Origin of the sequence: Comamonas sp. F1-6 (genome assembly GCF_039581415.1) — a bacterium.
Classification (GTDB): domain Bacteria; phylum Pseudomonadota; class Gammaproteobacteria; order Burkholderiales; family Burkholderiaceae_C; genus Comamonas; species Comamonas thiooxydans.
Genome location: NZ_JBCPWN010000026.1, coordinates 1 through 56167 on the forward strand (window position 1 = coordinate 1; position 56167 = coordinate 56167).

General features: G+C 60.9%; 55 protein-coding genes, 1 tRNA gene and 1 pseudogene (1 of these 57 cut by a window edge). 33 read left to right on the plus strand and 24 right to left on the minus strand.

All coding sequences use genetic code 11. The annotated features are described in order from the left end of the window. Positions 1 to 192 precede the first annotated feature (192 nt). Genes AAIL66_RS20750 through AAIL66_RS20765 form a run of 4 tightly spaced genes read right to left on the minus strand, consistent with a single transcriptional unit; the run spans position 193 to position 4396 of the window. Positions 193 to 1122 carry a dihydrodipicolinate synthase family protein gene (locus tag AAIL66_RS20750; protein WP_343497640.1) on the minus strand — a complete coding sequence of 310 codons (930 nt, stop codon included), beginning with the start codon at positions 1120 to 1122 and terminating at the stop codon, positions 193 to 195. 11 nt (positions 1123 to 1133) lie between these two features. Then, on the minus strand, positions 1134 to 2306 hold the full coding sequence (locus AAIL66_RS20755) for an L-rhamnonate dehydratase (RefSeq protein WP_343497641.1): 1173 nt from the start codon (positions 2304 to 2306) through the stop codon (positions 1134 to 1136). Positions 2307 to 2366: 60 nt separating this feature from the next. Further along, entirely contained in the window at positions 2367 to 3416 is a 1050-nt protein-coding gene (locus AAIL66_RS20760) for a 4-hydroxythreonine-4-phosphate dehydrogenase PdxA (RefSeq protein ID WP_343497642.1), read from the minus strand. Positions 3417 to 3418: 2 nt separating this feature from the next. Continuing rightward, positions 3419 to 4396, minus strand: a complete 978-nt coding sequence (locus AAIL66_RS20765; RefSeq protein WP_343497643.1) for a tripartite tricarboxylate transporter substrate binding protein — start codon at positions 4394 to 4396, stop codon at positions 3419 to 3421. A 115-nt stretch (positions 4397 to 4511) separates the two neighbouring features. Here AAIL66_RS20765 and AAIL66_RS20770 point away from each other — a divergent pair, with 115 nt between their 5' ends. Beyond that, the gene (locus AAIL66_RS20770) at positions 4512 to 5456 is read left to right on the plus strand and encodes a LysR family transcriptional regulator (protein ID WP_343497644.1); all 945 of its coding nucleotides are present in this window, start codon (positions 4512 to 4514) and stop codon (positions 5454 to 5456) included. A gap of 159 nt (positions 5457 to 5615) precedes the next feature. On the opposite strand, the gene AAIL66_RS20775 is transcribed toward AAIL66_RS20770, so the two are convergent. Continuing rightward, the gene (locus tag AAIL66_RS20775; protein WP_080746069.1) at positions 5616 to 6560 is read right to left on the minus strand and encodes a LysR family transcriptional regulator; all 945 of its coding nucleotides are present in this window, start codon (positions 6558 to 6560) and stop codon (positions 5616 to 5618) included. 127 nt (positions 6561 to 6687) lie between these two features. Here AAIL66_RS20775 and AAIL66_RS20780 point away from each other — a divergent pair, with 127 nt between their 5' ends. Continuing rightward, positions 6688 to 8262: an MFS transporter gene (locus tag AAIL66_RS20780; RefSeq protein ID WP_343497645.1), complete on the plus strand. Its 1575-nt coding sequence runs from the start codon at positions 6688 to 6690 to the stop codon at positions 8260 to 8262. Between the two features lie 108 nt (positions 8263 to 8370). Here AAIL66_RS20780 and AAIL66_RS20785 read toward each other — a convergent pair. After that, positions 8371 to 8481 (minus strand): annotated as a pseudogene (locus tag AAIL66_RS20785) (IS5/IS1182 family transposase); the annotation flags it as partial. 401 nt (positions 8482 to 8882) lie between these two features. On the opposite strand from AAIL66_RS20785, the gene AAIL66_RS20790 reads away from it, so the two are divergent. Beyond that, positions 8883 to 9788: a 3-hydroxyacyl-CoA dehydrogenase NAD-binding domain-containing protein gene (locus tag AAIL66_RS20790; RefSeq protein ID WP_241781201.1), complete on the plus strand. Its 906-nt coding sequence runs from the start codon at positions 8883 to 8885 to the stop codon at positions 9786 to 9788. Between the two features lie 12 nt (positions 9789 to 9800). After that, positions 9801 to 10616 (plus strand): 3-keto-5-aminohexanoate cleavage protein, encoded by an 816-nt coding sequence (locus AAIL66_RS20795; RefSeq protein ID WP_080745866.1) that lies wholly within the window; start codon positions 9801 to 9803, stop codon positions 10614 to 10616. Positions 10617 to 10624: 8 nt separating this feature from the next. Here AAIL66_RS20795 and AAIL66_RS20800 read toward each other — a convergent pair whose 3' ends face one another. Further along, the gene (locus AAIL66_RS20800) at positions 10625 to 11257 is read right to left on the minus strand and encodes a GntR family transcriptional regulator (RefSeq protein ID WP_343497646.1); all 633 of its coding nucleotides are present in this window, start codon (positions 11255 to 11257) and stop codon (positions 10625 to 10627) included. Between the two features lie 60 nt (positions 11258 to 11317). Continuing rightward, on the minus strand, positions 11318 to 13075 hold the full coding sequence (locus AAIL66_RS20805; protein ID WP_034378095.1) for an IlvD/Edd family dehydratase: 1758 nt from the start codon (positions 13073 to 13075) through the stop codon (positions 11318 to 11320). A gap of 111 nt (positions 13076 to 13186) precedes the next feature. Here AAIL66_RS20805 and AAIL66_RS20810 point away from each other — a divergent pair, with 111 nt between their 5' ends. The 11 genes from AAIL66_RS20810 (at position 13187) to AAIL66_RS20860 (ending at position 24708) form a co-directional block, all read left to right on the plus strand. After that, complete coding sequence (locus AAIL66_RS20810; protein WP_034353791.1) at positions 13187 to 14200, plus strand: tripartite tricarboxylate transporter substrate binding protein; 1014 nt, start codon at positions 13187 to 13189, stop codon at positions 14198 to 14200. Positions 14201 to 14253: 53 nt separating this feature from the next. Continuing rightward, complete coding sequence (locus AAIL66_RS20815; RefSeq protein ID WP_233425104.1) at positions 14254 to 15171, plus strand: LysR family transcriptional regulator; 918 nt, start codon at positions 14254 to 14256, stop codon at positions 15169 to 15171. A gap of 176 nt (positions 15172 to 15347) precedes the next feature. Next, on the plus strand, positions 15348 to 16292 hold the full coding sequence (gene rpoH, locus AAIL66_RS20820) for an RNA polymerase sigma factor RpoH (protein ID WP_003071304.1): 945 nt from the start codon (positions 15348 to 15350) through the stop codon (positions 16290 to 16292). Positions 16293 to 16433: 141 nt separating this feature from the next. Next, the gene (locus tag AAIL66_RS20825) at positions 16434 to 17432 is read left to right on the plus strand and encodes a tripartite tricarboxylate transporter substrate binding protein (RefSeq protein ID WP_034353799.1); all 999 of its coding nucleotides are present in this window, start codon (positions 16434 to 16436) and stop codon (positions 17430 to 17432) included. Between the two features lie 251 nt (positions 17433 to 17683). Then, the gene (locus AAIL66_RS20830; RefSeq protein WP_034353802.1) at positions 17684 to 18427 is read left to right on the plus strand and encodes a sterol desaturase family protein; all 744 of its coding nucleotides are present in this window, start codon (positions 17684 to 17686) and stop codon (positions 18425 to 18427) included. Then, positions 18428 to 19360 carry a fatty acid desaturase gene (locus tag AAIL66_RS20835; protein WP_343497647.1) on the plus strand — a complete coding sequence of 311 codons (933 nt, stop codon included), beginning with the start codon at positions 18428 to 18430 and terminating at the stop codon, positions 19358 to 19360. A 17-nt stretch (positions 19361 to 19377) separates the two neighbouring features. Continuing rightward, positions 19378 to 21312, plus strand: coding sequence for an iron-containing redox enzyme family protein (locus AAIL66_RS20840; RefSeq protein ID WP_343497648.1), 1935 nt, complete (start codon positions 19378 to 19380; stop codon positions 21310 to 21312). 31 nt (positions 21313 to 21343) lie between these two features. After that, positions 21344 to 22282, plus strand: a complete 939-nt coding sequence (locus AAIL66_RS20845) for a hypothetical protein (protein WP_034353812.1) — start codon at positions 21344 to 21346, stop codon at positions 22280 to 22282. Positions 22283 to 22285: 3 nt separating this feature from the next. Next, entirely contained in the window at positions 22286 to 22927 is a 642-nt protein-coding gene (locus AAIL66_RS20850) for a DUF4375 domain-containing protein (protein WP_343497649.1), read from the plus strand. Beyond that, complete coding sequence (locus AAIL66_RS20855) at positions 22924 to 23514, plus strand: immunity 22 family protein (protein WP_063665274.1); 591 nt, start codon at positions 22924 to 22926, stop codon at positions 23512 to 23514. Before AAIL66_RS20850 ends, AAIL66_RS20855 begins: the two co-directional genes overlap by 4 nt. A 30-nt stretch (positions 23515 to 23544) precedes the next feature. After that, entirely contained in the window at positions 23545 to 24708 is a 1164-nt protein-coding gene (locus AAIL66_RS20860; protein WP_343497650.1) for a hypothetical protein, read from the plus strand. 5 nt (positions 24709 to 24713) lie between these two features. Here the strand turns inward: AAIL66_RS20860 and AAIL66_RS20865 are convergent, their stop codons facing one another. From AAIL66_RS20865 to AAIL66_RS20885, 5 genes are all read right to left on the minus strand, one after another. After that, entirely contained in the window at positions 24714 to 26489 is a 1776-nt protein-coding gene (locus AAIL66_RS20865) for an EAL domain-containing protein (protein ID WP_034378111.1), read from the minus strand. 226 nt (positions 26490 to 26715) lie between these two features. Next, positions 26716 to 27330 (minus strand): SCO family protein, encoded by a 615-nt coding sequence (locus AAIL66_RS20870; protein WP_034353824.1) that lies wholly within the window; start codon positions 27328 to 27330, stop codon positions 26716 to 26718. Between the two features lie 6 nt (positions 27331 to 27336). Then, a complete protein-coding gene (gene cyoE / locus AAIL66_RS20875; protein ID WP_034396402.1) occupies positions 27337 to 28260 on the minus strand; it encodes a heme o synthase in 924 nt (307 codons plus the stop codon). A gap of 74 nt (positions 28261 to 28334) precedes the next feature. Further along, positions 28335 to 29081, minus strand: a complete 747-nt coding sequence (locus AAIL66_RS20880) for a hypothetical protein (RefSeq protein ID WP_343497651.1) — start codon at positions 29079 to 29081, stop codon at positions 28335 to 28337. Next, complete coding sequence (locus tag AAIL66_RS20885) at positions 29017 to 29829, minus strand: SURF1 family protein (RefSeq protein WP_253232903.1); 813 nt, start codon at positions 29827 to 29829, stop codon at positions 29017 to 29019. The genes AAIL66_RS20880 and AAIL66_RS20885 overlap by 65 nt, the downstream gene beginning before the upstream one ends. Before the next feature lie 14 nt (positions 29830 to 29843). Between AAIL66_RS20885 and AAIL66_RS20890 the strand changes: the two genes are divergently transcribed. Beyond that, a complete protein-coding gene (locus AAIL66_RS20890; RefSeq protein ID WP_343497652.1) occupies positions 29844 to 30086 on the plus strand; it encodes a twin transmembrane helix small protein in 243 nt (80 codons plus the stop codon). Positions 30087 to 30216: 130 nt separating this feature from the next. Here AAIL66_RS20890 and AAIL66_RS20895 read toward each other — a convergent pair whose 3' ends face one another. From AAIL66_RS20895 to AAIL66_RS20925, 7 genes are all read right to left on the minus strand, one after another. Further along, positions 30217 to 31098: a cytochrome c oxidase subunit 3 gene (locus AAIL66_RS20895; RefSeq protein ID WP_034353834.1), complete on the minus strand. Its 882-nt coding sequence runs from the start codon at positions 31096 to 31098 to the stop codon at positions 30217 to 30219. An 88-nt stretch (positions 31099 to 31186) separates the two neighbouring features. Beyond that, the gene (locus tag AAIL66_RS20900; RefSeq protein ID WP_003071276.1) at positions 31187 to 31384 is read right to left on the minus strand and encodes a DUF2970 domain-containing protein; all 198 of its coding nucleotides are present in this window, start codon (positions 31382 to 31384) and stop codon (positions 31187 to 31189) included. Next, positions 31381 to 31995 carry a cytochrome c oxidase assembly protein gene (locus tag AAIL66_RS20905; RefSeq protein WP_034353987.1) on the minus strand — a complete coding sequence of 205 codons (615 nt, stop codon included), beginning with the start codon at positions 31993 to 31995 and terminating at the stop codon, positions 31381 to 31383. Before AAIL66_RS20905 ends, AAIL66_RS20900 begins: the two co-directional genes overlap by 4 nt. A gap of 34 nt (positions 31996 to 32029) precedes the next feature. Beyond that, the gene (locus tag AAIL66_RS20910) at positions 32030 to 32140 is read right to left on the minus strand and encodes a cytochrome oxidase small assembly protein (RefSeq protein WP_211267687.1); all 111 of its coding nucleotides are present in this window, start codon (positions 32138 to 32140) and stop codon (positions 32030 to 32032) included. A gap of 10 nt (positions 32141 to 32150) precedes the next feature. Then, positions 32151 to 33794: a cytochrome c oxidase subunit I gene (gene ctaD, locus AAIL66_RS20915; protein WP_034404825.1), complete on the minus strand. Its 1644-nt coding sequence runs from the start codon at positions 33792 to 33794 to the stop codon at positions 32151 to 32153. A 34-nt stretch (positions 33795 to 33828) separates the two neighbouring features. Then, on the minus strand, positions 33829 to 35403 hold the full coding sequence (gene coxB / locus AAIL66_RS20920) for a cytochrome c oxidase subunit II (RefSeq protein WP_034396411.1): 1575 nt from the start codon (positions 35401 to 35403) through the stop codon (positions 33829 to 33831). Between the two features lie 580 nt (positions 35404 to 35983). Beyond that, complete coding sequence (locus AAIL66_RS20925; protein WP_343497653.1) at positions 35984 to 36838, minus strand: methyltransferase domain-containing protein; 855 nt, start codon at positions 36836 to 36838, stop codon at positions 35984 to 35986. A 116-nt stretch (positions 36839 to 36954) separates the two neighbouring features. Here AAIL66_RS20925 and AAIL66_RS20930 point away from each other — a divergent pair, with 116 nt between their 5' ends. The 3 genes from AAIL66_RS20930 to AAIL66_RS20940 all read left to right on the plus strand — a co-directional run bounded on the left by AAIL66_RS20930 (position 36955) and on the right by AAIL66_RS20940 (position 38745). After that, complete coding sequence (locus AAIL66_RS20930; protein ID WP_052053003.1) at positions 36955 to 37719, plus strand: ComF family protein; 765 nt, start codon at positions 36955 to 36957, stop codon at positions 37717 to 37719. 70 nt (positions 37720 to 37789) lie between these two features. Next, complete coding sequence (gene trmL / locus AAIL66_RS20935; protein ID WP_343497654.1) at positions 37790 to 38284, plus strand: tRNA (uridine(34)/cytosine(34)/5-carboxymethylaminomethyluridine(34)-2'-O)-methyltransferase TrmL; 495 nt, start codon at positions 37790 to 37792, stop codon at positions 38282 to 38284. Positions 38285 to 38436: 152 nt separating this feature from the next. Then, entirely contained in the window at positions 38437 to 38745 is a 309-nt protein-coding gene (locus tag AAIL66_RS20940) for a DUF4148 domain-containing protein (RefSeq protein ID WP_034353851.1), read from the plus strand. A gap of 103 nt (positions 38746 to 38848) precedes the next feature. Here AAIL66_RS20940 and AAIL66_RS20945 read toward each other — a convergent pair whose 3' ends face one another. After that, complete coding sequence (locus tag AAIL66_RS20945; RefSeq protein WP_034353854.1) at positions 38849 to 39313, minus strand: MaoC family dehydratase; 465 nt, start codon at positions 39311 to 39313, stop codon at positions 38849 to 38851. Positions 39314 to 39445: 132 nt separating this feature from the next. Beyond that, a complete protein-coding gene (locus AAIL66_RS20950; RefSeq protein ID WP_343497655.1) occupies positions 39446 to 40078 on the minus strand; it encodes a LysE family transporter in 633 nt (210 codons plus the stop codon). A gap of 204 nt (positions 40079 to 40282) precedes the next feature. Between AAIL66_RS20950 and kefC the strand changes: the two genes are divergently transcribed. Next, a complete protein-coding gene (gene kefC / locus AAIL66_RS20955) occupies positions 40283 to 42175 on the plus strand; it encodes a glutathione-regulated potassium-efflux system protein KefC (RefSeq protein ID WP_343497656.1) in 1893 nt (630 codons plus the stop codon). A gap of 16 nt (positions 42176 to 42191) precedes the next feature. Continuing rightward, entirely contained in the window at positions 42192 to 42644 is a 453-nt protein-coding gene (locus tag AAIL66_RS20960) for a DUF1841 family protein (RefSeq protein ID WP_034353992.1), read from the plus strand. 158 nt (positions 42645 to 42802) lie between these two features. Here AAIL66_RS20960 and AAIL66_RS20965 read toward each other — a convergent pair whose 3' ends face one another. Next, positions 42803 to 43465: a c-type cytochrome gene (locus tag AAIL66_RS20965; protein ID WP_034363567.1), complete on the minus strand. Its 663-nt coding sequence runs from the start codon at positions 43463 to 43465 to the stop codon at positions 42803 to 42805. Between the two features lie 116 nt (positions 43466 to 43581). On the opposite strand from AAIL66_RS20965, the gene AAIL66_RS20970 reads away from it, so the two are divergent. The 7 genes from AAIL66_RS20970 to AAIL66_RS21000 all read left to right on the plus strand — a co-directional run bounded on the left by AAIL66_RS20970 (position 43582) and on the right by AAIL66_RS21000 (position 52982). Next, positions 43582 to 44424: a MoxR family ATPase gene (locus tag AAIL66_RS20970; protein WP_003071243.1), complete on the plus strand. Its 843-nt coding sequence runs from the start codon at positions 43582 to 43584 to the stop codon at positions 44422 to 44424. 30 nt (positions 44425 to 44454) lie between these two features. Then, a complete protein-coding gene (locus tag AAIL66_RS20975) occupies positions 44455 to 44676 on the plus strand; it encodes a hypothetical protein (protein WP_003071240.1) in 222 nt (73 codons plus the stop codon). Between the two features lie 11 nt (positions 44677 to 44687). After that, a complete protein-coding gene (locus AAIL66_RS20980) occupies positions 44688 to 45290 on the plus strand; it encodes a GNAT family protein (RefSeq protein WP_034353868.1) in 603 nt (200 codons plus the stop codon). An 18-nt stretch (positions 45291 to 45308) separates the two neighbouring features. Continuing rightward, positions 45309 to 46496: a VWA domain-containing protein gene (locus AAIL66_RS20985; protein WP_003071236.1), complete on the plus strand. Its 1188-nt coding sequence runs from the start codon at positions 45309 to 45311 to the stop codon at positions 46494 to 46496. Positions 46497 to 46617: 121 nt separating this feature from the next. Next, positions 46618 to 48408 carry a BamA/TamA family outer membrane protein gene (locus tag AAIL66_RS20990; RefSeq protein WP_080746072.1) on the plus strand — a complete coding sequence of 597 codons (1791 nt, stop codon included), beginning with the start codon at positions 46618 to 46620 and terminating at the stop codon, positions 48406 to 48408. Positions 48409 to 48410: 2 nt separating this feature from the next. Further along, complete coding sequence (locus tag AAIL66_RS20995) at positions 48411 to 52649, plus strand: translocation/assembly module TamB domain-containing protein (protein WP_343497657.1); 4239 nt, start codon at positions 48411 to 48413, stop codon at positions 52647 to 52649. 126 nt (positions 52650 to 52775) lie between these two features. Beyond that, positions 52776 to 52982: a hypothetical protein gene (locus tag AAIL66_RS21000; RefSeq protein ID WP_343497658.1), complete on the plus strand. Its 207-nt coding sequence runs from the start codon at positions 52776 to 52778 to the stop codon at positions 52980 to 52982. Between the two features lie 45 nt (positions 52983 to 53027). Here AAIL66_RS21000 and AAIL66_RS21005 read toward each other — a convergent pair whose 3' ends face one another. Further along, a complete protein-coding gene (locus AAIL66_RS21005) occupies positions 53028 to 53303 on the minus strand; it encodes a metal/formaldehyde-sensitive transcriptional repressor (RefSeq protein ID WP_003071225.1) in 276 nt (91 codons plus the stop codon). A gap of 71 nt (positions 53304 to 53374) precedes the next feature. Between AAIL66_RS21005 and dmeF the strand changes: the two genes are divergently transcribed. The 5 genes from dmeF to AAIL66_RS21030 all read left to right on the plus strand — a co-directional run. Next, positions 53375 to 54328: a CDF family Co(II)/Ni(II) efflux transporter DmeF gene (gene dmeF, locus AAIL66_RS21010; protein WP_343497659.1), complete on the plus strand. Its 954-nt coding sequence runs from the start codon at positions 53375 to 53377 to the stop codon at positions 54326 to 54328. Between the two features lie 51 nt (positions 54329 to 54379). Further along, positions 54380 to 54454 (plus strand) — tRNA-Arg (locus AAIL66_RS21015). A 267-nt stretch (positions 54455 to 54721) separates the two neighbouring features. After that, a complete protein-coding gene (locus tag AAIL66_RS21020) occupies positions 54722 to 54934 on the plus strand; it encodes a hypothetical protein (protein ID WP_343497660.1) in 213 nt (70 codons plus the stop codon). A gap of 242 nt (positions 54935 to 55176) precedes the next feature. Then, positions 55177 to 55881, plus strand: coding sequence for a hypothetical protein (locus AAIL66_RS21025; RefSeq protein WP_343497661.1), 705 nt, complete (start codon positions 55177 to 55179; stop codon positions 55879 to 55881). A 114-nt stretch (positions 55882 to 55995) separates the two neighbouring features. Beyond that, positions 55996 to 56167, plus strand: partial view of an HNH endonuclease signature motif containing protein gene (locus AAIL66_RS21030; RefSeq protein ID WP_343497662.1) — the 5' portion only. The gene runs 572 nt beyond the window's last position; 172 of the gene's 744 nt are visible here — the first part of the coding sequence; its start codon is at positions 55996 to 55998; the stop codon falls past the right edge of the window.

Below are 56167 nucleotides of genomic sequence, written 5' to 3' on the forward strand. Positions count from 1 at the left end.
GTCGCTGGGGTTGGTGTTGGAAGAGTAGCTGTCAGCAGCCGTCCACTGGCCGTTGATCAGGTTGAGATGTGGGGTCATGGATATGCTCTTGATAGAGGAGCTTGTTGCGCCTGTTATTCATAGATCTCAGCATGAAAAGTATCTGAATTCTTGAATAAACAGGCGTAACCAGCTCCTGTATTCATAGTCGTCTCAACGGGCCCAGCGCAGCACCAGCGGATCCAGCCGGCGTGCGATGTCGATGAGCTGGCGGCGCACCTCGGGGTGCATGGGCGGCCAGGGCGAGCGCGGCGCGTCGCAGGCGATCACGCAGCCTTCCTTCATCAGCGCCTTGGCGGCCAGAAAACCGGCCTGGCGGTTCTCGTGGTTGATCAGCGGCAGCCAGCGCTGGTACTCGGCAAAGGCCTTGTCCTTGTCGCCAGCGCGGTGCGCCTCGATGATGGGGCGGATGCCATCGGCGAAGCCGCCGCCGGTCATGGCGCCTGTCGCTCCGGCCTCCAGATCAGCCAGCAGCGTGATGGCTTCCTCGCCGTCCCACGGGCCTTCGATGGCTTCGCCGCCCAGGGCGATCAGCTCGCGCAGCTTGCCCGCCGCACCGGCGGTTTCCATCTTGAAGTAGCTGACCTGCTCAATCTCCCTGGCCATACGGGCCAGAAAGGCCGGCGACAGTGGCGTGCCTGCGGCCGGCGCATCCTGGACCATGATGGGGATGTCGATGGCGTCGGACACGCCCTGGTAGAAGACCTGCACCTGGGATTCGCCGAAGCGGAAGGTGGCGCCGTGGTAAGGCGGCATGACCATGACCATGGCCGCGCCCATGTCCTGGGCGCGGCGGCTGCGCTCGGCGCAGATTCTGGTACTGGTGTGCGTGGTGGTCACGATCACGGGCACACGGCCGCCCACATGCTCCAGGGCCGTTCGCGTGAGGATTTCGCGCTCCTCGTCCGAGACCAGGAACTGCTCGGAGAAGTTGGCCAGGATGCACAGGCCGTCGACGCCCGAGTCGATCATGAAGTCCAGGCAGCGCTTCTGGCTGGTCAGGTCCAGCGTGCCGTCCTCGTGGAAGGTGGTGGGCACGACAGGGAAGATGCCCCGGTAACGGGGATTGGAGAGTCCGGGCATGCTGCGTCTCCTCAATCGATGATGTGGAACTGGTCGAGGTACTCGGTCTTGAGCGTGAGGCCCAGACCCGGCACGTCGTCGCGCAGCTGCAGGAAGCCGTTGTCGGCAACCGGTTCGCCGTCGAAGATGTACCAGAACAGCTCGTTGCCGACTTCCACATCGAAGATGGGGAAGTACTCGGCCATGGGCGAGGCCAGCGTACTCATGGTGAGGTGATAGTTGTGCATCTGGCCCGCATGCGGGATCACAGGCACGGAATAGGCCTCGCACAAGGCATTGATCTTGTGCGCCGCCGTGATGCCGCCCACACGGTTGGTGTCGTACTGCACGACGGAGACGGCCTTCCTGTCCAGCAGTTGCTTGAAGCCGTAGAGCGAAAACTCGTGCTCGCCGCCCGAGATGGGGATGATGTTCATGGCGTTGAGCTCGGCGTAGCCGTCGATGTCGTCGGCGATCACGGGCTCTTCCAGCCAGCGCGGCTCGAACCTGGCGAGCTTGGGCAGCATGCGCTTGGCGTACTCCAGGTTCCAGCCCATATAGCACTCCAGCATCAGGTCGGTGTCGTAGCCGATCACTTCGCGGATGGCCTCGACGGACTTGAGGTTCTCTTTCACGCCCTCCTGCAAATGGGCCGGGCCGTAGCCAAAGCGCATCTTGAAGGCCTTGAAACCCTGGTCCAGGAATTTCTGGGCTTCGTCCTGCATCTCTTTGAGGTCGGTGCGATAGAGCTTGCTGTAGTAGCAGGGAATCTTTTCCTTGGTGCGCCCGCCCAGCAGCTTGAACACGGGCTTGTTCACGCTCTTGCCCAGGATGTCCCAGATGGCCAGATCCACGGCAGAGATGGCGGCCATGGTCACGCCCTTGCGGCCCCAGGCATGGGTGGCACGGTACATGCGCTGCCACAGGTATTCGTAGTCCCAGGGGTCCTGACCGATGACCAGCGGCGCCAGGTACTCGTCGATGATGGCCTTGGCGATTTTGGGCGCCAGGGCCACATTGCCCAGACCGATGATGCCGTCGTCGGTTTCGATCTCGACCACGGTCCACGAATGAAAGCGGAAGGTGCTCATGGACTCGGTGTTGGAGTACACCAGATCCATGGCGTTGGAGCAGAAGTTGCCCTGGGGCGGAACGGTCTTGCCCTTCCATTCATAGACACGGGCGCGGACGGACTTGATCTTCATACAGACCTCGGAAGAAAAGAGTGAGTAGGACAGGCGGCCCAGGCCGCCCGGGAAACGGGCTCAGACGGCTGGGGCAGCCTGGCGATCGCGGTGGGCGGCCCCCATGCGTGCGGCGATCTGCAGCGCCTGCCAGGTGGCCTCCACATTGGCCTTGCCCTGGCCCGCGATGTCGTAGGCAGTGCCGTGGGCCGGCGTGGTGATGGGAATCGGCAGACCGCCCTGCACCGTCACCCCACGCGAGAAGCCCAGCAGCTTGATCGCTATCTGGCCCTGGTCGTGGTACATGGTCACGATGGCCTGGTACTCGCCGGCCTGTGCCTTGAGGAAGATGGTGTCGGCCGGAAACGGGCCGTGGAACGGTGCATCGCTGGGCCAGTCGCGCGCCTGCAGGGCCTGGACTGCGGGCGCGATGATGTCGATTTCCTCGCGGCCGCAGGTGCCGCCGTCGCCGTTGTGCGGGTTGAAGCCGGCAATCGCCACCTTGGGAGCAGCCAGGCCGCTGGCGCGCAAGGCCTTGTAGATCAGCTCGGCCGCCTGGCTGATGCGCTCCACGCTCAGGTAGCCGGCCACATCCTTGAGGGGTACATGCGAGGAAATACGTGAGGTCCAGAGATCACCCAGCGTGTTGAACTCGCAGAAGTAACCGGTCACGCCCAGGTACTCGGCAAAGTGGTGCAGCTCGTCCTCATGGCGCAGGCCGCCCAGCTTCATGGCCTGCTTGTTCAAGGGCGCAAAGCAGATGGCGTCGATATCGCCGCCCAGGGCCGCATCCATGCACCGGTCGAGCACCTGCAGCACCGAGCGGCCGCCTGCCGCCCCCACCTGTCCCGGCACCACATCGGCCTGAGCGACGGTGTCCACGGCCACAAAGGCCGGCAGCCGCGTATCGGCACGCTCGCGCGCATCGGACAGGCCGGCCAGCGGAACGGTTGCAACCTGCAGGCCAGCGATGCGCTGGCCCTGCTCCCAGAGCCAGGGATCGCCTATCAGCACCAGGTTCGCCTGCTCGGTGGCTTGCGGCCTGGCCAGCAAACGCGCAACAAGCTCGGCGCCGATGCCGGAGGGATCGCCCAGGGTCAGGGCGACAACGGGAAGAGAAGCCTTGCTCATGCTCAGTCCAGCTTGATGTTGTTCTTGCGAATGATGTCGCCGAAGCGCTTGTACTCGGCGAGGTGAAAACTGCCGAAGTCGGCCTGGGGCATGGGCCGCAGCTCGGCACCTACGGCTTCGAGGCGGCTCTTGGTCTCGGGCATGGCGATGACCTTGTTGACTTCGTCATGCACTTTTTGCTGAACGGCCTTGGGCGTGGAGGCCGGCATGTAGATGCCGTACCAGGCGCTGATTTCCACCTCGCGCAGACCCGCTTCGGCCATGGTCGGCACCTGGGGCAGCTGAGGGTTGCGCTGGGGCGAAGTGACCGCCAGGGCACGCAGCTTGCCGGCCTTGATCTGGCCTATGACCGAGGGCATGGTGTCGAAGCTCATCTGCACCTGGCCGCTGACCAGATCGACCAGGGCCGCGGCGCTGCCCTTGTAGGGTACATGGGTGATCTGAATGTCTGCTGCATCCTTGAACACCTCGGCAGCGATATGCTGGGTGCTGCTCGTGCCGCTGCTGGCGAAATTGATCTGATTGGGATTCTTCCTGGCCATGGCCACCAGCTCCGCCACCGTGTTGGCGGCAACGGAGTTGCCCACCACCAGCACATTGGGCACGGAGCCGACAAAGGCCACAGGAACCAGATCCCGGTTGTTGTCGTACCCCAGCTTGAGCAGATGCGGTGCGATGGCATGGGCCGTGACCACACCCATGACCATGGTGTGGCCGTCCGTGGCCTTGGCCGTCATGTCCACGGCCAGTGTGTTGGAGACGCCGGGCCGGTTCTCCACGATCACCGGCTGCTTGAGCAGCGGCCCCAGCCTGTCGGCCACGGCGCGGGCCATGGCATCGGTGCCGCCTCCGGGCGCGGACCCCACCAGCATGCGCACGGGCTTGACGGGCCAGTTCGCAGAGTCCTGGGCCTGGACCTGCCAGGGCAGCGCGGCGGCGCCGCACACAGCGGCTATGGAAAGTAGATGACGTCTTTGCACATTTGTCTCCTTGGCTTTTTTATTTCATCGCAGCCCGATGCTAGGGAAGGCGCTGATATGCGTAAATTGAAAGTTATTGATTAATCGATAACCTGAAGCAATAAGAAGCCATGCCATGGGATCGATAGACAAGCGCGACAACACGCCACAGTTGCTTAACCGGCTGCGCATGCGCCAGGTGGCCTTGATACTGGCCATCGACGAGCGCCAGACCTTGCGCGCGGCAGCGGCCGAGCTCGGCCTGACCCAGCCTGCCGCCACCAAAATGCTGCAGGAACTCGAAGATGCCCTGGGTCAGCCCCTGTTCGAGCGCGTGGGCCGGCGGCTGCAGCGCAATGCGGCCGGAGAGCGGGTGCTGGAATATTTCCGTTCGCTGCGCGGCAATATCGAGGCCCTGAATCGCGAACTGGGCGAGCTGCGCCAGGGAAGCTCCGGGCGGCTGGCCGTGGGCAGCATCATGGCCGCGTCACCCGGGCGGCTCACCCAGGCCTTGCTGGAGCTGAAACAGCAGCTGCCCTTGCTGGAGCTGGAAGTGGCCGTGGACACCAGCGATCGCTTGCTGGCGCAGCTGCGTGAGGGAGTGCTGGAGGTGGTCGTCGGGCGCATGACGAATGAAGCGGGCCGCGATTGCCGCTTTTGCCCGATCGACGACGAGCAGCTGGCCTTCATCGTGTGCGAGGGACATCCGCTGCTGTCGCTGCAGCGGCCCGGTCTGCAGGCTTTGCAGGGACATGGCTGGGTCATGCAGCCACCCGGCAGCCCCATGCGCAGCTTGATCGAACAAGAGTTCCGCGAGCACAGTCTGCCGCTGCCGCGCGGTCTGATCGAAACCGGCTCCATACTCACCACCATCAATCTGGTGCGCAGCTCGAATATGGTGGGCGTGATTCCGCGCACGGTGGCGGACCTTCATGCCGCCCACGGCATGCTGCATATCCTGCCGTATCGGACCAAGCACAGTCTGGAGGCCTACGGCAGCCTGGTACGCAAGGACAGGCCCATCAGCCGCTCGGCACAGATGTTCCTGGATCTGCTGCACCATCAACGTACGGTTGCCTGAACAGCGTCTGGCATTCGCTCGAAGTCGATCTTTGCGCACTAGTCAGGTCAGCCCAAATTTAGCCCGGAGTGCTAAAAACCGTCCACCTCCACTTTTCCAAATGCCTTGAGCCTTGAGCCTCAAGCGCAGGCATTGCACGGTGGCGGAAACGCACAAACCTTACCGGGAATGGACCGCATCCTCAGGATTCAGCAAAGCCGGAATCTCGGCCACCAGCGCGTCGATGGCCACCCGCAACTTGCAACGTAATTGCCGTGCCTGTGGCCAGAGTGCATGGATCTCATAGGAGCGTGCCCGATAGTCGGGCAGGATATGTACCAGCTCTCCACGCTTGGCATAGCTGCTCAGCAGCCAGCAAGGGACCCAGGCAATGCCATAGCCCGCCACAGCAGCAGCGGCAATGGCCTGTATATCGTCCATGCTGATCTGGGAGTGCACCTGCAGGCGGTAGTCCGAGCTGCCGCCTCGCCCAGCAACTGGCGAAACATTCCACGGGGCGACGACACCCGAGTGCGAATAACTGATGACCGCATGACCATCGAGCTCCTCCAGTTTGCCGGGCGTGCCGTGGCGTGCCAGATAGGCCGGGGAAGCTCCGATGCTGATGTGCTGCGTGCCCAGCAGGCGCGCAGACAAGGTGCCGCTGTCTTGCAGCGGGCCTATGCGTATGGCCAGGTCAAATCCCTCCTCGATCAGATCGACTGTACGGTCGCCAAACGACAGATCGATGCTCAGCTGCGGATACAGACGCGTCAGATTCAGCAGTATTGGCGCCACGCACAGCTGCCCAAAGCCTTCTGGCACGCTGACCCGTAGGCGCCCGATGGGCTCCATGCGGCCACTGTCCAGATCCGCCTCGGCTGCATCCAGCTCCTTGAGTGCACGGGTGCAGCGCTCGTAGTAGATCTGTCCTTCCGCAGTCAGGGTCTGGGTACGCGTATTGCGCTGCAGTAGCCTCGAGCCCAGACGTGCCTCCAGCCTGGCAACGGCCTTGCCCACGGCAGAGCGCGTCACGCCAAGCCGCTTGGCAGCAGCAGTGAAGCCGCCCGCTTCCACCACCTGCACAAAGGTGGAGACTCCTTCCAGAGGGTCTTGCACAGTCATGTCGATTGGATCCTTCAGCTCCCCAATGATGGGAAATCAACGCGTAAATTTAAGAATTTTATTCCCATAGACTCGCGTTGAACGTTCTGCGCCAGAACGCAGTTTCCCTTTTCTGGAGTGCGCAACCATGTCCTCGAATGATGTTGATCTCTTGAACACCAGCAGCCTGGAGCCGGCACCGACCCGGCGCAATCGCATTGCGCTGCTATCGGTCTGTCTGGCCTCACTGATGTTCAGCCTTGAAATCTCCAGCGTGCCTGTCATCTTGCCCACGCTGGAGTCCGTTCTGCACAGTGACTTCAAAGACATTCAGTGGATCATGAATGCCTACACCATCGCCTGCGTCTCGGTGCTCATGGCCACCGGGACACTGGCAGACCGGTTTGGCCGCAAGCGGGTCTTTCTGATCTCCATAGCCCTCTTTGCGTTTTCATCGCTGCTGTGCGGCCTGGCATGGAACACACCGATGCTGATTGCCAGCCGCGTGTTCCAGGGGGCCAGCGGCGGCGCCATGCTGATCTGCCTGGTAGCCGTCCTCTCGCATCAATTTCCGCAAGGCGCCGAGCGCAGCCGCGCCTTCAGCACCTGGGGAGTCATGCTCGGCATAGGCTTGGGCTTCGGCCCGCTGATTGGCGGCATGATCGTCGCCCTATCGGACTGGCGCTGGGTGTTCTGGGTACACGTGCTGATTGCCACGCTGACTTTCTTTCTGGCCACCATCGCCGTGCAGGAATCGCATGACCCCAAGGCCGGCGCGCTGGATCTTGCGGGCATCGTCACGCTGTCCCTCGCAGTATTTGGCCTGGCCTTCTTTGTGACGCAGGGCTCCGATACCGGTTTTGGCAGCATGTCTGCGCTGGCCGCCATGGCTGTGGGTCTGCTGAGTTTTGCGACCTTTGTGTGGGTGGAACTGCGTGCCCAGCATCCCATGTTCGACTTCTCCGTCTTTCGGGTGCGCAATTTCTCCGGTGCGCTGATGGGCTCCATGGGCATGAACTTCAGCTTCTGGGCGTTCATCATCTACTTGCCCATCTATTTTCAGAGTGCGCTAGGTCAGGATGTCACGGCCGCCGGCGTCTCGCTGCTAGCCTACACCCTTCCCACGCTGGTGTTCCCGGTGGTTGGAGAACGCATCGCCATGCGCTATGGCCCGCGTATCGCCATTCCACTGGGGCTATTCGCCATCGGTCTTGGGTTCATGCTGATGCTCGCTGGCAGCCAGCTCGCCAACAGCCACTGGCTTTACGTGCTGCCGGGCTGCCTGATTGCCGGCGCAGGGCTGGGCATCACCAACACCCCAGTGACCAATACCACCACGGCAGCGGTCTCCAGCGCACGCGCCGGCATGGCGTCCGGCATCGACATGAGTGCCCGCATGATTACGCTGTCGATCAATATCGCGCTGATGGGTTTCCTGCTGGTGCACGGCGTGCAGCAGCACCTGCAAACCGCATTGCATGAACCCGTAGATGCTGCTGCGCTGCGCGAGATGGCCAACGGCATTGTCTCTGGCAACCTGCAAGCCCTGTACGCCCTGCAAGCAGGCGCTGACGCAGCCACTTCGCCGCAGGCACTGACAGACATTGCCCGCGAGGCGCTGGTACACAGCTTTGGCGGCGTAATGCTCTATGCCGCCATCGCCGTGTGGCTGCTGGCACTGGGCAGCTTTGTGATCTTTTCGGGTCACAGGCCAGCCCGGTGACTTTTATGGCGCTCCATGCCGATGGGCAAGAATCTGCTCGCTGATCTGCAACTTGGTTGCCTGCATTGCCATGGACATCGATTTCCTGCCGGGGCTGCAAGCGGCAGGCCTCGACAACATCGCAGGATTGGCAGCCGTGCCACCTGCTGTGTGCACCAGGCCAGAATCAGCATCCATGCCGAAGTACCACTGCTTGCCTCTCCCGCTCTGGTGCATCTCTTCACCATGCACCTTGTTTCCATTCTTGGTGAATGTCAGTGCAGCACTCCAGGTAGCGTCCACGTTGGTGCCTGCGTGCGGCATAGCTCTGCCCAATGCACTGCCGTGGCAAATTCATAGCACGCTCCAAGTCGATCAAAGACTGCGGTGCTTTTGCACCGCCTGCGATTTGCTGAATCGTGTCGACGGCTCCTCACGGATAGAAGAGTCACATCGCAATATATTTAAAAATCAGGATATTTATCCCAATAAATTTGTTTAACAAATTTATTGAAACCATCCAGACTTCCTCCAAGACTCATAGAACCTGGAGACATCCGTTGGAGCAAAAGATTTTCAGTGCGCCTGGGCACTTTTTCCGTCCCTCGCGTTCACATGCTGTGGTTATTGGCGGCGGAACGATGGGAGCCGATGTCGCGGTCGTTCTTTGCCGAGGAGCTTGCAAAACGACTGTTGTCGAGTCCAATCCCGACCGTGCTGCCAAAGTCCCTGGACTGGTCCATCACGGCTTGACCCAACTGGATGCGGGGCAGCAGCTTGCCCACCTGTCCGTCGTCTCGTCATTGGACGACCTCGACTGGAGTTCTGTGGATCTTGTGATCGAATGCATCCCGGAGCGCCTGGACATCAAGCAAGCGCTTTTCAAGCAACTCGAGCAGCGCGCCCGCAAGAATGCATTGCTGGCCAGCAACAGCTCTAGCTTCCCCATTACGGCCATTGCAGAAGGCCTGGCAACGCAGGAACGCATGCTGGGTCTGCACTTCTTCATGCCTGCACACCTGACGCCTCTTGTCGAAGTGGTGTGCGGCGAGGCATCCCGCATGGAATGTGCAGAGAACCTTCATGCTTTCATGCGCCAGTGCGGCATGGTGCCGGTGCTGGTCAAGAAGGATTTGCCAGGCTTTTTGGCGAATCGTCTTCAGCACGCGCTGGCTCGCGAAGCTTTTGCACTGATTGAAGCTGGCATTGCATCAGCCGAAGACGTGGATGCAGCCGTGCGCTTTGGCTTCGGCTTTCGCTTTCTTGCAGCGGGCCCCGTGCTTCAGCGCGACCATGCAGGTCTGGAAGTCCACTGCGCCGCTGGAGCAACGATGTATCCATCGCTGGCGGCCAACAAGGAGCCAAGCCCATGCCTTTCGCAAAGAGTGGCTGAGGGAAAATTCGGCATGAAGTCCGGAGAAGGTTTTTTCAAGTGGACTCCAGAGAGCATCGCGCAAGAGAAACAGCGCTACCAGAAGACGCTGCTGGCAGGTCTCGAACTTCTCAAGAGCGAATTGCCTTCCGTGGGCGACGCTGCCGAGCAATAAGAGGAGCGCATGATGAATACACCTCTGATCATCACCGTTGCCCCCAACGGAGCCTACAAGACCAGGGAGCAGCACCCTGAGGTTCCTCTGACTGCGGCCGATCTGGCACAGACCGCCAAGGAATGCCTGGACTCCGGTGCGTCCATGATTCATATGCATGTACGCAAGCCTGACGGCAAGCATTTGCTCGATGCCAGCGCCTACATTGAAGCCACTGCTGCAGTGCGCAAAGCAGTGGGCCAGGAGCTGGTGGTTCAGGTCACCACTGAAGCAGCACAGGTCTACCAGCCATACGAGCAGATGCGGGTCGCACGCGAAACGGCTCCGGAAGCGATCTCTGTCGGCTTGCGCGAAATACTCAAACCTGAAGTTCCCGAAGCGGATATCCAATCCTTCTTCACATGGCTCAAGCAAAGCAATGTGATGACCCAGATCATCCTGTATGACGTGGCGGACGTGCAGGCCTGGCAGCGCCTGCTTGCAAGCGGCGTCATCCCGGAAAACAAATGGTTTCTGCTGTTTGTACTGGGCCGCTACTCGGCGGGCCAGACCTCTTCGCCCATCGATCTGCTGCCATTCCTGAATGCCCATGACGATGCCCATCCATGGGCGATGTGCGCCTTCGGCCCGCAGGAAAACGCATGCGCGATGGCTGCTGCAAGTCTTGGAGGCCATGCGCGCGTCGGCTTCGAGAACAACCTGTTCCTGAAGAGCGGCGAGCCGGCAGCAAGCAATGCAGCCTTGGTCGACCAAGTTTGCCAGGGGGCCGCAGCGCTGGGCCGCCCTCTGGCCACGGCTCACGATATTCGAGGCATGTTCCTGAACTGATCAGCACTTCAAGGCAGCAGCGCCTCTTCTGCCTTCAAGTAGTGATCTCTTGGAGGCACAAGATGGTCTGCCGTCAGACGGATCAGACGCTCCCTCGCCCCCTCCCCTTCCGCCAGCACCGCCAGCAGCTCGTGATGCTCCTTTTGGGATTGCAGCTGACGCTCTCTGGACATCAGCGTTCCAAATCGAATTGCATGCGTTTGGCGCGCGAAGTCTTCGATGGATTGCGACAGAAAAACATTGCCGCATTGAGCAAACAAAAGCCGATGAAACTCCTGGTTGGTCCGAAAAATGCCGCGCGGGTCCTGTTGCAGGATAGCTGCGTCATGCCCGGTCTGAATGCGCCTGAGCTGCTCCAGGGCATCACGGTCCAGAGGCAGCGCAATTCTGCGCATAGCCTCCAGCTCGAGCAGCTCTCTCATTTCGTAGAGATGAATGACTTCATCTCTGCTGAAAGCCTTCACCATGGAGCCAATATTGCGCCTGCGCTCAAGCAGGCCAGCGCTTTCGAGCTGAGCCAAAGCGTCTCGCACCACATGGCGTTTGGCTGCGAACCGTTCCATCAGATCATCTTCGACAAGACGCACTCTGGGAGCCAAGAGGCCCAGAACAATGTCTTCCTCCAATGTCGCGGCAATCACGGATGCACCGTCCTCGGATGGACGGCGCTCCTTGGCAAAAGCGCCCGTCGGCATATGAACTTAACTCCTTGGAATCGAACCCTTGCGCTGCGTCGCGGTCAAGAAATCAAAGTCTGCGCCACGATCAGCCTGCAAAACAGTTTTCTTGAACAGATGCGCGTAACCACGCTCTGCCACAGGAACTTGAACAGGCTTGGCATTCTGACGCATAGCCAGCTCTTCATCGCTGACCAGCCATTCAATACAGCGCTCGCGCACCGACAGGCGAATTCTGTCTCCGGTTTGCACCCAGGCCAAGGGGCCGCCAATCGCTGCCTCTGGCGTCACATGCAGGACGATGGTGCCGAAAGCGGTGCCGCTCATACGGCCATCAGAAACGCGCACCATGTCTTTCACGCCTTGAGCGGCGAGTTTCTTGGGAATGGGCAAGTAACCCGCTTCCGGCATCGCCGCTGCTTTGGGGCCGATATTCTTGAGCACCAGCACATCCTCGGCCCGCACATCAAGCTCGGGCGAGTCGATACGCGCTGCCAGGTCCTCTGCATTCTCGAAGACAACGGCACGGCCCTCATGCTCCATCAGCTCGGGGTTGGCTGCGGACTGCTTGATGATGGCGCCTGCCGGGGCAAGATTGCCGTGCAGCACGGCAATGCCTCCCTGCGGATACAAAGGGGCATCCAAAGTCTTGACCACATGCTGCTTGAAGCCTGGGCCAGCCGCCTCCAGCTCCTCGCCCAAGGTGCGCCCCGTCACGGTCAGAGCATCCAGATGCAGCAGGGGCTTGAGCTCTCGAAGCAGGGTATGCATGCCGCCGGCTGCATGAAAGTCCTCCATGTAGTGGTCGCCGGACGGCTTGAGGTCGAGCAACACGGGAGTATTGCGGCTCATGACGTCCAAAGCCTTGAGATCCAGCTCGTAGCCCAGGCGACCCGCGATCGCGGCCAGATGCACGATGGCATTGGTCGAGCCGCCCATGGCCAGCAACACGCGCATGGCGTTTTCGAAGGCAGCAGGCGTGAGAATCTTGTCAATGCTCAATCCTGCACGCGCCATGTGCACGGCCACCTCACCGGATCGCTCCGCAATTCGAATGCGGTCGGCAGTAACCGCTGGAGGAGTTGCACTGCCAGGAATGCCAATCCCCAGAGCCTCTGCAATGCAGGCCATCGTGCTGGCAGTGCCCGCCACCGAGCAGGTGCCCACGCTGGCGACGAGCTGATTGTTGACGTCGGAAATTTCCTCAGCATCAATTTCTTCGGCACGAAATTTTCCCCAGTAGCGCCGGCAATCGGTGCACGCACCCACTCTTTCGCTTCGATGCGATCCCGTGAGCATGGAGCCGGTGACCAGTTGCACTGCCGGCAGTCCGACCGAAGCAGCTCCCATCAGCTGAGCCGGCACTGTCTTGTCACACCCCCCGATCAGCACGACCGCATCCATGGGTTGCGCTCGCAGCATCTCCTCCGTGTCCATGGACATGAGGTTGCGCAGGTACATGCTGGTCGGCTGGGAAAAGCTCTCGTGCAGCGAGATGGTCGGGAAGTCCATGGGCAGACCGCCTGCCATCAGGATGCCGCGCTTCACCGCCTCAATCAATTGCGGCATGTTTCCGTGACAAGGGTTGTAGGAGCTGCCTGTGTTCGAGATACCAATCACAGGTCTGTCCAGCGCCTTGTCGGTATAGCCCGCCCCCTTGATGAAGGCCTTGCGCAAAAAGAGAGAGAAACCGCGATCACCATAGTTGGTGAGTCCTTTGGAAATGCCGCTCGAAGCGGCTTCCGGATGAATCGTGGCTTGCTGGTCTGGCTTGTTCGTCATGGGAGGGTTAACCATTGTTGATGCGCTGATTATTAATAATATTATTGATTAAAAGAAAAATCGAGCGCTCAAACAAGAAAGCGCATACCTGAAAACCCTAAAGGAGACTTCATGAAACCCACAGAACTCGTTAATCCGGGCATGCGCCGCCGCAATCTCATTAACCTGGTTGCAACCGCCCTCGTCGCATCTGGTGCATCGGGAGCAGCCTGTGCGCAAACTGACTACCCCACCAAACCCGTGAGGCTGGTGGTTCCCTATGCGCCGGGCGGAGCGACAGATGTCATCGGCCGCGTTCTTGCCAAGCAGCTTTCAGACGCACTCGGGCAGCAGTTCGTCGTCGACAATCGCGCCGGAGCTGGCGGTAGCCTTGGTGCAGGTCAAGTCGCCAAATCACCTGCTGATGGCTACACCTTGCTGATGGGTGCATTCACAAGCCACACCATCAATGCAGCGCTAACGCCTGCTGCGACTCCTTTTGACATCCATAAGAGCTTCTCTCATATCTCCGTCGTAGGTACCGTTCCGCTGGTATTTGTGGTCAACCCCAATGTTCAGGCGAAGTCCGTCAAGGAACTGGTAGCGCTTGCCAAGGCCAGCCCCGGCAGCGTCACGTTTGCATCCGCAGGCAATGGCTCGCCTCAGCATCTCTCGATCGAGATGTTCAAGCGTCAGACACAGGTTGAAGTCGTTCATGTGCCCTACAAAGGCAGCGGACCCGCTCTTTCCGATCTGCTCGGCGGTCAGGTCAACGCCATGATTGACACCGTTCCTGCCGCACAAAGCCAGATCAAGGCAGGCAAGCTCCGGGCCCTGGCCACAACGACCAAAGAACGCGTTGCCTCGATTCCAGACATCGCTACTGCCGTGGAAGCTGGATTTCCAGACATGCAGGTCAGCTCCATGTTTGCACTTTCGGCACCTGCAGGAACTCCAGGTGCAGTCATTCAGAAGATCAATTCAGCGCTGAAAGTGATTCTGTCCAAGCAGGATGTCAAGGACTCCATGCTCGCCCAGGGGACTATTGCTACCTACAGCACGCCGGACGAGTCGGCCAAGATCATCAACGCCGAGTACGCCAAGTGGGCCCGATTGATCAAAGACAGCGACATCAAGGCTGAATAAGCGAAGATAGCGGAGCTCCAGGACGCTGCAGCTCCGCTACCTATACTGCTGTGGTGGAAGCCAATCTATCAACCAAAGACCTGAGAGCGGTAGTAGCCCTGAGCCAGACCAAGAGCTTTGGTCAAGCCGCCCTCCTGGTTCACCTCTCCCAATCTGCGCTGTCGGCCCTGATTGCGCGTGTGGAAGCCCAAATCGGAGCAAGACTGTTTGAGCGCACCACTCGCGCTGTCGAGCTGACCGATGCGGGGCATGTTTTTATTGCCCATGCCCAGGAGATCTTGCGAGATACGCAGCGAGCCCTACGGGCCGTGACGGACACCGTCCAGCTCAGAACGGGATCGGTGACGGTTGCAGCACTTCCTTCTTTGGCCGCCTCGCTGCTGCCAAAGGTCTTTGCCGAATTCACGCGGATTCATCCCGGGGTACGCTTGTCCTTGCTTGATACCTTATCGGGCCCTGCGTTTGATCTCGTTCGTGATGGCAAGGTCGACTTTGCACTCACTGCAGCAGATCCCAAGCAAGAAGACCTCGCCTATGAGCAATTGATGGAGGACCAGTTCTTTCTCATCTGTCCCGATGACCATCCTCTATCCAAGCAGGCAGGTCCCGTCCCGATCGAGAACACCTTGGACTATCCGCATGTCTCCATGCCCAGTTCTGCCAGCGTCCGCCAGTACATTGATGCGGATCTGCACTCAAAAGGGCTCTATTTCGCTCCCGTCTTTGAAGTTGACCATATTGCAACCATAGGAGCTCTGGTCAGTGCGGGCCTGGGCATCAGCGCACTACCTGAAACAGCCGTATCGCTGTTGCAAGCTGGCCGCCTTGTGCAGATTCCTTTGTCGTCCCCCGGAATTCAACGTCCTTTGGGCATGGTGATGCGCCGCCACGCACCTCGAAGCTCGGCGGCCAAGGCATTGGAGGCGTTAATCAGAGCGAGCCTGCACAACCTGGCCTCTCATTCAAGCTAGTGCACTACAGCAGATGCCAGGAAAGAGAGAGGTCGAAGGGAATGTAAAAAATTCTCCACGAATCGACACGAGCCGCCTGAACCGTCAAAAACCAACAAAAGCTGTGGGAACTTTGTCTTTAGCACTCTCTCTAACGGAGTGCTAATATGAAGATCATGGAAGAAAGGAAACCTGCAATGAAAACTGCCTCCGGCTCCATTGCTACTGCCTTGGCGCCCGCGAACCCCTGGGCGCTGGTACCTCCGCTGGGCAACCTGGATGCCTATATCTCGGCGGTCAATCGTATGCCAATGCTCACCCTTGAGGAAGAGCAGGACTACGCTCGCAAGCTCAAAGAACACAATGATCTGGACGCCGCCGGGCGTCTGGTGATGTCTCACCTGCGTCTGGTCGTCTCCATCTCGCGCCAGTACCTGGGTTATGGCCTGCCTCACGGCGACCTGATTCAGGAAGGCAATGTGGGACTGATGAAGGCTGTCAAACGCTTCGACCCCGATCAGGGCGTGCGTCTGGTCAGCTACGCTATGCACTGGATCAAGGCGGAAATCCACGAATACATTCTGAAGAACTGGCGCATGGTCAAGGTCGCCACGACCAAGGCCCAGCGCAAGCTGTTCTTCAATCTGCGCTCGATGAAGCATGACCTGAAGTCCGATGCCGCCATGGCGGACGAAGAGCTGGCCCTGCGCGAGACGCTGACCTCGAACGAAATTGACGCGGTTGCTGCAAAGCTCAACGTCAAGCGCGAGGAAGTCATCGAGATGGAAACCCGTCTGGCCGGTGGCGATGTGCTGCTGGATCCTTCTCCCAGCGACGACGGAGAGCAGGCCTTCGGCCCCATCGCCTACCTGGCTGATGCCAGCCACGAGCCTACAGCCATGCTTGAATCGCGCCAGCGCGATCATCTGGCAACCGATGGCCTGGTCATGGCCCTGGAGGGCCTGGATGACCGCAGCCGCCGCATCGTTGAAGAGCGCTGGCTCAAGGTCAATGACGACGGCTCTGGCGGCATGACGCTGCATGAGCTGGCTGCCGAATACGGTGTGAGCGCCGAGCGCATTCGCCAAATTGAGGTAGCCGCCATGAAAAAGATGAAAAAAGCGCTGGCCGAGTTTGCGTAAACGCCAACTTGCGCAGCAAGGCTTAAAAAGGCTGAAATGCTGAACCTCAAACCCGGATAATTTCCGGGTTTTTTATTTGTCGAAAGACATGCTGCACTCATGGGCAGCCATCAACCATCAAGAATTCACAAGAGACCTGCCATGCCTATTCGCACTTCGCGCCTCCTGAAGAACCTGTCCCGCCGCAGCCTGGTTGCAGCAGGAGTCGCCATGGTGGCGACAGCAATGGCTCCGGCCACCATGGCAGCCGACAACTGGCCCGACAAGCCCCTGCATCTGATCGTGGGCTTCCCCGCAGGCTCCTCGCCCGATCTAACGGCCCGCGCATTGGCCGAGCCATTGGAGAAGAAGCTGGGTCAGACCATCATCGTGGAGAACCGCGTGGGGGCCGGCGGCAATATCGCCGGCGAATATGTCGCCAAGGCTGATGGCTACACCTTCAGCGTGATGATCAACGGCAATATGACCATTGCCAAGATGCTCAACCCTGCCGTGCGCTATGACCCCATCAAGGACCTGCAGCCCGTGAGCCTGATCGGCGTGGCTCCGCTGGTGCTGGTAGCCCCCGCGTCGGCCCCACAAGGCAAAGCCTTCATGGAAGCGGCCGCCAAGGCTGGCGACAAATGGAGCTATGGCTCGCCCGGTGTCGGTACCGTGGGCCATCTGGGCATGGAACTGCTCAAGAGCCGCTCGGCCATCAAGGCCGTGCACGTGCCCTATACCGGCTACCCCCAAGTTTTCAACGGCATTCAGGGCGGCGATTTGAAGCTGTCCATGCTCCCTCCGGCACTGGCAATGGCACAGATTCAGGCCGGCAAGCTGCACGGCATTGGAGTGACCTCTGCGGCACGCAGCCCGCTGGCTCCCGGCCTTCCCAGCCTCAAAGAGCTCGGCGTCAACAACTTTGATCTGGAAATCTGGAACGCCGTGGCTGCTCCCAGATCCATGCCCAAGGCCCATGTGGACAAGCTGGCAGCCGCCGTCAGCGAGATCGTGCGTACGCCCGAGATGCGCCAGAAGCTGTCCATGCAAGGCTGGCAAGCTGTGGGCAGCTCGCCCGAGGGCCTGAGCAACCGCATCCAGCAGGATGTGAAGGCGCTGGGCACCATCATTCGCGAGCAGGGAATCACGGCGCAGTAAACACGCCCCCTGAGCCGCTTTGCGGCTTCCCCCGAGGGGGACGACAGCCTAAGCTGCGGGACGGCCCTTGCTGGCCATCTCTCGGCTGGGACAGCTCCAGTTTTTCGACATTCCGTGCTCTGAGCTCTACTCCGGGTATCGGCTGAAGCTACTGCGGCGTCCTTTATCATGCGCCCGACAGGCATGGGTTTACGCTATGCCGTCGGGCGCATTGTTGTATCTAGGGCAGCGCCACCGCTTTTGGAGCCTTCATGGACGCTGGTACCTGGTTCACGCAGCTCAATGCCTGGCAAGTCATGGCATTGGGCCTGGTTTTTTTCGGGGGTATTTATCTGCTGGGCGGCCTGCTCATGGCAGCACTGACAGCGGCCCTCGCACGCGCGGGCATAGGCAGGCCGCTCGATACGCGCCCGCTCAAGCCCGATCAGCTAAAGCGTGAATGGCGCCAGTCCTTTCATTCCATACTGATCTTCGGCACAGGCATGATCGTTCCATGGGGCTTTCTGCAACTAGGCTGGGCCCAGCTCTCCCCCACAGCCAGTGCCGGGCGCATCGCTGTGGAGATCTTTGCGCTGCTGATCTGGAACGATGTGCACTTCTGGATCAACCACCGCCTGCTGCACACGCGCCGCCTGGTGCGCTATCACGGCGACCATCACCGCTCCGTGGTGACAACCCCCTGGTCCACCTACAGCTTCCACCCCATCGAGGCGCTGATGCTGGGCAACATCATCTTGCTGCCCATGCTGGTGCATGACTTTTATTTCTGGTCGCTGGCCTCGGTGCCGGTGTTGAGCCTGATCCTGAATCTGATCGGCCATTCCAACTACGATTTTTTTCCCTCAGTCCCCGACACCCATCCACTGGCCGCCAGCCGCCGTCACCATCTGCACCACGCGCGCCCGGCAGGCAACTATGGCTTTGCGCTGGCCTTCATGGACCAGCTCATGCGCACGCGGGTCGCAGACAACACCCCCAAAAGCTCCAGTCACTGAATGAGCAGGCACCCAGGCCAGCGCCGATATCCAGTCCTGCGCCACTGGCGGGACTGGCAATCCGTCTTCTACATGCTCCTGCTGCCGCTGCTCGTGTGGTGGCAATGGAGGCATGGCTTCAGCTTCATTCTCTACGGCATCGAGCTGTTTCTGACATTGGGAATAGGCGTTATTCACCACAACCACACCCATGTGCGCATGTGGTGGGGACGCTGGACCAACCGCTTCACCGATTACTGGCTGACCCTGCTTCAAGGCCACCCCACCTTTGTGTTCTGGCCCGCCCATGTGGCCAATCACCATCGATTTCGCCATGGACCGTGCGATCTGGCACGCACCTACCGGCCAGAATGGGGCGGCGATACCAATCATCTGTGGGGCTATCTGATTCACCCGGTGCAGGCGGCTTTTGTGCTGTATCCGCTGTTCTTTCGCTGGCTGAACAATCTGCACCGTCACTGGCCTGGCGCCTTTCGCTACTGCATGGGGCAATACGCGCTGTGGCTGGGAAGCTGGGGCTTCTTTCTCTGGCTGGACTGGCAAAAGGCGTTGATCTTCATCATCGTTCCCCAGTTGCACGGCCTGCACTGGCTGCTGGCTACCAACTACCTGCAGCATGCCCACGCCGATGGAAGGCCGCTGAGCAGAGCACAGCGCAATACTCCAGGTATCGAGCTGAACTACGCGCGCAACTTTGAAGGCCTGGTCAACCCCCTGCTTTTTAATATTGGCCTGCACACCGCGCACCATGAATGCCCGCATGCCCACTGGTCCGAACTGAGCGGACTGCATGAGCGCATTTACCGTCAACGGGTCACACCTGCATTGAACGAAGGTGGCCTGCTGCCTTATATGGGACGCGTGTTTGTATTGGGTCTGGTCTGGCCCGCGGCAAGAACCCAGCCGCAGATGCCGCCCGACGCTGTGAAGTAAAAACCTGTTGAGGATCTATGCCTGTTGCCTATTCCAACGTCTATCTGCAATCTGCCGGCATGTTTCTGCCTGGTGCCCCGGTGGACAATGCTGGCATGGATGCGTTTGTCGCACCGCTGAACCGCATCTCCGAGCGCATCAAGCGCCGCATCCTGGCCGAGAACGGCATCCAGACCCGTCATTACGCCATTGATGGTGAAGGCCAGACGGTATTCAGCAACGCCCAGATGGCAGCCGGAGCCATCGAGGAGACTCTGGCCCTGGCTGGCAAAAAGCTCGGCGATATCGGCTTTCTGTCCAGCGGCTCCTCAGGGGGGGACGCGCTGATGCCCGGCTTTGCCAGCATGATTCAGGGCGAAATGGCCGCCCCGCCCATGGAAACGCTTTCTGTGCATGGGGTCTGCGCCGCCAGTGTGGGCGCCATGCAGGCCGCAGCCATGGCCGTGGAAAGCGGCGCCCATGCGCTGGCCCTGTCGGTGGCCAGCGAAATGCCCTCGCGCCTTTTCAAGCGTTCGCGCTTTGCAGCCCAGGGCTATGACACCGATTTCGACGCCCACTTTCTGCGCTGGATGCTGTCCGACGGCGCGGGCGCCGTGCTGCTGGGCGGCCCCAAGGCCCTGCCCCAGGCCAACGGACTGCGCCTCAAGCTCAAGTGGACACACCAGCGCAGCTTTGCTGGCGACTACCCCGTGTGCATGCAGCTGGGCATGACTGCCGATCGCGGCAAAAGCCATCTGGATTTCCCTGCCTGGAGCGACGCCGAAGCCGCTGGCGCCCTGGCACTGCGCCAGGACATTCGCCTGCTACCGCATCTGTTCGATGTCTGCATTCACGAATATGCAGCCCTGGCCCACCAGGGCTGGGTGCCCGAACGCGGCATCGACCACTTTCTCTGCCACTACTCGTCGGAGCGCTTCATTCCCGTGGTCGACGAGCTGCTGGGCAAGGCCCAGCTCAGCATTCCACGCGAGCGCTGGTGGAGCAATCTGGCCTGGCGCGGCAACACGGGTGCAGCCTCCATCGTCATCATGCTGTCGGAGTTTCTGCAAAAGCAGGGCCAGAGCCTGAAAGCCGGCGACACCGTGCTCTGCTTCATCCCTGAGTCGGGCCGCTTCACCGCAGGCTATATGCTATGGGAAGTAGAGCTTGACACGCAGACACACAAAGCGATTGAGGCCAATTTCCCTCAGGAATCCGTGCACACTACGGCGCAAGCGGATGACGCGCTTCCCGATGTTTCGACCATCGCCGCGCCCCATGACCCGGCCGCTGCGCCATCGCAGCTGGCTCCGCTGCTGACAGAGCTGGCCAGCATCTGGCAGGATTACCGCAGCAATGTCTGGCGCACGCCCCTGCTCCAGCGCATGCGCACGCGCCAGTTGCAGATCACCGACTATCTGCGCTGGATGAGCCACTGGATTCCCCAGGTGCGCGAAGGCAGTCTGTGGATGCGCGAAGGCGCGGCCTCGCTGACCGGTGACTACGCCACGCTGGCTTCACTGATCGACCTGCATGCAGGCGAGGAGCAGAACGACTTCAAGATTCTGCACAGCGACTATCTGAAGGCTGGCGGCACCGAGACCGACATCAACCGCCTGCGCCGCAACCCCGGCGGCGAAGCGCTCAATGCCTATCTGCACAGCCTGGCTGCCACGCCCAGCCCGATCGGCCTGCTGGGCGCCATCTACATCATCGAAGGCACGGGCCAGCGCATCGTTCCCAGCCTGCTGCCCCTGCTGCGCCAGAGCCTGCCGCTGCCGCCCGATGCCTTCCGCTTTCTCGAATACCACGGTGCCAACGACGAGAACCACCTGGAGCGCTGGCTGCTGGCCGTGCAGATGGCGCTGGAGCTGGACAGCGAAGGCACGGCCCAGCAGGCCATACTGCAGACCGCACGCAACACCGCAGCCATGTACCTGATGCAGTTCCAACATGTGCTGACCGAGCGATAACTAGAAACAGCAAGAAGCACCGGGAGGATTCATGAAGAACGAGTTCAACGACCATGTCTGGGACGAGCGCGACCCCAGCCCCTGGCTGGCGCTCTACCTCGACCAGAGCACGCCTCTGCCCGATGACGTCAAGGCCGCCTGGCTGCGCGACTGCAGCAGCAGCTCGCGCCAGTTCTTTCTGCCGGCCATGCGGCCGCTGGCGCGGCTGTCCATGATCATCATTCAGGCGCTGAAGATCTTTCTGCCCAAGCGCTGGTCGCACTCCATGCTGCTGCACCGCCTGCTGGCCTTCGGCATGAAGAAGTTTCTCTCGCCAGAGGCCAACTGGCTCATCATGCGCCACTTTCATCTGGGCTCCCAGGTACTGGCCTTCGTCGCCGCCAATGCCCCGACCAAGGTCAGCACCGCGCCATTGATGCCCATGGAAATCGACGATGTAAAGGACGAGCTGTTTCTCAAGCACGACCTCAACCTCTTCAACTTCGTGATTCGCCTGAACAAGGCACTGCGCGAGAACGGGCAGGAACTGGTACCCGTGGCCGAACCCGATTTCTCCATGATCCGCGAGCCCGATCTCAGGCTCGAAGACATGCCGCGCGGACGCTTCAACGTCATCGACCTGCAAAGCGCCATCGAGCTGTACACGCCCATCTACCAGTTGCTGCTGACCGACAACGACTTCTGGCGCGCCAGCAACTCGCTGCAGCTCGACGAAACCGTTGCCATCTACTGCGCCAAGATCCTGGCCTCGCCCGAGCATCTGGTGCTGCTCAACAACAAGCACCCCATGGTGCCGCTGTCCACCCTGTATGCCGCCTACCGTCTGGTGCTGCACGGCCTCTCCACCGAGATGCTGCACTCGCTGCTGACACGCATGGCCAACGGCGAGCACCCTGTCCCCGCGCGCGAGCTGGCCAAGATGCACCGGGCCGCCGAGACGGTGATGGATCAGACCGCCGCACAAAGCTGAACCATGAACCCACAAAGCAACCGCATCACAGGCGTTCGCATCGACGAGCAGACCATCTGGCTTGCACTGGCCGACGGACGTGAACTGGCCGAGCCCATCAAGCGGCATATCCGCCTGGAAAGCGCCGCGCCCGAGCAACGCCTAGCATGGGCGCTGACCGATGAGGATCACGGTCTGAACTGGCCGGCACTGTGGCAGCCCTCTGCTGCAGGCATGGTCAGCGTCTGGGACCTGGATCAGGACAGTCTCTACAACCAGGCCATGGGCGCGCTGCTCGCCGCCCAATGGGACGTCACCCGGATATCCCCGGTCCAGCATGAGCTGGTGGCTCTATGGCGCATGGAAGCCGATATCAACAACGGCGGCTTTCTGCAGTTTCTGGGCAACTGGGGGCTGGCCAACCATCAGCTCACCCTGCAGGCTCTGCAGGCCATAGGCGCGCCCATCACGCGCCAGTGTCTGCAGGACATGTTTGCGGTGCTCAAGCGCTTCGAAGAGGGCCCAGAAAATGTGGACTACTCCGATCTGCCAGCACTGCTGACGGATGCCGAGCATGAGCAGTTGCAGGAGCTCGAAGAAGCCTTCTGGGACTACCCGGAGCCTTTGAACAAGCTGGTGGTCATGCACTACGGACCCGTCCAATGAAGTCTGAGAACAAATCCGGCAAGACCTATTCGCTGGCATTTCGCAAGGCTCTGGTGGACGAAGCGCTGAACCGCACACCCGGCGGCGGGTTTCCGGAGCTGGAAAAGCGCCACCGTCTCAAGCCCGGAACCCTGTTCGACTGGGTCGAGGAGCTGGGTCCGACACCGCCGCCCGCGCCTTTTTCCGCATTGCATTTCTGGATCGGCAATACGCCGCTGGGCGAGGCGGAGTTTGGCCGCTACTTCGACCATGCAGACAGCTACTGGGAGCTGGAAGTCGAAGATATCGAAAGCAGCAGCGAAGATGTCACGGGCTGCGGCTTCTGCCGGGATCTGGGCAGGAAGTTTCTGTTCGACGAAGACCTGCTGCTGATGATCTGGCTTCCCGAGCCTGGTCCTGTCTCTGCCTTGGTGAGCCACAGCACTCTGGACTCCGACACATCGCTCGCGCTCATCGTGCAGGCCTGCGAGGCCCAGGGCATTCACACGGCCAACGCCATGTTTGTCTATGCCGACCCCACCGAGCAGATCACCGATCCGGACAAACTCTACAACGGACTGAGCTACATCGGTCTTTTTGACGACTGACGCAGCTCAGGCGCTTTTTTCATCTTCTTCATGCAAGACTTGATTGCCCAGATTTCGCAGCAATGGCTGCAGCTGCCGGATTGCCAGGCCGAACACAAGGACGCTGCCAGAACACGCATCAGCAGCAGCGCAGTAGCCGGCTCCATGGATGTCGAATTCTTTGTGCACCACGGCGGTAACGGCGCTTTCTCGGCCACCAGGTATGAGGAGACCATGCAGTTGGACGCGGAGCATCGGCTTCATGCCTGGATCACGCTGCGCGATGCGGCCAGTGAAGTCATACACCATGAAGTCAGCTGCAACCCCGGGCGCTTTGCACAGCTGCTGCATGAGTGGCGTGCAGTGCCTGATGCAGCGCCGGCACAGGTCACCATCCAGGCCATGGCCCGAAGTCCATATACCGACGAGACTGAAGCCTGTGTACCTGCGATGGATCAGGACCTGAACCTCGGCATGCTGGACACGCTTGCCGATGCCGGGCCGGCGCTCGAACAGCTGCAGGCCGATATGGCGGCCATCGACCCCGTGCGCCTGCTTCAATCCTGGCCGCGCGATGATCGCGGACGACCTGCAGCGCGCACCACCGCCATACTCGCGGCTTATGGCTCTGCCACTCGCAAACGCCAGCCCTGCCTGATGGTTCGATCGGTCATGCAGTCAAAGATGCCGGGCTGGCAATTGCTTCTGTCGTCCGAGTTTCTCTACAACTGCCGCCATCAATGGAGTGATGCCCGCTGGCTGTGGTCGCCATCAGAGGCCCCCAAGGACTCGGCTCTGGAGCGCAAGGCACGCAATCTGATGGCACAGGGCAAGGTCAGCGAGGCCTGCGCCCTGTATGGCATCGAGCTGCACGAACGCGTGCGAAGACTTGCCGCCGGTCAGTCATTCCAGCGCTTCTCGCCCGCGCCAGAGCCCTGGGCGCAAGAGCTGCGAGCCGCTCTTCTGCAACTGGCTCCGTGGCGTCTCACGGCAGGCCTGCAACGCATACAGGAGCACCTGATTCAGGCCAACCGCAAGCCGCCCAAGCCCGGCAGCTGGGAGCGCAAGCTGTTCTGGTTCTCGGGCCAGCGCCAACAGGCGCGTTGGGGCCCCGGAGTGCGCTTCGACGAAGATGGCAAGCCGGTGCTGGACCTGATCGTCACCGCATCCAACGAGCATTTTCCCGAGCCTGACTGGAAGCAGCAGCCACGCTAATCCCGTCAAACCACTGCCAGCCAGTCCCGCACCTGCTCGGCAGGCATGGCGCGCGAATGCAGCCAACCCTGGAAAAACTCGCAGCCGATGTCGCGCAGCAGCTGCAGCTGATCGAGTTCTTCGACGCCTTCGGCCACCACCTCCAGATCCAGTGCATGGGCCATATGCACAATGCCGCCCATCAACCTGTCACGACAAGGCGAGGGAAACAGAAACTCCCGCCCCAGCTTGACGCGCTGCAGCGGCAGATATTGCAGATAGGCCAATGACGAATGGCCGGTGCCGAAATCATCCAGCGCAATCGTCACTCCCAGCCGCGCCAGAGCCTGCAGCACTTCGCTCCCCTGAGCGGGATTGATCATGGCCTGGGATTCGGTTACCTCCAGCTCCAGCCATTGCGGCGGTACCTGATAGCGCTGCAGACAGCTGCTGACCTGCTCGACCAGATTCACCTGCCGCAGTTGATAGGCAGAAAGATTGACCGCTACCCGCAACGGCGTACCCGCCTTGAGCCACAAAGCGATCTGCTTGCAGGCTGCGTCGAGCACATAGTTGCCCAGAGCCACAATCTGGCCCGAGGCCTCGGCCACCGGAATAAAGCGCGCCGGACTGACATTGCCCAGCAAGGGATCATGCCAGCGCAGCAAGGCCTCCACAGCCACCACTGCGGCACTCTCGACCTTGACCTGAGGCTGGTAATGCAGTTGCAAGCCACCATAGCTGAGCGCCATGCGCAAGCGCTCGGCCAGTTGCACGCGTTCGGCCATTTCCTTGCCCATGGCGGGTTCGAAAAACACCGCATGGCCGCGCCCCTGGCCCTTGGCGCTGTACATGGCCATATCGGCAAAGCGCATCAGGTCGTCGCCGGTCTGCGCATCGTCGGGATAAAGGGCAATGCCCACGCTGGCACCAAAATCCAGCGCCAGCCCGTCATGCTTGAAGGGGATGGAGAGCGCCGCCAGTATCTGCTCGCTCCAGAAGCGGGCCCGGGCCGCATTCTCACCCACCAGCAGCACCATGAATTCGTCGCCACCCAGGCGTGCCAGCACGCCCTCGCTGCGCAGCTGGGACTTCAGCCGCCTGGCGACCTCCCGCAGCAGCTGATCGCCTGCGGCATGGCCGTAGCCGTCATTGATGGCCTTGAAGTTGTCGAGATCAAGTTGCAGCAGGGCCAGTGCTTCGCCGTCGGCCTGCGCCAGCTTGAGTTGCTCCTGCAGCTCCTGGCCGAATTGCCAGCGATTGTTGAGGCCGGTCAAGGTGTCCTTGGTAGCCTGGAACTTCAGGCGTTGCTGCATCTGATGCAGCTCCGTCACATCGCGCACAAAGGCTATGGCCAGACCTTTGTCGTCATCGCCAAAATAGCCAAGAGCAATGTCCACCGGCACGGCATTGCCCTGCTTGCGCTGCAGCCACAGCACGCCGCCCAGCCCCATGGGCCGGCGCGATGGCTGGGCGAAGTAGCTGCGCAGGTAATGGCCATGCCCGGCCTGAAACTCGGGCGGCAGCAGCATGTCCAGCGCCTGCCCTTCGAGCTCGCCGCGCCCGTAGCCTGAAATGGCCTGCATGGCGGCATTGGCCGTCACGATGTTACCGTTGCGGTCCACCAGCAAAATGCCGTCCGGAGCGGCATCCAGCGCCTGCTGCTCACGCCGGCTCAGCATGACGGAAAGACTCACCCCCTCCTGCCAGGCCGACATGGCCAGCCGCAGCCGGCGCTGGCAATCCGCCAGCGCTGGTTCAGACACCGGTTTGAGCATTGAAGAAAAAGGGCACTCGGCCATACACGGACTCCAGATATCCACTCTGGCGTCCCTGCGTGCAGCCACTTCCCATGCTGCATCAACGGCCTACATGCCCAACTCTAGACGAGTCGGATCGAGCCTTGCCAAGTGTTTGAAGTCGCTCACTATGCGCGCGACATCGCATGCTCTCCTTGCGCTATATCAAACACCAACATGTAACAATAAATTTCAAAACCCGAGGCCAATGCCGCCGATGGCGACCGCTTCAGCCCAGCAGTGCCTTCACGTCCTGAGTCAGCAACTGCGGCCCCGCGCCGTAGCGCTCGTACACGCGCAAGCGGCCCTGGGGATCGAAAAGATAGGTACCGGCCGAATGATCGAGGGTGTAAGTTCCGTCAACCTTGCCTGGCACCTTCTTGAAGAAAATCTTGAAATCCTTGGCCACGGCAGCAATCTCCTCTACCGTACCGCTGAGCCCCACAAAGCTCTCATCGAAGTTGGCCAGATAGGCCTTGAGCACCTCAGGCGTATCACGCTCGGGGTCCAGCGACACAAACACGGCCTGCAGCTTGTCGCCATCGGCTCCCAGCGCCTGCTTGACTTCAAGCAACTCCTGCAGCGTGGTGGGGCAGACATCGGGGCACTGGGTGTAGCCGAAGAACACGGCAACCACCTTGCCCGAGAAGTCCTTGAGACTGCGTTTTTTTCCGTGGACATCGGTGAGCGGAATGTCCTTGGCGTAGTCTGCACCCGTCACATCCACGCCCTGAAACTTGGGCTTGCTATCGTCCTTGCAGCCAGTCAATGTCAATGTGGCCGCACCGGCCAGTGTTGCGGCGCCTAAAGCGCCGAGTACGCGCAGCGCACCTCGTTTATCCATGATCGGTCAGGCCAGGTAATGATCCACCAGCAGCGCGGCAAACAGCAGGCTCAGATGGATCAGGGAAAAGCGGAAGGTCTTGCGTGCCAGCGCATCCGAGTAGTTGCGCAGCAGTGCCCAACCATAACCGCAAAAGCCCAACCCCAGAATCACTGCGGCAAAAAGGTAGAGATAGCCGCTCATGCCCACCACAAAAGGCAGCAGACAGCCGGCGAACAGCACCAGGGTATAGAGAAACACCTGCAGCCGCGTGAAGGCATTGCCATGCGTGACCGGCAGCATGGGCAGACCGGCGCGGCGGTAATCCTCCACTCGGTACAGCGCCAGCGCCCAGAAATGCGGCGGCGTCCAGAGAAAGATGATGAGAAAAAGCAGCAGGGCTTCATGCCCTACCTGTCCCGTCATCGCCGCCCAGCCCAGAACGGGCGGCATGGCACCCGATGCCCCGCCGATGACAATGTTCTGCGGCGTCAGAGGTTTGAGCACCAGGGTATAGATCACTGCGTAAGCAATGAAGGTGGCCAGTGTCAGCCACAGCGTGAGAGCATTCACGGCCAGCAGCAAGATGGCGGAACCTGCGGCGCACAGCAAGGCCGAAAACAGCAAGGCCTGGGAATGCGAGAGCTCGCCGCGTGCCGTGGGCCGCCAGGCCGTGCGCTTCATGCGCGCATCGATGCTGCGCTCGACCAGGCAGTTGAAGGCCGCTGCCGCCGCAGCCACCAGCCAGATGCCTGTGCAGGCCGCCAGCATGCGCCCCCAGTCCTGCCAGCCGGGAACGCCCGGCACTGCCAGCACCATGCCGATGAAGGCGCAAAAGACGATGAGCTGCACCACCTTGGGCTTGGTCAGCGCGTGGTACTGCGCCCAGCGCGAAGCAGCAGTTCCCGCCGCCGAAGCAGCGCCTTTCAACTCCGAGATTTCTACCTGCATGCGGCCCTCCTCGCTGACCATGATTCAGATCGCAGATAGCGCTTGCGAGAGCCGGCTACCGCGGGTTTCAACAGCTATTTCTGCGCCGTTTCGGCCGTGGCTCGCCCGGCCTCATCCCATGAGGCAGAGGCGCGCAGCAGCCGCTCCAGATCGCGCTTGGCCTTGCCGGCCGTGGCTTTGCCCATGTTTGCAGGAAAGCGCATCATCCAGTGACCCTGCGGATCGACCACATACAGATGCTCGTCCAGCGCATGTCCCGCCTCGGGCTTGAGCCAGTTGCCGATGACTGCAGCGGGCACACGCAGCGTTGTGGCTTGCTCGGCAGCAGGCAGGATTTTTTCAGGCACGGGCTGCTGGTCGCTGATGAACCAGACCCAGTCCAGCCGGTCTTTTTCACGGCCCAGGGTTTCACGCAGCTGACGCTGCAGATAGAGATGGTCCTGACAGCGCTGCCCGCAGGCTCCGGCACTGGTGCTGAGCAGCAGCCACTGGCCCTTGAGGCTGCTCAGATTCACGCTGCGGCCGTCCAGCGTCTGCCCCTGCACTTCGGGCAGGCCGGGCTGCTCGGCAATCAGCTCGCCATAGCTGCGCTGCTGCGAGGGACGCAACACGTAATAGGTGAAGTAGGAGGCCAGCACCGGCGCCGCACAGACCAGCAGCACGGCCAGCATCTTCCAGCGACCGCTTCGCGCCTGCATCTGCCTTGCCTGGCTCTGTGCGGGATCGGGCAGGCCGTGGACCGCAAAGCTCAGCGGTTCATCCCTCGGGCTGCGCTGCGCGGCGGCCGGGGTAAAAGCGTCGGACGAGTTGAAACCAGACATAGAGCAACACCACCAAGACACTGAGTCCGAACCACTGAAAGGCATAGCCGTAGTGCTTTTGCACACCGGCATTGATCTGCGGCCAGTCGCGCAGCAAACCTTCGCTGGCGCTGCCGCTTTGCACCACGCTCAGAGCCAGCAGCGGCAAGCCACCTTGCTGCGCCCACAGGGCAATGTCTGCATTCTGTCGGATGCGCGACTTTTGCTCATCAGGGTCTGCCCCTCCACGGGCCGCTTCCAGCTCCATCAGTCTGGACGGCGGTGCCTCCAGCCGGCCCTCTATGCTGACCAGGCCTGAAGGCGTCTGCACCTCGGGCAGGAGCGCGCGGTCCATGAAGTTGCGTGGTGCCCAGCCACGCTGCACGACGACGACCCTGTGCCCGTGAGGCGCACTCAGTCTGAAAGGCGTGAGCACATAGAAGCCGGCTCTGCCCTGCATCTGTCGGTTGTCGAGAAAGATGGTCTGCTCGGCCAGCCACTGGCCCTGCAGTTGCACGGGTCGATGCAGCAACGTCGCCTGTTGCGCTTGGCCGATGGATTCGGATGCCAGCGGCACTTCTGCTGCCAGCTGTGCGTTATGCCAGGGCGCCAGCGCCTGCTGGCGTGTGATGGCATCGAAAACAGCCTGCTTCTGCGCTGCCCGGCCCAGTTGCCAAAAGCCCAGCGATGCTGTGACGGCCACGCAGGCCAAGGCCGCCAGGGAGATCAGGAGAAACCGCCAGAGGTCTGGAAATCGGGAAATGCGCACCAGATAATCCGTTCATGAAATTCGTGATCATTCTCGCTTTTCTCGCCATCTTGGCGAGCCTTGGCAGTGCGCTGTTCTTCATGATGCGCAGGGGCGACGGCAGCGAAAGCTCGGAGGCCGACGATGCCGAACGCAGCCGCAAGATGTTTCGCGCCCTGGCCCTTCGCGTGGCTTTGTCGGTTGCGCTGTTTCTCTGCGTTCTGCTGGCGGCCAAGATGGGGTGGATACAGCCCACGGGCTGGCAGCCCGGGCAATAGCCGGTTTGCCTGAGCGCTTTTGTCGCTCTCAAAATAAAAGCACCTTGCGCTTTCCATTCATTGATTTCAGCACCATTTGATGCTGAAATCAATTCAGGACTTACGCAAGGCGCTTCTGTTTTTGATGGTCTTACATCCAGTACACGAGGATGTAGAGAAAGACCCAGACCACGTCCACAAAGTGCCAGTACCAGGCCGCACCTTCGAAGCCGAAGTGGTGCTTGTCGGTAAAGTCGCCCTTCATCAGGCGGATGGTGATGAAGAACAGCATCAGCATGCCTACCAGCACGTGGAAGCCGTGAAAGCCCGTCAGCATGTAGAAGGTCGAACCGAAAACACCGGAGTTGAGCTTGAGGTTGTAGTCGTTGTAGAGATGGTGGTACTCGTAGCCCTGCACGCAGAGGAAGACAAAGCCCAGAATCACCGTCATCCACATGAAGCTGATGCAGCGCGCGCGGTTGTTGATCTGCAGCGCATGGTGGGCGATGGTCAGCGTCACGCCCGAGCTCAGCAGCAGCGCCGTGTTGATGGTAGGCAGCCAGAACGGGCCCACGGTCTTGAAGGGCTCGACAATATTCGCGGGCGACGCCGTGGCACCGGGGGCCACACTGGGCCACACGGCCTGGAAGTTGGGCCACAGCAGCTCGTTGGCCAGACTGCCCAGTGCCGGCACCGAGTGCGCGCGTGCCCACCACAGCGCAGTGAAGAAGGCTCCGAAAAACATCACCTCAGAGAAGATGAACCAGCTCATGCTCCAGCGGTAGGACAGGTCGATCTTGCGGCTGTTGAGCCCGGCCTCGCTTTCGCGCGCTGCATCGCGGAACCAGACGAACAGCACGGCCAGCCACCAGACCAGACCGACGAACAGGGAATACATTCCCCATTCGTGACCATTGATCCAGGTGCCTGCGCCCAGAATCACAAAGAACAGACCGATGGCCGCCATCACGGGATGGCTGGATTCGGCTGGCACATAGTAGTAAGGGGTTGCGCCCTGCGGGGTTGCACTCATCACTCGGCTCCTGACTCTGTTGATCGTTGTTTTGACCGACGCTCCACTATCACTTGCACTGCATTCGCCACACCTGTTTCAGCCAAGGCTAAACGACCAGGTTGACGATCCATATCAACGCTAATACCAAGGCAAAAATCGCCACCAGCCCCACGGCAATCACATGCAGCGGCGTGATGCTGGCGAAATCCTTTTCGTACTCCTTGCCCTTGCGCACGCCCAGCATGGCCCAGGCGACGGCAACAATGCTGCGCCAGAATCCGGTCTTCTTGACGTCCTGAGTCATGAACTGCCTCCGGGCGTGACGACCGCAGCCGTGCTGGCATCGGGCGCTGCCGGGGTCTTGCCGCCGACCTCGAAGAATGTGTAGGACAGCGTGATGGTCTTCACATCCTTGGAGATGCGCGGATCGATGACGAAGGCCACCGGCCATTCACGCTTCTCGCCGGGCTCCAGCGTGTACTGCGAAAAGCAGAAGCACTCCAGCTTGTTGAAGAAGGCCGTGGCCTGGCGCGGTGCATAGCTGGGGATGGCCTGGGCGGCCATGCGCCGGTTCTGCACGTTCTGGAACTCATACATCACCGTGGCCAGCTCGCCGGGGTGAACCTGCACCGAACGCATGGCCGGCTTGAAGTCCCAGGGACCGCGAGCATTGGCATCGAACTCCACGGTGATGGTGCGGCTGGTGTCGATCTGGCTGTTGGGCGGAAGCTTCACGTCGCGGCCCGCCACGCCGGCGCCGGGCACCTGCTTTTCGGACAGCGACAGGATGTTGATGCCCGTCAGCTCGCAGATATGCTTGTAGATGGGTATCAGCACATAGCCAAACGCAAACATGCCCAGGGCAACGATCGCCAGCTTGCCCACCATCTTCGCGTTTTCCTTGGCTATGCTCACCTCAAGCTCCTCCACTCGTTGCCATCGGGCTGCCTCAATGCAGCCAGGCCATCTTCACCACAAAGCCGATAAAGAACACGGCAGCCGTGGAGGCCAGGATCAGCCCCAGCCTCAGGTTGTTCTTGCGTTGCTCCTGTGTCGTCATACGCGCCTCCTCAGGCTATCACCCTGGTCGCGGTTTCATCGAGCTTGGGTGGCGTCTCGAAGGTGTGGAACGGAGCCGGAGAAGGCACTTCCCATTCCAGGCCCTCGGCCGCTTCCCAGGGTTTTTGCGGTGCCTTCTCGCCATGACCGCGCATGGCGGGCCAGACGACGAACAGGAAGAAGTACACCTGCATCAGACCGAAGCCAAAGCCGCCGATGGAGGCAATCATGTTGAAGTCTGCGAACTGCATGGGGTAGTCGGCATAGCGACGCGGCATGCCGGCCAGACCCAGGAAGTGCATGGGGAAGAAGGTGATGTTGAAGAAGATCAGCGAGCCCCAGAAGTGGATGCGGCCGCGCGTCTCGGAATACATCACGCCCGTCCACTTGGGCGACCAGTAGTAATAGCCGGCAAACATGGAGAACAGCGAACCTGCCACCAGCACATAGTGGAAGTGGGCCACCACGTAATAGGTGTCCTGCAGCTGGATGTCGATGGGCGCCATGGACAGGATCAGTCCCGTGAAGCCCCCCATGGTGAACACGAAGATGAAGCCTACGGCGAACAGCATCGGGGTTTCAAAGCTCATGGAGCCGCGCCACATGGTGGCCGTCCAGTTGAACACCTTCACGGCCGTGGGCACGGAGATCAGCATGGTCGCGTACATGAAGAACAGCTGACCCGTGACCGGCATGCCGGTGGTGAACATGTGGTGCGCCCAGACGATGAAGGACAGGATGGCAATCGCCGCCACGGCATAGACCATGGAGGTGTAGCCAAACAGCTTCTTGCGGCTGAAGGCGGGCACGATCTGGCTGACGATGCCGAAGGCCGGCAAGATCATGATGTAGACCTCGGGGTGGCCGAAGAACCAGAAGATGTGCTGGTACATCACCGGATCGCCGCCGCCCGCAGGATTGAAGAAGCTGGTGCCGAAGTGGCGATCGGTCAGCGTCATGGTGATGGCACCAGCCAGCACCGGCATCACGGCGATCAGCAGGTATGCGGTAATCAGCCAGGTCCAGGCAAACAGCGGCATCTTCATCAGCGTCATGCCGGGCGCGCGCATGTTCAGGATGGTGACGATGATGTTGATCGCGCCCATGATGGAGCTGGCACCCATGATGTGCATGGCAAAGATGCTGGTGTCCATGGAAGGGCCCATCTGCAGCGTCAGCGGCGCATACAGCGTCCAGCCGGCCGCAGGCGCACCGCCGGGCATGAAGAACGAGCCCACCAGCATGATGCCGGCAGGAATCAGCAGCCAGAAGCTGAAGTTGTTCATGCGCGCAAACGCCATGTCGGACGCACCGATCTGCAGCGGCAGCATCCAGTTCGCGAAGCCCACGAAGGCCGGCATGATGGCGCCGAACACCATGATCAGACCGTGCATGGTGGTGAGCTGGTTGAACAGCTCGGGGTTGACGATCTGCAGGCCGGGCTCGAACAGCTCGGCACGGATCAGCATAGCCAGAATACCTCCCACCATCAGCATGGTGAAGGAGAACAGCAGGTACATCGTGCCGATGTCCTTGTGATTGGTGGCAAACAGCCAGCGGCGCCAGCCAGAGGGCATGGCGTGGTGATGGTCGTCGTGCCCATGGTCGTGACCATGGCCCTCATGGGTGTGGACGGGAGGAACTACGGCGCTCATATTCTTTTCTCCAATCGGTCTCTATACCCGGGGCTTACTTCGCGGCCGTGATGTCAACACGGCGTGCCTGCTGGTCCGATCCTGCCGCAGCCGTGATGGTCTCGGGCTTGCGCAGCTCGATGCGGTCTCCCGCAATGCCGCTGTCCTCCAGCAGCTTGGCCACGGCCTTGGCTCGCTCCTTGGCCAGCTCCGCGTTCTTGTCGGCGTTGCCGGTGGAGTCCACAAAGCCCGACAGAGCAATCTTGCCGTCCTTGTGGGCACTCCAGTACTCGGCCGCCTTCTTCACCGCAGCCTGGGCCTTGTCGTCCAGAACGCTCTTGCCGGTCTCGAAAAAGACTTGATAAGGGCCGGCGTCGCTGGCGGCAGCGGCTGCACCTTGCGCAGGGGCTGCAGAGTCAGCTGCAGGAGCTGCGGGTGCAGCACTGCCTCCGCCTTCAGGGAATTTGCCGCCACGCGCTGCCACGAACTGGGCGGGCTGCACCAGCTGACCGGTCTGGTTGCTCCAGTGGTTCTTGGCAAAGGTCACCACTGCGGCCAGTTCGGTGTCGCTTAGCTGCTTCCAGGCCGGCATGGCACCGTTGGCGCGGCCTTCGAGCACGGCGTGCATCATGTCGGCCGTGGGGCCCAGGACCACGGGACTGCCATCCAGCGGCTTGATGGGACCGGCTCCCTTGCCATTGGCCTGGTGGCAGGCAGCGCAGTTGGCGGCATAGACTTTTTCGCCACGTGCCACCAGATCGGCCAGCACCCAGACCTTGTTCGGGTCATCGGCCTTGGCGGCCAGCTTCTTCTTCTCTCCGGCCACCCAGGCGCTGTAGGCTTCGGCAGACAGCACCTTCACATGGATGGGCATGTAGGCATGCTCCTTGCCGCACAGCTCGGCACACTGGCCGTAGTAATCGCCGGTCTTCTCGGCCTTGAACCAGGTATCGCGCACAAAGCCGGGAATCGCGTCCTGCTTGATGCCAAAGGCCGGCACCATGAAGGAGTGGATCACATCGTTGGCCGTGGTGATGATGCGCACCTTCTTGCCCACGGGCACGACCAGCGGGTTGTCGACCCTGAGCAGGTAGTCGTTGGGCGCATTGCTCACATCGCCGCTGTTGGACATCTGGCGCTGGGCGTTATCCAGCGTGGAAACAAAGCCCAGGCCTTCGCCCTCGCCGCTCAGATAGTCATAACCCCATTTCCACTGATAGCCGGTGGCCTTGATGGTGAGGTCGGCATTGGTCGTGTCCTTCTGTGCCACCAGCACCTTGGTGGCGGGCAGCGCCATCAGAATCACGATGATGAAGGGAGCCACCGTCCAGGCCACTTCCACCTTGACCGATTCATGGAAGTTCGCGGCCTTGGCCCCCTGGGATTTGCGGTGCTTCCAGATGGAGTAGAACATCACCCCGAACACCGCGATAAAGATCACCGTGCAGATGATGAGCATCATCCAGTGCAGCCAGTGCTGCTCCACGGCAATGCGTGTCACAGGCGGATGCAGATTGAGCTGGTTGACGGCAGGGCCTCCCGGCAGATCCTGCGCCGCATAGGCCATGGAACTACCCCACGCCGCCAAGGCCAAACTCCAGGGAACCAGCTTGGTGGAAATGTTTTTCATCGTTTTCACTTACCTCTAAGCCTCAGTTGTCCACTCGCTCACACCGCTTCGTGCCGCTGCCGGCCAGAAGGCTGTGACACTCACACTACCTCGCGAACTTCAACGCAGCATGCCCCAGAATTTGATAGCACTGTCTGCGCGCATTCACTAATGCATGTACCGGAAACCCATGCCAATCGACCTTGCGTAGGCAGGCCTGACCGGACTTGAAACTCGTACTGGCAAGCGCATCTCACGGCAAGTGCCGGACATGGCTGAAACTGGCCTGGCAGCCAAGACAGAAGGGAAGAAGATGGAACGCCCCTGCACCGCGACAACCGCCGGGCACAGGGATGCGTCAGCGCAGCAAAAGGCTGGCTTGTGGTGATGATGAAATGCGAAAACCGGCCGCTGTCGAACCCGCTGGCCAGTCCCCTTGGCAAAGCGAAACACCCGATATCTCCCCTGGCGGCTTGGGCCGCACTGTCTGGTTTCCTTCAGGCAGGAGAGAAGCCCGAAGGATTGCTGCTATCCATGAAATAACTTGGGGAAATTGTAGGCAGCTTTGTGTCGAATCAATGACCGGAAAACGACAGATGTGCTATCGCAAACCCGTGTTGCGGGGCTGCTTGAGCATGGCCTTCATGTCTTCCAGCGACACGGCGCTGTTGGCTTCCAGACGCAGCTTGGGCTGCGGTTTGTAGGCATGGCCATAGACGATCTCGAAGGTCAGCGAGAGCTGTCCATCGGGCTGCTTGTCGCCCCAGCACTCCGCCATTTTCTGCAGCAGCTCGGCCTTCCAGCCACGGCCGCGCAGACCGGCAAAACGCCCTGGGTGCAGATTTCGGCCCAGTTCGCGCAGTTCCTGCAACAGACGCTGCGGCGTGGCAAAGGTCAGGGTGATGCGCTCCATGTCCATCACCGGCTCGGCAAAGCCGGAATGCACCAGCATGTCACCCCAGTCATGCATATCGGTAAACGTATGACCTGCCGGCCCCCAGCCCAGTTCGGCGTAGAGCCGATGCAGCTGCTGCACGGTATCCGGCCCGAGGCAGGAGAACATGACATAGCCATCGACCTTGAGTGCCTTGTGCCAGCGCTCGATCAGAGTCTGCGGATCGGCTGCCGTATGCAGCAGCATATTGGCCCAGAGCATGTCCATGCTGGCATCTGCGGGCGCTCCCATCTGCACGGCAGCCCCCTTCCAGCGCGAGAGCTGCCACCAGCGGCTGCCGAGCTTGTCCTGGGCCACGGCCTCGCGGCGGGCTACGGGTTCATAGATCGTGCATTCGGCCTGCGGATAGCGCTCGCGCAGCAGATGGTGAGCCTGCATGCCGCCGCGAACTGGCTCCCAGTGGCACCATTGCTCAGGCGGCTTCACTATCCAGTCCAGTCGCTGCTGCATGCGACTGGCCACCTCTTCGTGCAACCACGGGGATTCGGCCGGAGCGGCCATTTGCCAATGGTTTGCAGCTGCAGAATCAATTGTTGGAGGCAGGACGTGGGACATGGGCAGACAAAAGCAGGCAGAGAGTCGAGCGAGCCGCTCACCAACTGCCGGAGTGAAGATCAATGCGGCGCGAGTATATTGATTCCATGCCCGACCTTCATGCGACATGGCTTTCACACCTGCGCCGCCAGCAGCAGCGATGGCTGGATGCCTTGCCCAGCCAGTGCGCAGTCTGTGGACGCTGGCCGGGGCCGCGTATCTGCCGCGACTGCCATGCACGCTGGGCCCAGCACAAGCACCGCTGCCACAGCTGTGCCCTGCCGCTGCCGGCTCTGGTCAGCCTCTGCGGCAACTGCCTCAAGCAACCACCCCGACTCAAGCGCTGCACCGCCGCGCTGGACTATGCCTACCCCTGGCAAAACCTCATCACACGCTACAAATTTCAGGCCGATCTGGGGTTGGCGCGCAGCCTGGGCAGGCTGATGGCCAGTCACCCTGAAGTCAGGGAGCAGTTGCGGGCCTGCGATGCCTTGCTGCCCATGCCGGCCTCCGCACAGCGCGTGCGCGAGCGCGGCTTTGACCACAGCCTGTTGCTGGCTCGCTCCCTCTCGGAGCAATACGACAGGCCTTTGCCCTTGCTGAGCGAGACTGTGCAGCGCCAACATCTGGAGTTGCCCCAACATGCCTCCAGCCGGGAACAAAGACTGCGCCAGCTGCGCGGCATTTTCAGCCTCACCCCGGCTCGACAGGCTCTGGTGAAAGGACGGGAGATTTTGCTGCTCGACGACGTGATGACCACCGGCGCCACGCTGGATGCACTGGCAGGCTGCCTGCTATCGGCCGGCGCGGCATCGGTCAGCGCCGTCGTGCTGGCACGCACGCCTTGACCCATATCCGCCAGTCTGGAACTGCGGAGGCGGCAGCGTGGGTAAAAGCCGGGCTGCACAATAGCGCCCCATGTTTCATATCGTTCTTGTGGCGCCCGAAATCCCTCCCAACACGGGCAATGTCATCCGTCTGGCCGCCAATACGGGTTGCAGCCTGCATCTGATCGAGCCGCTGGGCTTTTCCATGGAAGACCGGCATATGCGCCGCGCCGGACTGGACTATCACGAGTACGCCAATGTGGCCCGCCACACCAATTGGGACGACTTCCTCGAAACCTGTCAGCCGCAGCGCGAGCGCATGTTCGCCATGACCACGCATAGCAGCAGCCCGGCCCATGCCATGGAATTCAAAGCTGGCGACTGGCTGGTCTTTGGCTCTGAAAGCAAGGGCCTGCCACCCGAGGTGCGCGCCCAGTTCCCCAACGAGCGGCGACTGCGCCTGCCCATGCTGGCATCTCAGCGCAGCCTGAACCTATCCAATGCCGTGGCCGTGACAGTGTTCGAAGCCTGGCGCCAGCAGGGCTTCGCGGGAGCTGCCCTTGCAGAGCCCAAGACAGCTCTTTAAGTTCCCGCTTATTGTCTCTATTTTCGGAACAATAAGTTGCGCAACAAGGGGTTTTTCTCGCAATTAGATCGTCCTAAAGTACGAATCATGGACTTGCAGCCGACCGACGATATCCGCCAGGACTGCAGGCCCGACGTACCAAAGGACGAATCATGAAATACGCCAACCGCTTTGCCATCGTTGCCGCCCTGGCCATGTCCGCCGCCGCTGCACAGGCTGCAAGCTTTGACTTCACCGGCGATCACTACCCTCCCGAAGTTGCAAGTCAATCCACCCTGACCCGTGCCCAGGTCAATGCCCAGGTGCAGGACGCCATGGCCAAGGGCCAGCTGCAACTCGTTGGCGATGCCTATCTGCCCCTGTCCCAGCAACAGCAATCCAGCAACCTCAGCCGTGAGCAAGTGCGCCAGGAAACCATTGCCGCAGGCAAGGCCGGTTTGCTGGACAACTATGGCGAATGACGGACTCTGCGCAGCACCCTGCTTTGCGAGGTGCGGCTCAATAACAAAGCCCCAAGGCGCAAGCCAAGGGGCTTTTTTCATGGCTTGAAAATTACACCGCGAATCAGGCCGCCGCACCAAAGCTGCGCGCCAGCGACTCAGCCACGCACACAGGCTTGTCGCTGCCCTCGCGCTCCACCGTCACCAGCCAGGTCATCTGGACGCCGGCCGGCTCGATGCGCTCCGCCGCCTGCAATGTCATGCGGGCCCGCAAGCGGCTGTTGACAGGCACCGGGGCCATGAAGCGCACACGGTTGAGCCCGTAGTTCACTCCCATCTTGGCGCCTTCGATCTTGAAAGTGCCTTCGAAGAACTGAGGCAGCAGAGACAGCGTGAGAAAGCCATGGGCAATCGGCGCGCCAAACGGCCCCTGGGCCGCACGCTCGGGGTCGGTATGGATCCACTGCTGATCGCCCGTGGCATCGGCAAACATTTGAATCTGGGCCTGTGTGATGGTGATCCAGTCGCTGACGGCGACTTCCTGCCCAATCGAGGCCAGCACTTCGGAGTAGGAGCGAAAGGTTTTCATACCCCCAATGTAGAAGCCCCCTGCCCTGTGCCATGTCTGACGCGGGACAAGGGGCTTACCCTAGATTATTCGATCAAATATGCCGCTGGCTCAATCTACTCATACGCTTGCAGCTACGCTTTTTAAAGCGGATCAGGCTTCGCTGGAGCGCTGAACAAAAAACAGGCCTGTGCCTACGGCCATCAGCAGGCCGCCGAACACGCGGTTCTGGTTGCGCATGGCGCGTGCGCTGCGCATCAGGCCGCGCAAGGCGCTGGCGCCTGCGGCATAGCCGTGCATCACCGTGGTGTCCACCGCCAGCATGGTCACGGCCAAAATCGTCAGTTGCGGAGCCAGAGGACGGCTGGTGGTCATGAACTGGGGCAGCACGGCCACCATGAAGATGATGCCCTTGGGATTGGTGGCATTGGTCAGAAAGCCCATCAGTACGCGCTTTTTGAGACTGGCCTCGGGCACGGCCTCTTGCGCTGCCAGCGGCGAGCCGCCGGAGCGCCACTGGCTGATGCCCAGATAGATGAGATAGCCGGCGCCCACGATCTTGACGGCATTGAAGGCCAACTCGGACGCCATGAGCAGCGAGCCCACGCCGGCACCTGCTATCAACAAGATGAGCAGCAGCCCGAGCTGCAGACCCATGATGGTGGCGCTGGTCTTGCGCACACCGTAGGACAGGCCATGACTCATGGACAGCACAGCCCCCGACCCTGGCGAAACCGCGATGATCCAAGAGGCCACAAAAAAAGCAAACCAGGTGTGCAGATCCATACTCACTCCAAACGCCGATCTAAAGCGCCAGTCACAAAGCGCCTATCTTAAAAGTTGCGCTGTCAACTTGCAGACGCATGGTTGACCTGACGCTATAAGCACCAGGTAAACATTCGTGCCATTTTTCTTTCTGTCAAAAATCTGACGCTTGGCTGCGGGTGCCAAAATGGAATCCCTCTAGGGTTAACACCACATAACATTCCCATGGAACACGGCTCTCCCATCTGGCTGACTTACGGCTTCATCTATCTTACGGCGGCGGTTCTGGCCGTCCCCATCGCCAGAGCCCTGGGCCTGGGAGCCATCATCGGCTACCTGGGCGCAGGCATTGCCATGGGTCCCTGGGGTTTTGCCCTCGTGCGCAATGTGGACGACATCCTGCACTTTGCCGAGTTCGGCGTGGTGCTGATGCTGTTCGTGATCGGACTTGAGTTGCAGCCCAAGCGCCTCTGGGAGCTGCGGCGACCGATCTTCGGCTGGGGCATGGCGCAAATGGCGGTCTGCACCGGCATTCTGTTTCTGGCCGCATGGGCCTTTGGTCTGTCGTGGCGCGTCAGCCTGATTGCGGGCATGGGCCTGGCCCTGTCGTCCACCGCTGTCTGCCTGCAGATCATGGCCGAGCGCAATCTGATGCGTACTCCCAGCGGACAGGCCGCCTTCTCCATCCTGCTGTTCCAGGACGTGGCGGCCATCCCCATCCTGGCGCTGATTCCGATTCTGGGTGCTTACAAGGCTGCCCATGCCAGCCACGGCGACAGCCATGTCTGGCTGGCCATTCTCAAGACCGTGGGCACGATTGGCGCCGTCATCATCGGTGGCCGATTGCTGCTGCAACCGCTGCTGCGCTGGATTGCGCGCAGCAAGACTCCCGAGATCTTCACCGCCACTTCCTTGTTGTTGGTCGTGGGCATCGCCATGCTGATGACACAGGTGGGCCTGTCCATGGCGCTGGGCGCCTTCCTGGCCGGAGTGCTGCTGGCCGACAGCGAATACCGCAGCGAGCTGGAAACCAATATCGAGCCGTTCAAAGGGCTGCTGCTGGGCCTGTTCTTCATGGCCGTGGGCATGAGCATCGACTTTGGCGTCATCCTCCAGTCTCCCTGGGCCATGGCCGCCATGGTGACGGGCTTTATTGCACTGAAGGCAGTGATGATCTTCGGCTTGGCCAAATTCATGCAGATTCCCTGGCGCGAACGCCCGGTGTTCACGCTGATGCTGGCGCAAGGCGGCGAATTCGCCTTTGTGGTGTTCCAGACAGCCGCGCAGTACAAGGTGTTTCGCCACAGCGTCTCGTCCATGCTGGTCGCGGCCGTGGCTCTGTCGATGCTGCTGGGCCCGCTGCTGCTGGTGCTGCTGGACAAACTGCTGCTGCGCCGCTTTTCCACCATCAGGGATGAGGAGTGCGGCTCCGACAAGGCCGAAGAGATCTCCGAGCCTCAGGACTCGCCCATCATCATTGCCGGCTTCGGCCGCTACGGCCAGATCGTGGCTCGCGTGTTGCTGGCCCAGGGCATACGCCCCACCATCCTGGACCACAGCGTGGAAATGCTGGAGGCCGCGCAGATCTACGGCCACAGGGTGTTTTACGGCGATGCCACTCGCATGGACCTGCTGCGCATTGCGGGCGCAGCCAAGGCTCATGTACTGGTGATTGCCGTCGACACTCCCGAGCAGTCCCTCAAGATAGCCAGCCAGGTACGCAAGCATTTCCCCAATCTGGAGATCGTGGCCCGCACCCGGGATCTCAATCACTGGTTCCAACTGCGCGACCTGGGTGTGGAGCATGCCCAGCGTGAAGTGTTCGAGTCCAGCCTGATCTCGGCCCAGTCGGTGCTGGAACTGTTAGGTCAGAGTCCGGCCGAGGCCAAACGCATCACGGCACGCTTCAGGGAGCACAATCTGGCTCTGGCCGAGCGCATGTACCCGCATTACAAGGACAAGAACCAGCTGATTGCGGTGGCCAAGCAGGGCCGCCAGCAGCTGGTGGAGCAAATGGCCAAGGAACGTGCCGATCTCCTGGCTGGCAACGCTGAAGCACCGGATACCGCCCTGGCCAGCGAGCAAGACCACAGTCCGGCTGATGCCCGGCAGCCGTGATACGCTGCGCGCCATCATGTTCAACCCCAGTCAAGCCGACGTACGGCGATTTTTTTGCGGTGTGCGCGCCAAGATGATCAGCGGCGCGCCCATGGAGGCCATCGAGACGCTGGCCAGCCTGTGGATAGACGAGCACCCCGAGTATTTCGATGAGCTCTCCGACATGGATGCCGCCGTGGCGCGCAACTATGACTCAGAGCCCGAGCGCACCAACCCGTTTCTGCACCTGTCCATGCATCTGTCCATCAGCGAGCAGTGCAGCGTGGACTCGCCACGAGGCATCCGCCAGGCGGTTGAGTTGCTGGCCAAGAAACGTGATCTGCATGACGCCCATCACGCCGCCATGGAATGCCTGGGCCAGATGCTCTGGGAAAGCCAGCGCTCGGGACGCCCGCCTGATGGCGAAGCCTATGTCGCCGGAGTGCAGCGTCTGGCCACCACTGACGGCAGTTTTAAAAGTACCCCCTGATGCGCTGCACAGCCTCCGGCGGGGAGATGACACAATCGCTGCAGGAGGGCTCCAGCTCTGTATCCTCCACCCCCCGGGTACCGGGCCCCTGAGCTGCATCCCGTTGAGAAAAAGCAAAAGCCCGTCTTCACGGGCTTTTGCTTTTTCTGAAACAAGGTCTATTTCTGGCCCAGGCGGAAGTGCGGCTGCGCCACTACCTGCATCTCGCTGTCCAGGCTACCGATGTACTTGGCGAGCTGCTGCAGCTCGTCGTTCTTGAACTGCTTGGCAATGCCGGCCATCACGCCATTGCTGCGTCCGATGAGCGGATTGCCATCGGTTTTATATGACTGCAACGCGCGAAAAACATAGTCCGAATACTGCCCTGCCACCTTGGGATAGGACGGGTCAATCGGCTTTGAAAAGCCTTCACCGTGACAGGAGAAGCAGGCGCCTTTTTGCAGCAGCGCCGTGACAGCAGGGTTCGCCTCCTTGGCCTTGCCGTCCTTGGCCTTGCCATGACCTGCATAGAAGGCCGCCACATCGGCCATGTCCTGCTCGCTCAGTGAGTCGGCAATGCCACGCATGGTGGGGTGTTTTCGTTCGCCTTTTTTATAGGCATTCAGAGCCGAGACGATATAGGCCTCGTTCTGCCCGCCGATCATCGGCACCTTGTAAACCTCAGGGAAGCTGGCCTGATAACCGGTGATGCCATGACAGCCTATGCACATGGCGATCTTGCCTTCGCCAGCCTTTGCATCGCCCTTGACAGCCTGGGCGTTTGCCGCGCCGGTCACTGATGCGACAACTACTGCCAATACCGTGGTCCAAGTTTTTATCATTTTGCGCGCACAATCCTTCAAGAGTTCAGACGGGTGCTCAAATGCCTTGCTGCAGTGCAAACGATTATGGCAGTGAGAATTTCGCACGCTTATCAATACTTACGCTGATACCGCCCATGAAGTTTCAAGGTTCCGACAAATACGTGGCCACGCAAGATCTGATGCTGGCCGTCAACGCTGCCGCTACCCTGCAGCGCCCTCTGCTCATCAAGGGCGAGCCCGGCACGGGCAAGACCATGCTGGCCGAGGAAGTGGCCCAGGCGCTGGACATGCCGCTGTTGCAGTGGCATATCAAGTCCACCACCAAGGCACAGCAAGGCCTGTATGAGTACGACGCCGTGAGCCGCCTGCGCGATTCGCAGTTGGGAGACGAGCGCGTCAAGGACATTCACAACTACATCGTCAAGGGCGTGCTCTGGCAGGCTTTCACGGCGGAGCGCCCTGTTGCCCTGCTGATCGACGAGATCGACAAGGCCGACATCGAGTTCCCCAACGACTTGCTGCGCGAAATCGATCGCATGGAGTTCTATTGCTACGAGACGCACGAGATGATCCGCGCCAAGCACCGCCCCCTGGTGTTCATCACCTCGAACAACGAAAAAGAGCTTCCTGACGCATTTTTGCGCCGCTGCTTTTTCCACTACATCAAGTTCCCGGATGCCGACACCATGCGCCAGATCGTGAACGTGCATTTCCCAAAGCTGCAGGGTGAGTTGCTGAATGCCGCCATGAAGGTCTTCTACGATGTGCGCAATCTGCCCGGCCTCAAGAAAAAGCCTTCGACCAGCGAGCTGATCGACTGGCTCAAGCTGCTGGTCGCCGAGGAAATTCCTGCATCGGCTCTGCAATCCGAGGAGGGCAAGGTCAGCGTACCGCCCCTGGTTGGCGCGCTGCTCAAGAACGAACAGGATATGAGCCTGTTTGAAAAGCTGGTCTTCATGAACCAGCGCAACCGCTAACCTTCCTTAAGAACCGAGGAGACACAGCCCATGAGCACCGCACAACAACTGCTGCTGGAAGGCGGCTCCGACGCCATCGGCTTTGTGGGCGGAGCCCTGCTGGGCTGGGGCCTGTCCCATGTGCTGGGCCTTGACCTGTTTGCCCAGGGCTATGGTGCGGGCAGCATTGCCGCCATTGCCATGGTGGGGCTGGGCGGAGGCCTGGGGCTCAAGCTGGCCCGACTCTGGCGCAGCAAGCGCAATCCACTTTGAGTGAGCAAGCCATGACTTTTGTAGAACCTGTGACCTTGCGCGACCGCGGCGTGCGACTGGAGCCGCTGGATCTGAGCCATGAGCCTGGACTGGCAGCGGCCGCTGCCGATGGAGAGCTGTGGAAGATTCGAGTGACTTCCGTGCCCGAACCTGGCGAGGTGCGCAGCTATATCGAAACCGCGCTGCTGGGCCGCGACCAGGGCCACCGCTTTGCGTTCGCCGTGCTCGACGATGCCAGCGGCAAGGTGCTGGGAACGACCAGTTATCACGACATCGTGCCAGCCATTCGCCGTGTGGAGATTGGCTACACCTGGTATGCCAAAAGCGTGCAGCGCACCCATGTCAACACTTCGGCCAAGCTGCTGCTGCTGGCCCATGCCTTCGGTACGCTGGGCTGCCATGTGGTGGGCTGGCGCACGGACAACTTCAACTTCGCCAGCCAGCGCGCCATTGAGCGCCTGGGTGCCAAGAAAGATGGCGTGATTCGCGGCCATGCGCTGCGCCGCGACGGCACGATTCGCGACACCGTGATGTACAGCATGCGCAGTGGCGAATGGCCTGAAGCCCGTGCACAGCTGCTCTATCTTCTGGAGCAGCATGCACCCGCTGCATAAGCGCTGGAGACATTTTTCATGCTGATCGACTTCTTCTATACCCTGCGTGCCGCCAAGCTGCCTGTGTCGGTCAAGGAGTTTCTGGCCCTGCTGGAGGCACTGGACGCGGGCATCATCGGCCCCAAGAGCGAGGATCGCTGGAGCCTGGACGACTTCTATCACCTGGGCCGAACCATTCTGGTCAAGGACGAGAAGCACTACGACAAGTACGACCGCGCTTTTTCCGCCTATTTCAAGGGGGTTGAGATGCTGGCCGACTTGACCAAGGAAATTCCGCAGGACTGGTTGCAAAAGCTTCTGGAGCGCGAGCTCAGCCCCGAGGACAAGGCCAAGATCGAAGCCATGGGCTGGGACGAGCTGATGGAGACGCTCAAGAAGCGCCTGGAGGAGCAAAAGGAGCGCCACGAGGGCGGCAACAAATGGATCGGGACGGGCGGCACCAGCCCCTTCGGCCACGGCGGCTACAACCCGGCGGGCATACGCATTGGCGGGCCGGGCCGCAACAAGAGCGCCGTCAAGGTCTGGGAGCAGCGAGCCTACCGCGACTATGACGACACCCAGGAACTGGGCACGCGCAACATCAAGGTCGCGCTGCGCCGCCTGCGCAAGTTTGCGCGCCAGGGCAGCGAACTGGAACTGGATCTGCCGGACACCATCCGCTCCACGGCAGCCAATGCGGGTTATCTCGACATCAAGATGATTCCCGAGCGGCATAACAATGTGAAAGTGCTGCTGCTCATGGACGTGGGCGGTACCATGGACGAGCATATCCAGCGCGTGGAGGAGCTGTTCTCGGCCGTGAAGAGCGAGCTCAAGCATCTGGAGTTCTATTACTTCCACAACTGTGTCTACGACTTCATGTGGAAGAACAACCGCCGCCGCTTTGCCGAAAAATTTCCGACCTGGGACATCATTCGCAAGTACAACAAGGATTACAAGCTGATATTTGTCGGCGACGCGACCATGAGTCCCTATGAAATCCTGCAGCCCGGCGGCTCGGTCGAGTACATGAACGAGGAACCCGGTGCCGAGTGGCTGCAGCGCCTGACGAACGCCTTCCCGCACTTTGCCTGGATCAATCCGGAGCCACAGGGCGTATGGCAGTACCGCCAGAGCATCAGCATCATCCAGCAGTTGATGGGGGACCGCATGTACCCTTTGTCGCTCAAAGGCTTGGAAGACGCCATGCGCATGCTGTCAAAATAGGGGCATGCCCCAGACCTTGCCCTTGAAAAAGCCGGCCTTGAGGCCGGCTTTGCTTTTGGGAGCCGCCTTGCTCCTCAGCGGCTGCAGCCTGCTTTCCCCCAAAGACAAAGAAGCCGAAGCCATGGGCATCGACACCAGTGGTCCCCCCGCCTTCACGCTGGAAGTCGATGCCCCAAAACAAGTCCGTGCGCTGCTGGAGCAGCATCTTGAACTCAAGCGTTTTCGCCACCAGCCCGATCTGCAGCGCCGCGAGCTGACGCGCCTGCTGGGCGCGACCGATGCCAACGTACGCGAGCTGATAGGCACCCTGGGCTATTTCAGCCCCACGGTGACCGTGGAGCTGACCGATACCCCCGAGGAAGAAGCACCGCGCAAAGTGGTGGTCAAGGTCGATCCGGGCCCGCCCACCATCATTGAAAAATCCGAGGTGCGGTTTACCGGCGTCAATGCCAGCGACGAGCTGGGGACTTCTCAGCGCCTGCAGATCGAGGAAACCTGGCCGCTGCAGAGCGGCGAGCAATTCTCGCAATCGGCCTGGAGCAGCGCCAAGAGCGGTGGTCTCAAGGAACTGCAAAAGCGCCGTTATCCGCTGGCCCGCATAGATACCAGTCTGGCCGATGTGGATGCCGACACCAACAAGGCCCAGGTCAGCGTGAGTTACGACCCCGGCCCGGCCTATACATTCGGTCCGCTGCAGATTGATGGTGCCGAGCGCTACGACCCGGTGCGCACGGCCCGTATTGCGCGCCTTCCGGAAGGTCAGGAATATGACTTGCAAAGCATGCTCGATGCGCAGCAGCGCCTGGTCAGCAGCGGCTATTACGACTCGGTATTTCTTTCGCTGGCCGATTCGCCGCAACAGGCCGCTACCGAAGCTGAGCGCGACGAGCAGCGCAAGAATCAGGGTGCTGCCATCACCTCGCCCGTGATTGCCAAGGTGCGCGAGGCCAAGCTGCAGAAATGGGTGTTCGGTGCAGGCCTGAGCACGGACACCGGACCTCGTCTGTCCATCGATCACACTTACAACAAGGTTCCCGGTCTGAACTGGCGCGCCGTCAGCAAGCTGCAGCTGGACAGTAAGAACCCGCTGATCTCCACTCAGTTGGTCGGCCTGCCCGGTGAAGACCTCTGGCGCTGGTTTGCCAGTGGCAAGCTAGAGCGTGCGCCAGCAGGCGACTTCAACACCAATAGTGCGCAGATGCGCTTTGGTCGCTCCAAGGCAGAAGACCGCATAGAGCGCAATTTGTACCTGCAGTACGACTACGCCAAGACCCAGGGAGCAGGTGCTCCGCCCGGCGCCTCCTCGCTGCTGGCCAACTATGGCTGGACGGCCCGCTATTTCGACAACAACCTGCTGCCTACCTCGGGCTTCGGTCTGGCCCTGGAAGCCGGCGCCGGCACCACGCTGACGCCGCAACGCTCGCCGTTCGGGCGCCTCACGGGCCGCTGGCTCAGCCTGATCCCGCTGGGTGAGCGCGATGAGGAAACCAGACGCCACAGCCGCCTGCAGCTCAAGGCAGGAATCGGTGCCGTCATGGCCAAGAAAGATGTGGATCTGCCCACCACCATCATGTTTCTGACAGGCGGTGACAACACGGTGCGCGGCTATGGCTATCAGTCGATTGGCGCACGCACCGACAACGGCCGCGTGATTGCCGGCCGCTATCTGGCCATGGGCAGCGTGGAATGGCAGCGGCCCATCACCATCAAGGGCAACACCCAGGACTTCGAGCACGCCGTCTTCATCGATGCCGGCACCGTTGGCGACGACATCAACCGCCTCTACACCCGCGTCGGTTTTGGCACCGGCATTCGCTGGAAAAGCCCGGTTGGTCCAATTCAAGCAGATCTCGCCTGGGGCGCACAGGAGCAACAGTTGCGCCTGCACCTGCGTCTGGGCTTCACGTTTTAAGCATGGCAGAACAAGACACACACCCTATCGCCAAGACCTTACTCCCCAAGCGCCGCCGCTGGCTACGCGCACTGGGCTGGACTATTGCAGCGACCCTGCTCGCCCTGGTGCTGGCGCTTTGCAGCCTGCTATGGTGGATTGGCAAGGATGACTCCCTCAACCAGACGCTGCAGCGCGTGGCCAGCTGGCTGCCCGCAGACCAGTCCCTGGTCGCCAAAGAGGTCACGGGCAGTGTCAAGAACGGTGGCCACATCGGCTGGCTGCAATGGCAAAGCCCGACCATGAAGGTCGAGGTCAGGGAAGCTCAGATCGGCTGGCAGTTCAGGCCTTTGCTGCTGTCGCGCACACTCAAGCTGGGTGAGGTTCATATTACCGAGTTGCGCATTGCCAGCACCCCGGACCCCGAAAAACCCGCCAGCGAACCGCTGCAGTCGCTGACCCTTCCAGTGAAGATAGAGCTGCCCTTCAAGGTCGATCAGATCATCTGGCAAGGCCCGCCTGAAGCCGTGGTGCAGGACCTTCGCGGTCGCTATGAATACACGGGCACACATCACGAACTCAAAGTCAGCAGTCTGCGCTTTGCCCAGGGCGCCTACCAGGCACAGCTGAAATTGCAGGGCGCCGCCCCCATGTCCTTGCAGGCCGAGGCAACAGGCGATGTGCAAGTGCCCAACCCGCTGGACAAAAGCGCTGACGCCCTCAACACCATAGCCGTGCAGGCCAGGGTGACGGCCGAAGGCACGCTGGCCACCGAAGCGGCCAGGCTGGAGATCAAGGCCAATGCCAGCGCAGAGACCTCCGGCTCAGGCGCAGACACTCAAGCAAAAACAGCTCTCGACCCCAAACTCAAAGGCAACCCGCAGCCCTCAGTCTCGGCGTCCGGGCCAGCAGCAGATACCGCCCCCATGCAGGCGGATGTGGAGGCCAGCATCATGCCCTGGCGCAGCCAGCCGCTGCTGGCAGCCAAGGCCAGACTCCGCAATCTCGATGTCTCGGCCTTCTGGCCTCAAGGACCTCGCACCCTTTTGACCGGCCAATTGCAGGCTGGCCCCGACGAAACGGTAGCTCCAGCTACGAACCTGGAGGCTCAGCCCTGGAACCTGAACACCAGTTTCAGCAACGCGCTGCCCGGCCCCTGGGACCGGCAGCGCCTGCCCGTGACCGAGCTGATGGGCCAAGTCCGTTTCGACGGCCAGCAATGGCAGGTCGACGACTCTCGTATCCAGATCGGCAAGGGCAATATCGCTCTCGGCGGTCAGTTCACTCCGAGCACCCAGTTGTTTGAAGGCCTGGCTGTTGTGGAAAAGCTCAACCCGGCCGATCTCTACAGCACGCTGGAAGCAGCCCCTCTGGAAGGCGAGATCAGCGCCAAGGCTGTGCAAGCCGAACCTGGCAGCGGCGATGCCGCTGCCAGCAAGATAGTGTTTGCCGCCAATCTGCACGCAGCGGGCGGCAAGCGCGACAGCAAGGCGCTGCGCATTCAGACACTGACTGCCAAAGGCCAGTGGCAGGCCCCGCTGCTGCAGCTGGAAAAGCTGCAGATGGAAGCCCTGCAGGCCAGTGTCGAGGCCCGGTCCGTGGAGTTCAATACCGAAACCCAGCAGGCCAAGGCTCGACTCAAGGCTACGGCGCCCGGTGCGCAGCTGAACTTTGACGGGCAGATGAGTCCTGCCAGCGGCACTGTCCAGAGCCAGCTGCAGCTCAGCTCCATGGGCACGCTCACGCAATGGTTGCGCAAGCTGCCGGGCGTCAAGGATCCGCTGGGCGGTGCTCAACTCGATGGCAGCGCAGATTTGCAACTGGCTCTAAAGGGCGGTTGGGAAAATCTGCTCAAGCGCTTGAGCGCCCCCCATGGTGCGGCCATTCCCGCAAGCGGCTTGCAGATTCAGGCCAAGCTGCGCGCCGAGAAGATTCGTTATCTACCTGCCGGCACCGCAGTCGATCAGGGTGCCGTCTTGCCTGCGCTTGCACTGAACATTGACGGCAGCCCCGAAAATGCCAGGATCGGTCTGACCATACAAGCCCAGCAAGCTGGCAAGAGCATACAGATCGACACCGCTTTGCAGGCCGGCCTGACAGGCGGCAAGGCCATGGCACCGCTGGACTGGCAGGCCAGTCTGGAAAAGCTGCAGGCCCAGCTCACACCCGACAAGAACAAGCCCGGCCCCTGGGTGGTGCAGTTGCAAGCCGCTGCGCCCGTGCAGATCAGGCAGCGAACCAGCGGCAGCACGGTGCTGAGCACCGTCTATCAGTTCAGCGCCGGCAAGCTGCAGATCACGCCCCCGAAGTTGGGCATCAGACGTACCAGCAGCGAGCCACTGGCGCCTGTCCAGCTGGCATGGGATGAGGGCTCCGTCACCCGTACCGGCAGCGGCCAATGGGGGCTGCGCAGCGCAGGTCAGGCCCTTGGAGTTCCGCTGGCATGGGTCGATGCATTCAGCCTGGGCGATGACGAGCCACCGCTGGAAGCAGCCGGCATTTCCGGCGACCTGAGCTTCAACGCGCGCTGGAACCTGGACACATTGGGCAAGGATCTCAAGGCCGATCTCACGGTCGAGCGCGCCGCAGGCGATCTGCGTCTGGCAGTGGACGATGGCTCCAGCACTACCGTCATCCAGACTACCGGCCCCACCGCCAAACGCGCCGGCGGGACACGTACGCGCCAGATCGGCGGCGCAGGCATGCGCTCGCGCATCAAGGACGTACGCCTCAACGTACAGGCACAGGGTAGTCAGGTCAACGCCAAGCTACTCTGGGAGAGCGAGCGTGCAGGCAAGCTCAGCGCCGACCTGCGCACCCAGCTCAGCTATCAGCAAGACGGCTGGACGCTGCCCGCCACGGCGCCTCTGTCCGGTCAGTTGCACGCCAATATGCCAGATATGGGGCTGTGGGCCCTTTTTGCGCCACCGGGCTGGCGCATTCAGGGCACGCTGGCGGCGGACGCCAGCATTAGCGGCACCTTGCAGGACCCCAAGTGGCAGGGCGATATCAAGGCCGATGGGCTCAATATCGTGTCTCTGCTCGATGGCGTGGACCTGCGTGACGGCATTCTGCGCGCCAAGCTGCAAGGCACCAGGCTGGACATCACCGAACTGCGCCTCAAGGGCGGAAAGGGTAGTCAGGCGCGCATTCTGGGATATAGCGGCAATCTGACCCGTGCACCCGAAGACGGCGGCCAGCTCACCGGCACGGGATATGCCCAGTTCACACCGCCGGGTACAGGGAGCGAATCAGGCCTGAGCATGAATCTGCAGGCCAAGGCCAGCAAGCTGCAGGTGCTTGTGCGCGCCGACCGTCAGGTCAGCGTCTCCGGCGATCTGCAAGCCAGGCTGGAGCAAGGCCAGTTCACGCTGCGCGGCGACCTGACGGTCGACAGAGCCTCCATCATCCTGCCCGAGGAGTCCGCACCGTCGCTGGACAAGGATGTGGTGGTGCGCTCGGCGGCATCGCGCAAGGCCGAAGAGGAAGAGCGCCAGCGCGCCGAGCAACAGGCCCGCAAGGATCAGGCCCGCGCCACGCCGCGCAAGGTGCCCGACATTCTCGTCAAGCTCGACATGGGCCGTGACTTTGCGCTGCAAGGCTTTGGCATCACCACGCGCCTGTTGGGCCAGCTTGAAGTGCGAGGAGCCAGCTACATCGGCGGCCCGCCCAGCGTGACCGGAGAAATCCGTACCGAGCAAGGCCGCTACCGAGCCTGGGGACAGTCGCTGAATGTGGAAACCGGGCTGATCCGCTTCAATGGCCCCTACAACAACCCCTCGCTGGACATACTGGCGCTGCGCCCGAATATTGCCGTCAAGGCCGGTGTGCAGGTGCTGGGCACGGCCAGTGCGCCACGCGTGCTGCTGTACTCTGATCCGGCCCTGCCCGACGCGGAAAAGCTCTCCTGGGTAGTCATGGGCCGCGATCCCGCCTCCGGCGGGGCCAGCAGCGCCCTGCTTCAGCAGGCCGCCATGGCCTTGCTGGCTGGTGGCAACAGCTCCAGCGGCAAGATTGCTGGCAGCCTGGGGCTCGATGAAGTCGGCTTCAAGGGCGGCGGGGACGGCACGGATGCAGCGGGCGCTGCGCTGACCATGGGCAAGCGTATCTCGGACAAGCTCTATCTGACCTACGAGCAGAGCCTGTCGGGAGCCATGGGCATCATCTACATCTTCTACGACCTGTCGCGCAGCGTCACCTTGCGCGCCCAGACCGGCATGACCAGCGCCATGGACATCGTCTATACCGTTCGCAAGGACTAAGCATGAAAACTGCCTTCATCCCCTTGCTGGCATGCGACAGAAGCCATCAATCCTGCCATGCCACGCAACCGCACTGCGCTTGAGCACGCCGCGGGCAAGCTCATACTCCGCATCCAGCAGGAATGAATGCAGGAACTGGGTGGGCCTGCGGCCGCAGACAGCGAGCAAGTCATGAACCGCGCTCATGACTTGCTTGTGGCCGCGTCGGCCAGTCGGTTCGACCAGGGGCTGCTGCAGCAGTCGATTGAAGAATTTCTGGGCAGGGAATGGCTACGCAGGCATCCTGGCGTGCAGCCATTCGTCAATGATCTGGCGGCGCTGGTGCAGCCCTGATCCACCGCTTCATCCATGCAGGCCGCCCACGCCTGCAGCCCGGCCCTATTTGACGTAGGAACGCAGCACCTTCACGACCAGCTCCAGGTCCTGCTCACGCTGCTCTGCCGTCGCGGCCTCGGCGCCCAGATGCTCGCGCACATGGCCTTCTAGCAGCTCCAGCATCAAACCATTGACGGCCCCGCGCACAGCCGCCAGTTGCTGCAGCACCACGGCACATTCCTGCCCCTCTTCCAGAGCTCGCTCAAGGGCCTGCGTCTGCCCCTTGATGCGGCGAATGCGCGCGAGCAGTGGTTTTTGATTCGAAACGGTATGCGACATAAGCAGGAATTGTAGTCCTCCTGCCGGCATGGAAAATATACTGGGGTAGAGTATATGAAAACAAGCCAACCATGACCTCATACACCGCCTCCCCCCTTACCCGGCAACACTCCCACAACTTTGACCAAGGCAATCCGCTGGGCGAAAAAAACGCCAAGCTGGCCATGCTGCTGACGCTGGCCATGATGGTGCTGGAAATCACCGCCGGCTATTACTTCAATTCCATGGCCCTGCTGGCAGACGGCTGGCATATGAGTTCACATGCGCTGGCGCTGGGCCTGTCCGTCAGCGCCTATGCCGCTGCGCGCAAGCTGGCCAATGACAGACGTTTCAGCTTCGGTACCTGGAAGATAGAAATCCTGGCGGGCTACACCAGCGCCATCTGCCTGCTGCTGGTTGCAGGCCTGATGGCCTTTGAATCCGTACAACGCCTGCTCTCGCCTGCCGCCATTCACTATCAGCAAGCCATAGGCGTGGCAACTCTTGGCTTGCTGGTCAACCTGGCCTGTGCCTGGCTGCTCAAGGACGGGCACCACCATCACCACGGCCATGAGCACCACCACGACCATCACCATAGACACGACCATGCACATGGCGACCTGAACCTGCGCTCCGCCTATCTGCACGTAATTGCAGACGCAGCCACATCAGTCATGGCCATCGCAGCGTTGCTGGGCGGCATGCTCCTGGGCCTTGCCTGGCTGGATTCGGTCATGGGCCTGGTCGGCTCCGTGATGGTGGCAATGTGGGCCTTGGGCTTGCTGCGCGATAGCAGCCGCGTGTTGCTCGATGCCGAAATGGATGCCCCCGTCGTGCAAGAGGTACGTGATGCCATCGCGCAAGGTCCGCAACCCGTCACCATCACCGACCTGCATGTCTGGCGCGTGGGCAAGAACCACTATGCCTGCATCATCGCAGTCGAGGGCGCAGCCACTGTCACACCCGACTACATCCGCCAGTTGCTGTCGGTACACGAAGAACTCACCCACGTCTCTGTCGAAGTCAACAGTACAGAGCTGACATAAATAAGTCGGTTGGAATCCGCAGGCTGGCAACACGGGTAGAATCCAGCGTCCCTCCCCGTAGTTCAATGGATAGAACGGTCGCCTCCTAAGCGACAGATACAGGTTCGATTCCTGTCGGGGGGACCAGTAACTCATTGAGTTTCAATGGCTGTTGATGGAAATGGGACACAAGTGGGACATTTCCTCCCGCTTCGACTCTCATGCTTTGACAAACGCAGGCCGATCTCTGATCGGGGCTGCGTTTTTTTTCGTCCTAACTACTGGCCCAGCTCTACCAGCCGTGCCGCCATGAATTGGCGCTTGCATATGGCCTCGATATAAAAAAGATAGCGTTTGCTCACACAGTAATGCGCGGAATATACTGTACGCACATACAGTATCTGTTAGGTAGTTATGGCGGCAAAGAACTCAGCAAATGAGCAATTTCAGAATGAGATTGATGATGTGAGCGCATCTGTTCAGGCGCTTTGCGAACTGCTGGCCGCTGCTCAGAACGCCAAGGTAAGCGCAGCCTGCGTGCATGCAATCCTCAAGCCCATGGCCCGCAGGCTGGATGTCGTCGCAAGCACTGCGGCAGATGCGCGGCTTGCGCTTAAAACCTCGTAATTTCCCGTAATACAAAATACGACACAAATGCCATGCATTGCGTGCATTGGCGCGGCTTAGGGGTGGGTCGACCCTGTAGTAATTTGCGCCCCACGAAGCGGGCAGGCGCGGCGGGGGCGTCATGGCGCGCCACGGGTTGAAGGTACACCTAATCAAAAAGTCACCCAAAAATAGCTTTGCTTAGATTGAGCGGTATCGGCCACAAGCTGCCTACTGCTATTCTGGTCACAGGAGGACTAAGAATGAAGAAGCAAATTCGACAAATAGCTATTGCCGCGGGCGACGTTGCACAGCGGGTCGGTGAGACTGGAAAGTCTGTTGCTGTGGCTGCATCAAGCACTTCTGGCGAAGTTGCACGCACTGCAGCCTCCGGTCTTCAAAGGAGGTTTACCACCGCAAGATCAAGCGTTGCTGATGCTACGAACGTGGTCAGTAAGACTGCACGAGCAGCAGGTGAGCGGATTGGTGACAAGCTCAGTTCGGCCGGAGAAGCAAGCAAATCTCTTGCAGTTGCCGCTTCACATACCTCGGGCGATGTTGCGCGCGCTGCCGCAGCTAGCTTGCAGAGCGGGCTGAACGCAGCCAAAGCAACTGCGGCTGATGCGACGCATTCGGCGGGAAAGGTAGTCCGAGCCGCGAGTGACGTTGCAGGTGCGGTTGGTGCAAGTGCGGTCCGCACGGCGTCGACTGTTGGTACAACGCTGCTCGATCAAAATGGCGACGGACAACTAGACCAGACGGATGTGAAGATTGCTACAGAGAAAACTGTCGCGGCAGTCAAGGCCGTTGCGGCCGAGGTAGCGTCTTCCAACCTCGCGAAGGATGCTGCGACAGGAGCAGCAATCGGTGCTGCGATTGCCATTCCAATCCCACTCGTGGGTACTATCGCCGGTGCCACAGTGGGCGCAACAGTTGGTGTGATAGCAAGTCTTCGCAAGAAGAAGTGAATACCTAGCCGAGCGGAGCGACGCCCTGGCCGGCACCCGGCAAGGGCCAGTGGTAAGGAGTCGGGAAGCGCCCAGAGCAGTCGTCCAACAGGTGCAGTGCCATAAGATGTAAAGATGTCGAAGCCTCGTCCTATCCAGTTCCGAGCCATCCACGACAAAAATCGGTGGAGACACTCGAGTCATCAGACCGAAAAGCACGCCTTCGTGGGCAGTTCTTCGACAGACACACGCAGCGCTCGTGCACTGTTTGAGCATCGGAACAACGCGATTAACTACAACCAGGAAG

Bases quoted from the DNA above. Each gene is read 5' to 3' on its own strand.
- AAIL66_RS20890 (WP_343497652.1), top strand. From the start codon at position 29,844: ATGAAATTCGTGATCATTCTCGCTTTTCTCGCCATCTTGGCGAGCCTT.
- AAIL66_RS20835 (WP_343497647.1), top strand. From the start codon at position 18,428: ATGAGCAGGCACCCAGGCCAGCGCCGATATCCAGTCCTGCGCCACTGG.
- AAIL66_RS20980 (WP_034353868.1), top strand. From the start codon at position 44,688: ATGACTTTTGTAGAACCTGTGACCTTGCGCGACCGCGGCGTGCGACTG.
- AAIL66_RS20770 (WP_343497644.1), top strand. From the start codon at position 4,512: ATGGGATCGATAGACAAGCGCGACAACACGCCACAGTTGCTTAACCGG.
- AAIL66_RS20990 (WP_080746072.1), top strand. From the start codon at position 46,618: ATGGGCATCGACACCAGTGGTCCCCCCGCCTTCACGCTGGAAGTCGAT.
- AAIL66_RS20775 (WP_080746069.1), bottom strand. From the start codon at position 6,560: ATGACTGTGCAAGACCCTCTGGAAGGAGTCTCCACCTTTGTGCAGGTG.
- AAIL66_RS20910 (WP_211267687.1), bottom strand. From the start codon at position 32,140: ATGACGACACAGGAGCAACGCAAGAACAACCTGAGGCTGGGGCTGATC.
- AAIL66_RS20940 (WP_034353851.1), top strand. From the start codon at position 38,437: ATGAAATACGCCAACCGCTTTGCCATCGTTGCCGCCCTGGCCATGTCC.
- AAIL66_RS20960 (WP_034353992.1), top strand. From the start codon at position 42,192: ATGTTCAACCCCAGTCAAGCCGACGTACGGCGATTTTTTTGCGGTGTG.
- AAIL66_RS20865 (WP_034378111.1), bottom strand. From the start codon at position 26,489: ATGGCCGAGTGCCCTTTTTCTTCAATGCTCAAACCGGTGTCTGAACCA.
- AAIL66_RS20855 (WP_063665274.1), top strand. From the start codon at position 22,924: ATGAAGTCTGAGAACAAATCCGGCAAGACCTATTCGCTGGCATTTCGC.
- AAIL66_RS20930 (WP_052053003.1), top strand. From the start codon at position 36,955: ATGCGGCGCGAGTATATTGATTCCATGCCCGACCTTCATGCGACATGG.
- AAIL66_RS20945 (WP_034353854.1), bottom strand. From the start codon at position 39,313: ATGAAAACCTTTCGCTCCTACTCCGAAGTGCTGGCCTCGATTGGGCAG.
- AAIL66_RS20970 (WP_003071243.1), top strand. From the start codon at position 43,582: ATGAAGTTTCAAGGTTCCGACAAATACGTGGCCACGCAAGATCTGATG.
- AAIL66_RS20965 (WP_034363567.1), bottom strand. From the start codon at position 43,465: ATGATAAAAACTTGGACCACGGTATTGGCAGTAGTTGTCGCATCAGTG.
- kefC (WP_343497656.1), top strand. From the start codon at position 40,283: ATGGAACACGGCTCTCCCATCTGGCTGACTTACGGCTTCATCTATCTT.
- AAIL66_RS20860 (WP_343497650.1), top strand. From the start codon at position 23,545: ATGCAAGACTTGATTGCCCAGATTTCGCAGCAATGGCTGCAGCTGCCG.
- ctaD (WP_034404825.1), bottom strand. From the start codon at position 33,794: ATGAGCGCCGTAGTTCCTCCCGTCCACACCCATGAGGGCCATGGTCAC.
- AAIL66_RS20925 (WP_343497653.1), bottom strand. From the start codon at position 36,838: ATGGCCGCTCCGGCCGAATCCCCGTGGTTGCACGAAGAGGTGGCCAGT.
- AAIL66_RS20755 (WP_343497641.1), bottom strand. From the start codon at position 2,306: ATGAAGATCAAGTCCGTCCGCGCCCGTGTCTATGAATGGAAGGGCAAG.
- AAIL66_RS20880 (WP_343497651.1), bottom strand. From the start codon at position 29,081: ATGTCTGGTTTCAACTCGTCCGACGCTTTTACCCCGGCCGCCGCGCAG.
- AAIL66_RS20900 (WP_003071276.1), bottom strand. From the start codon at position 31,384: ATGACTCAGGACGTCAAGAAGACCGGATTCTGGCGCAGCATTGTTGCC.
- AAIL66_RS21020 (WP_343497660.1), top strand. From the start codon at position 54,722: ATGGCGGCAAAGAACTCAGCAAATGAGCAATTTCAGAATGAGATTGAT.
- AAIL66_RS20810 (WP_034353791.1), top strand. From the start codon at position 13,187: ATGAAACCCACAGAACTCGTTAATCCGGGCATGCGCCGCCGCAATCTC.
- cyoE (WP_034396402.1), bottom strand. From the start codon at position 28,260: ATGCAGGTAGAAATCTCGGAGTTGAAAGGCGCTGCTTCGGCGGCGGGA.
- trmL (WP_343497654.1), top strand. From the start codon at position 37,790: ATGTTTCATATCGTTCTTGTGGCGCCCGAAATCCCTCCCAACACGGGC.
- AAIL66_RS20870 (WP_034353824.1), bottom strand. From the start codon at position 27,330: ATGGATAAACGAGGTGCGCTGCGCGTACTCGGCGCTTTAGGCGCCGCA.
- AAIL66_RS21005 (WP_003071225.1), bottom strand. From the start codon at position 53,303: ATGTCGCATACCGTTTCGAATCAAAAACCACTGCTCGCGCGCATTCGC.
- AAIL66_RS20825 (WP_034353799.1), top strand. From the start codon at position 16,434: ATGCCTATTCGCACTTCGCGCCTCCTGAAGAACCTGTCCCGCCGCAGC.
- rpoH (WP_003071304.1), top strand. From the start codon at position 15,348: ATGAAAACTGCCTCCGGCTCCATTGCTACTGCCTTGGCGCCCGCGAAC.
- AAIL66_RS20895 (WP_034353834.1), bottom strand. From the start codon at position 31,098: ATGAGTGCAACCCCGCAGGGCGCAACCCCTTACTACTATGTGCCAGCC.
- AAIL66_RS20780 (WP_343497645.1), top strand. From the start codon at position 6,688: ATGTCCTCGAATGATGTTGATCTCTTGAACACCAGCAGCCTGGAGCCG.
- AAIL66_RS20995 (WP_343497657.1), top strand. From the start codon at position 48,411: ATGGCAGAACAAGACACACACCCTATCGCCAAGACCTTACTCCCCAAG.
- AAIL66_RS20845 (WP_034353812.1), top strand. From the start codon at position 21,344: ATGAAGAACGAGTTCAACGACCATGTCTGGGACGAGCGCGACCCCAGC.
- AAIL66_RS20850 (WP_343497649.1), top strand. From the start codon at position 22,286: ATGAACCCACAAAGCAACCGCATCACAGGCGTTCGCATCGACGAGCAG.
- dmeF (WP_343497659.1), top strand. From the start codon at position 53,375: ATGACCTCATACACCGCCTCCCCCCTTACCCGGCAACACTCCCACAAC.
- AAIL66_RS20795 (WP_080745866.1), top strand. From the start codon at position 9,801: ATGAATACACCTCTGATCATCACCGTTGCCCCCAACGGAGCCTACAAG.
- AAIL66_RS21025 (WP_343497661.1), top strand. From the start codon at position 55,177: ATGAAGAAGCAAATTCGACAAATAGCTATTGCCGCGGGCGACGTTGCA.
- AAIL66_RS20840 (WP_343497648.1), top strand. From the start codon at position 19,378: ATGCCTGTTGCCTATTCCAACGTCTATCTGCAATCTGCCGGCATGTTT.
- coxB (WP_034396411.1), bottom strand. From the start codon at position 35,403: ATGAAAAACATTTCCACCAAGCTGGTTCCCTGGAGTTTGGCCTTGGCG.
- AAIL66_RS21000 (WP_343497658.1), top strand. From the start codon at position 52,776: ATGCAGGAACTGGGTGGGCCTGCGGCCGCAGACAGCGAGCAAGTCATG.
- AAIL66_RS20985 (WP_003071236.1), top strand. From the start codon at position 45,309: ATGCTGATCGACTTCTTCTATACCCTGCGTGCCGCCAAGCTGCCTGTG.
- AAIL66_RS20790 (WP_241781201.1), top strand. From the start codon at position 8,883: ATGGGAGCCGATGTCGCGGTCGTTCTTTGCCGAGGAGCTTGCAAAACG.
- AAIL66_RS20950 (WP_343497655.1), bottom strand. From the start codon at position 40,078: ATGGATCTGCACACCTGGTTTGCTTTTTTTGTGGCCTCTTGGATCATC.
- AAIL66_RS20805 (WP_034378095.1), bottom strand. From the start codon at position 13,075: ATGACGAACAAGCCAGACCAGCAAGCCACGATTCATCCGGAAGCCGCT.
- AAIL66_RS20760 (WP_343497642.1), bottom strand. From the start codon at position 3,416: ATGAGCAAGGCTTCTCTTCCCGTTGTCGCCCTGACCCTGGGCGATCCC.
- AAIL66_RS20975 (WP_003071240.1), top strand. From the start codon at position 44,455: ATGAGCACCGCACAACAACTGCTGCTGGAAGGCGGCTCCGACGCCATC.
- AAIL66_RS20750 (WP_343497640.1), bottom strand. From the start codon at position 1,122: ATGCCCGGACTCTCCAATCCCCGTTACCGGGGCATCTTCCCTGTCGTG.
- AAIL66_RS20830 (WP_034353802.1), top strand. From the start codon at position 17,684: ATGGACGCTGGTACCTGGTTCACGCAGCTCAATGCCTGGCAAGTCATG.